Origin of the sequence: Actinocorallia sp. A-T 12471, assembly GCF_033875155.1 — a bacterium.
In the GTDB taxonomy this organism is placed as follows: Bacteria; Actinomycetota; Actinomycetes; order Streptosporangiales; family Streptosporangiaceae; genus Actinocorallia.
In genome coordinates this window covers 57672-114226 of the sequence record NZ_JAWZTE010000010.1, presented here as the reverse complement: position 1 = coordinate 114226, position 56555 = coordinate 57672, and the positions used below count along the sequence as shown (strand labels likewise).

Here is a 56555-nt window from a genome sequence, read left to right as displayed (position 1 = left end):
CCAGGTCGAAGATCCCGTGCGCGCCGAGCCCCGGCACGAGCGCGGGGATCGCGACCGCGACGGCGATCGCGGCGAGCCCCACCCGTTTGCCCGACGGCAGCCGTGGCGACGCCGTCGGCAGGCTGCCGTACCGCGACGGCACCGCCCTGCCCCACAGGCCGACCTGCTCGCGCGCCTCCATCGCCAGCAGCACGAGGTAGCCGCCCGCGCCGAGGGCGAACGCGATCCAGCTGACGCTCTCGGAGCGCGCGGCGGCGGCCGGGACGCTGTACATCGCCAGCAGCGGCAGCCCCGCCGGGGCGGCCCTGCGCAGCCGTACCGCGAGCAGGTCGACCATCGCCGCGACGAAGCCGATCCCGAACGCGGTCATGATCCGCACCCCGTCGCCGACGGGCAGGGGGGCGGCGTAGGTCTGCGCGGTGTGCCTGCCCTCGCGCAGCAGGTTCAGCATCTCCGTGATCGAGTCGGTGGTGGGGATCACCCACAGCAGCGCGTGGTCGCCGGTGAAGTAGGCGGTGAGGTACAGGTGCAGCGCGGCGAACGCGCCGACGACGGTGAAGACCGCGGGCAGCCGGAACCGCCGCACCACCGCGCCCGCGACGGCGACGACGATGATCGCGCCGAGCGACGGGATGACCCAGCTGCGGTTCTGGAAAAGCGGGGCGAGGCTCGTCGCGGCGAGCGCGGTCGCCGCCGCCGCGGCGAAGGCGAGCGCGGGCCGTGGCTTCATCGTCGGGTCCTCTCCGGGGGCCGTCACTGGCCCGCCCCCGCCCACACCGAGGGCAGGACCTCGAGCGAGGTCGGCGCGAGCACCCGCCACCCCGCCGCGTGCAACGTCGCCGCGGCCTGCGCGCCCTCACCCGCGGTGAGCAGCGCGATCGGGGCCGCGTTGCCGCCGGCCGCCGCGAGCGTGACGGCCTCCTCGTCGGTGAGCCGGCCCAGCACCGCGACGACGAGCCCGCCGACGCCCCCGGCCCCGGTCCCGGTCAGCGCCGCGACGCCCGGCACAAAACTGCGTTCCTCCGACATGGACACCACCGCCAGCGCGTCGAGGAGCTCACCGCCGGACTCCGCGCCCGCCGAGTAACTGACCGCCGCCTCGCGTCCGGCGTCGGTGGCGAGGCGCAGCGCGAGGCCCTCCTCGGCGAGGTGGACGCCCACCGACGCCGCCACCGACACCGCGAGTTCGAACGCCTCCTCCGACGGATGCGCCGACCGGCGGGTGTCGAGCAGCAGCGTGGCACGCCGCTGCCACTGCTGCTCCTCCCGGCGCACCATCAGCTCGCCGTAGCGCGCGGTGGAGCGCCAGTGGACGCGGCGCAGGTCGTCGCCGCGCCGGTACTCGCGCGGCGCGAGGTCGTCCTCGCCGCCGACCGCGATCGCGCGCGACCTGCTCTCCCCGTCGCCGTCCCACGACGTCAGCATCCGCTGCGACGGCAGGTCGACGATCCGCGGTGTGATCGTCAGGGTGTCGGTGAGGCTGAAGGAACGGGCGAGTTCCACGAGGCCGAACGGGTCGGCGAGCCTGACCGTCAGCGGGCCGACGCGGAACCTGCCCCTGACGTCCGAGCGCAGCCGGTAGCTCAGCTCGCGGAACCCGTGCGGCTCGATCCTGTCAAGGACGAAACGGGCACGGCCGCCGAGCGTGAACGGCACCCTGTCCTCCACGAGCAGCAGCCCCGACGGCAGCTTGGAGACGTTCTCCAGCCGCAGGTCGGCGCGCGCCTCGTGCCCGGCGGGCAGCCGCGACGGCCACAGCCGCCGCGCGCACGCGAGCCGGTAGCGGGTCCGGGAGACCGCGAGCGCGGAGATCAGCGGGAGCAGCAGGATCAGCAGCCCGGCGCGCAGCAGGTCGCGTTCGCCGAGCAGGAACGAGCACACCACCGCGGTGAATCCCGCCGCGACGAACGAGCGGCCGCGCGTGGTCAGCGCCTCGAGCGCCGCGGTGACGAAACCCACCTCAGCCCCGCAGCGGCAGCCGAGCGACGATCTCCGCGACGATCTGCTCCGGCCTGCGCCGCTCGACCCGCGCCTCGGCGGTCGGCAGCAGCCGGTGCGCCAGCACCGGGACGGCGAGCGCCTGGAGGTCGTCGGGCAGCACGTACTCGCGGCCGTCGAGGGCGGCGCGGGCGCGCGCGGCGCGCACCAGCTGGAGGGTGGCCCGGGGCGACGCGCCCAGGCGCAGGTCGGGGTGGTCGCGGGTCGCGGTGACGAGGTCGACCGCGTACTGCTTGACGGCCGCGGCCGCGTGCACGCGCCGGACCGTCTCGACGAGGCCGCGCACCTCCTCCACCGAGGCGACGGGCTGGAGGAGGTCGAGGGGGCTCGCCGCGCCGTGCGCGTCGAGCATGTCGAGTTCGGCGGCGAAGCTGGGGTAGCCCATGGAGATCCGCGCGGTGAACCTGTCGCGCTGCGCCTCGGGCAGCGCGTAGGTGCCCTCCATCTCGACGGGGTTCTGGGTGGCGATCACCATGAACGGCCGCTCGAGCGGGTGGGTGACCCCGTCGACGGTGACCTGCCGCTCCTCCATGCACTCCAGCAGGGCCGACTGGGTCTTGGGCGAGGCCCGGTTGATCTCGTCGCCGACGACGATGGTCGCGAAGATCGGCCCGGGGACGAACTCGAAGACGCGGCGGTCCTGCTGGAAGACGCTCACTCCGGTGATGTCGCTCGGCAGGAGGTCGGGGGTGAACTGGACGCGGCGGACCGTGCCGTCCACCGCGCGGGCGAGGGTCTTGGCGAGCATGGTCTTGCCGACGCCGGGGACGTCCTCGATGAGGAGGTGGCCTTCGGCGAGCATCACCGTCAACGCCAGATTGACGGCCTCGCTCTTGCCCTCGATGACGGACTCGACCGCGGACCTGATCTTCCCGGCGACGCCAGCCACGTCACCGAAACCGGTACCGGCGCCGCTTCGCACACCCACTGTCACGAACTCTCCGCCCTGCTCGGTGATTTCCCCACGGCCCAATGTAGGGGCTTCTGACGCCCATGGGCCGGTCGCAGCATTATCCGCTTTTTGCCGGTGTTACCGACAGTACGGCCTCCGCCGCCCCCGCGTCGCACCGACGGAGGAAGACCCCGCAGGGGGGCGCTTCGCCCGGCCCGCGCCGCGCCGCCGCGATGGCAACCGCCCCCACTTTCCCCCACCCGTCCTGAGCAGGGAGTTTCGGGCGGCGCACGGGTGCGAAACGCCAGTTTTCCTAGTTGACGGTGGGGAGGAGTGGAGTACAGTGGGGCGCTGTGGGGCAAGGGTCCCATGCATTCCCGGCCGTACGGCTCCACGGAGCCCGCGGCCTTCCCGAGCTGTAGGGCATACGGCGCCAGGGGGTGGGGCCTTGTTCCTCGGCACCCATCCGCTGCGCCTCGACGACAAGGGGCGGCTGTTCCTGCCGGCCAAATACCGCGAGGAGCTGTCAGGGGGACTGGTGATCACAAAAGGCCAGGAACGCTGCCTTTACGTCTTCCCCGTGGCGGAGTTCGAACGGATCACCCAAGCCCTGTCGACGGCCCCGACCACCGCCAAGGCGGTGCGCGCCTACAGCAGGGTCTTCTTCGCCAGCGCCTCCGACGAGGTCCCCGACAAGAGCGGCAGGATCGTCGTCCCGCAGGCGCTGCGCACCTACGCCGGCCTCGGCCGCGACTGCGTCGTGATCGGCGCGAACACCCGGCTGGAGATCTGGGACGCCCCCGCGTGGGAGTCCTATCTCGCGGCCGAAGAGGAGTCCTTCTCCGATCTGTCGGAGGAGGTGCTGCCGGGCGTCTTCTAGCTCGACCCGGGACGGGTCATCTCCGTCCGGCCAGGTCTCCACCCGCTCTCCCCGCCAGCTGGCGCAGCTTCCCCGGCGCCAGGTGGCCCTTCCTCAGGGCAAGCGGTTGGGGACCTGGCCGGGCGAACGACCCCCGCCCCGGGCGCATGTCCGATCGACCGCGAGCGGTCGGCTGCCGTGGGGGAGTAACACCATGAACGATCCCGGACACGTTCCGGTACTGCTCGATCGCGTCCTGCGGACGCTGGAGCCCGCCGTGGGGGCGCCGGGCTCGCTTTACGTCGACGGGACGCTCGGCATGGGCGGGCACGCCGAGGCGATGCTCACCGCATTCCCCTCCCTGCGGCTCCTCGGCCTCGACCGCGACACCGTCGCGCTGGAGCGGGCGGGCAAGCGGCTCGCCCCGTTCGGCGACCGCGTGACGCTGGTCCACGCCGTCTACGACGAACTGCCTTCGGTCTTGGCGCGCCTCGGCAAGCCGACGATCCAGGCCGTCCTGTTCGACCTGGGGGTGTCGTCGCCGCAGCTCGACGAGCCGGAGCGCGGGTTCGCCTACTCCTATGACGCGCCGCTCGACATGCGGATGGACCAGACGCGCGGGATGACCGCGGCGGAGGTGCTGAACACCTACCCGCCCGGCGATCTCGTGCGCATCCTGCGCGAGTACGGCGAGGAGCGCTTCGCCCAGCGGATCGTCTCGGCGGTCGTGCGGGAACGCGCCAGGGAGCCGTTCAGCGGCAGCACCCGGCTCACCGAGCTGGTGCGCAACGCGATTCCCGCGGCGGCCCGGCGTACCGGGGGCAACCCGGCGAAGCGCACCTTCCAGGCGCTGCGGATCGAGGTCAACAGCGAGCTCGCGGTGTGGGAGCGCGCGCTTCCGGCCGCGCTCGACGCGCTGTCGCTCGGCGGCAGGATCGCCGTGCTGTCCTACCACTCGCTCGAGGACAAGATCACCAAGCGGGTGCTCGCCGACCGCACCACCGACCACACCCCGCCCGGGCTGCCCGTGCCGCTGCCCGGGATGGAACCGAAGTTCCGCCTGCTGACCAGGGGCGGAGAGCAGGCCACCGAGGCGGAGATCGCCGGGAACCCGCGGGCCGCCTCGGTCCGCTTCCGCGCCGCCGAGCGGATCCGGGAGGACGCATGACGACGATCGAGCGCGGTGGTCCGCGCGGCCGTCGCGGGGCCAAGCCCGCCCGCGAGGCGGCGGCGTCCGATCCCGTGGACGCCCCGGCGCGCGGCGGGGCCGCCGCGAAGGAGGCGGCGAAGGAGGCAGTGAAGGAGGTCAAGCCGTCCCGCAGGACGCGCAAGGCCGCGGCCTCCGCCGACGTCGTGGAGGCCCCCGCCAAGCCCGCCCGCAAGCCGAGGGGCAGAGCCGCCGCCAAGGCCGCGTCCAAGGCGGAGCCCAAGACGACGGCGAAGGCGGCGTCCAGGGCGTCGGCGAAGGCCGGGGTCAAGACCGGGTCGCAGACCGAGGCCGGGACGGTTGTCGACCCCGCGCCCGGACGCGTCGCGCCGCGCCGCCGCGCGCCCGCGCGGGAGACGCCGACGCGCGAGCTGCCAGGCCGCAGGCAGCCCGACGCGCCCAAGCCCGCGAAGGCACAGCCCGCCAAGGCACAGCCCGCCAAACCCAAGGAGCCCGCGCGTGACGGACGCCCGAGGGCCCCGTTCGTGCTGCTGCTGCTCTGCCTGATGGGCGGGGCGCTGGTGTGTCTGCTCGTCCTGAACACCGTCCTCGCCCGCGACTCGTTCACGCTGAGCGCGTTGCAGAAGAGCGAGCGGCAGCTTCTACAGGAGAAGCAGCAGCTCGTGGAGGACATCGCCCGCGAGGAGGCCCCCGACAGGCTGGCGCTGAAGGCCGAGAACGAGGGAATGGTCCAGCCGGAGAAGCTCGCGTTCGTCGACCCGGTCGACGGCACGGTCACCGGCGGCAAGAAGCGGCAGGTCCCGTCGGCGGCCGCCGCTGCCGCCGCCGCGGCCGGGGTCATCGGCGTGCCGGGCGCGATCGTGCCCGGCGACGGCATCCCCGGCTACACCGGGCCCGAGCCCGGCGTGCAGACCGACCCCGCGGCACCGGGGGAGCGGTGACGGACCGGCCGCGCACCCCCGGCGGGGCCGTCCCGCCGGGGCGTCGCCCGCGCCCGCCCGCGCCCCGCAGACGGCCCGGAGGCGCGGGCACCCTGCCGGGTCCCGACGCCCCGCGCGGCACGGGCACGCGCCGCGCGGCCGCCGAGGGGCGCGCCACCGAGGGCCGGGCCGGGGAGGCGCGTGCGGGGGAGACCCGTCCGCAGCCGCCGCGTCCGCGCCCGCCGCGCCGTCCGCCGCCGCGCCGCCGTCAGACGATGCGGCTGAAGGACCCGATGAAGCGGCTGAACGCGGGCCTGCTCATCATCGCCTTCGTGCTTTCGCTGTTCGCCGGACGGCTCGTGCAGCTCCAGGGCATCGACTCGGAGAAGTACGAGGCCGCCGCGATCAAGCAGCGGCTGCGGCTGATCGAGCTGCCCGCCGTGCGCGGCATCATCACCGACGCCTCGGGCGCGCCGCTGGCGCTCACCCAGGAGGCGCGCGGCGTGTTCGCCGACCCGTCGATGATCGACCCGGCCAAGCGCACCGAGATCGCCGCGCGGCTGTCTTCGATGCTGGGCCTCGACGTCCAGCAGGTCCTCGAGGCGATCAGCACCCCCAAGACCCGCTATGTGCCGCTGGCGCACGCGGTCACCCCGGAGAAGGGGCGGCTCGTGCTGTCGCTCGGCTACCGCGGCATCGGGGTGGTGCCCGAGTCGCGCAGGTCCTACCCGGCCGACGCCGTCGCCGCGAACGTCATCGGCTTCGTCAACCAGGACGGCGACGGCGGCGCGGGCCTGGAGTACGCGCAGAACAAGCTGCTGAAGGGCGTGGACGGCTGGCAGCGGGTGGAGATCAGCGCGGGCGAGGGCCAGCACATCCCGATGGGCGAGGGCCAGACCAAGGACCCGGTCCCCGGTCAGGGCCTGCGGCTGCACCTCGACCAGGACATCCAGTGGCAGGCCCAGGAGGCGCTCGCCGAGGCCGTCAAGAAGCACAAGGCCGAGTCCGGCACGGTGATCGTCATGACGCCGGACGGCAAGATCCTGGCGATGGCGTCCGCGCCGACGTTCGACCCGAACGACTACGCCAAGGCGTCGGGGAGCGCGTTGCAGAACCGTGTCGTGCAGGAGGCGTTCGAGCCGGGCAGCACCGGCAAGATCATCACCGCCGCCGCGCTGCTCGAGGAGGGCCTGGTCACCCCCGAGACGCCGTTCACGGTGCCGGACCACATCTGGAAGTACACCAAGAAGTTCAAGGACTCCCACAGCCATCCGCCGTACAAGAACATCACGTTCGCCGGGATTCTCGCCAAGTCCAGCAACGTCGGGACGATCCTTGCGTCGGAGAACCTTCCGGACGACAAGCTGTACAACTACCTGACGGCGTTCGGCTTCGGCAGCCAGACCGGCGTCGGCCTGCCCGGGGAGACCGCGGGCCTGCTGAACCCGCCCAAGACCTGGAGCGGCACCGACCGCTACCCGATCTCCTTCGGCCAGACGGTGTCGGTCAACGCGCTGCAGATGGCGAGCGTCTACGCGACGATCGCCAACGGCGGCGTCCGCGTCACCCCCACGCTCGTCGCGGGCAGCCTCGACGAGGAGGGCGCGTTCACCGCGGCCCCCGCGCCGCAGAGCCGCCGCGTCATCCGCGAGGAGACCGCGCGCCAACTCGTCAGCATGTTGGAGGGCGCGGTCGGCCGCGACGGCACCGCCGCGTCCGCCCAGATCCCCGGATACCGTGTCGCGGGCAAGACCGGAACCGCCGAGCGCTACGTGGAGAAGGCGGGCGGCTACGAGGGGTACACCGCCTCGTTCGCGGGCATGGCTCCGGCCGATGATCCACAGCTCATCGTCCAGGTCGTGCTGCAAGATCCCAAGCCGGAGTACTACGGTGGCGTGGTGGCGGCCCCGGTCTTCCAGAAAGTGATGTCCTTCGCCCTGAAGTCCCGCAAGGTGCCGCCCACCGGAACTGTCGCGCCGACGTTGAAGATGTTCGCCGACTGACCGCCAACCGGGAGGTCGCCTCCGGCGTCCCACAGAGCAATGTCCGCACGAGAGAGTTACCAGATGCGTCCTTCGAGCAATCCGGCGCGGCCGCTGACCGGCCTCGCCGAGCGGCTGGGGGTGCAGTGGCGGGGCGACGGCGAGGTCTCCGGGATCACGCACGACTCCCGCCAGGTCCAGCCGGGCGACCTGTACGCCGCGCTCCCCGGAGCGCGCTTCCACGGGGCCCGGTTCGCCGCGCAGGCGGCCGACGCCGGGGCCGCGGCGATCCTCACCGACGCCGAGGGCGCCGCCGACGCCGAGGCGACGGGCCTGCCCGTCCTCGTCGTCCGCGCGGTCCGCCCGGTGCTCGGCGACGCCGCCGCCTACGTCTACGGCGACCCCGCCGACGGCCTGCTGCTGGTCGGCGTGACCGGCACCAGCGGCAAGACCACCACCGCCTACATCCTCGAGGCGGGCATGGAGGGCTCGGGCCTGCCCGCCGGGGTCATCGGCACGGTCGAGACCCGGATGGCCGGGGAGCGGATGCCGTCGTCGCTGACCACCCCCGAGGCCACCGACCTGCACGCGATCCTGGCGACCGCGCGCGAGCGCGGCATCGGCGCGGTGGCGATGGAGGTCTCCAGCCACGCGCTCGACCAGGGCAGGGTCGGCGGCGCGGTCTTCGACGTCGCGCTGTTCACGAACCTTTCCCAGGACCACCTCGACTACCACCCGACCATGCGCGACTACTTCAACGCCAAGGCCGCGCTGTTCACCCCCGCGCGCAGCCGGGTCGGGGTCGTCAACGTGGACGACCCGTGGGGCAGGGAGCTCGTCGCCCGCGCGGGCGTGCCGATCACCACGTTCTCCCCGGGCGGCGACCACGCGGCCGACTGGCGGGCCGAGGAGGTCAGGATGGGGGCCGACGGCAGCGTCTTCCGCATCGTCGGTCCGCTGGGCATCGAGGCCGACGCGCGCATCGACCTCGCGGGCCCGTTCAACGTCGCCAACGCGCTAGGCGCGATCGTCACCCTCGTGGAGGCGGGGCTGCCGCTCCAGCGCGCGGTGGCGGGCGTGGCGCACATGCCGGGCGTGCCCGGCCGAATGGAGCAGGTGGACGAGGGCCAGGAGTTCGCGGCGCTGGTCGACTACGCGCACAAGCCTGGCGCGGTCGAGGCGGTGCTGACGACGCTGCGGCCGGTCACCGCAGAGAAGCTGATCATCGTGCTCGGCTGCGGCGGCGACCGCGACAAGGGCAAGCGGCCGCTCATGGGCGAGGCCGCCGTACGCCTCGCCGACCTCGCCGTCTTCACCGACGACAACCCGCGCTCGGAGGACTCCCTGGCGATCCTCGCCGCAATGGTCGAGGGCGCGCTGAAGGTCCCCGCCGACGAGCGCGGCCACCTCGTCGTGGAGCCCGACCGGGCGGCGGCGATCGAGCTGGCGGTCGCCCGCGCGGGGCGCGGCGACGTCCTGGTCGTCGCGGGCAAGGGCCACGAGCGCGGCCAGTACGCCGCCGGGCGCGTCATCCCGTTCGACGACCGAGAGGTCCTCGCCAAGGCGATCAGGGGGCGGCAGTGATCGGACTGTCCCTTGCGCGGATCGCGGAACTGACCGGGGGAGCGGCCCACGGGGGGCCCGCCGAGGTCACCGGACCCGTCGTGATCGACTCGCGGCTCGCCGAGCCCGGCGCGCTGTTCGTGGCGCTGCCCGGCGAGCGCGTCGACGGCCACGACTTCGCGTCCGCCGCCGTCGAACGCGGCGCGGCGGCGGTGCTGGGCGCGCGGGCCCTGCCCGGCATCCCGACGGTCGTGGTCCCCGACGTCGTCGCGGCGCTCGGCGCGCTAGCGCGCGGGGTCCTCGCCGAACTGCCCGAGCTGACGGTCGTCGGCGTCACCGGCTCGTCCGGCAAGACCTCAACCAAGGACCTCATGGCCCAGGTGTTCGCCGCCGCCGGGCCGACTGTCGCCCCGGCCGGGTCGCTGAACAACGAGATCGGCCACCCCCTGACGGTCCTGCGCGCCGACGCCGAGACCCGCTACCTGGTGCTGGAGAAGGCCGCGCGCGGCGTCGGCCACATCCGGTACCTCGCCGAGATCGCCAGGCCGTCGGTCGGCGTCGTGCTCAACGTCGGCACCGCGCACCTCGGCGAGTTCGGCGGCCGCGAGGCCGTCGCCAGGGCCAAGGGCGAACTGGTCGAGGCGCTCGACGCCGCAGGAACCGCCGTGCTGAACGCCGACGACCCCCTGGTGGCGGCGATGGCGGAGCGGACGGTGGCCCGGGTCGTCGCCTATGGAAGGGCCGCGACCGCCGACGTGCGCGCCGAGGACGAGACCTACGACGCCGAGGGCAGGGCGTCGTTCACCCTCGTCACCCCCGAAGGCTCAGCGCCCGTCACGCTGCGCCTGCACGGCGCGCACGCCGTCTCCAACGCGCTCGCCGCCGCGGCGGCCGCACGGGCGGCGGGGCTCGATGTGACGCTCGTCGCGGAGGCGCTGTCGCGCGCGGTGCCGGTGAGCCGCTGGCGGATGGAGGTCACCCGCAGGGCCGACGGCCTGACCGTGGTCAACGACGCCTACAACGCCAACCCCGAGTCGGTGCGCGCGGCCCTCGACGCGCTCGCCCGCATGGCGGAGGGGCGGCGGACGTACGCCGTACTCGGCCACATGGCCGAGCTGGGTGCCGCGTCCGTTGCGGAACACGAGAAGATCGGACAACATGCCGCCCGGACCGGAGTGGCCGGTCTGATCGCGGTGGGCCCGGACGCGGCGCCCCTCCTGGAGGGGGCGAAGCGGATCGGGACATGGAACGGAGAGTGCGTACAGGTGGATGACGTCGGTACGGCCGTGGCCGTGCTGGGCGAACGGCTGGGGCCGCGCGACGTGGTGCTCGTCAAGGGCTCCCGGGTCGCGGGCCTGGAACGGGTGGCCCAGGCACTGCTCGCGGACGCCCCCCCGGAGGCTTCGGCGTGAACAACGTAATCCTGGCGAGCGGGATCGCCCTCTTCATCGGCCTGCTCGGCACCCCCCTGTGGATTCGCCTTGTGGTGCGGCTCGGCTACGGCCAGATGATCCGCGAAGACGGTGTGGCCACGCACCTCAGCAAGCGCGGCACCCCCACGATGGGCGGCACCGTGATCGTCGTCGGGTCGCTGCTCGGTTACGCGGCCGCGCACCTGATCACGTGGACCCAGCCGACGATCTCGGCGGGCCTTGTGCTGTTCCTCATGACCGGCCTCGGCGTCGTCGGCTTCATCGACGACTACATCAAGGTCTTCAAGCAGCGCAGCCTCGGCCTGCGGAGCCGGGCGAAGGCGACGGGCATCGTCATCGTCGGCGTGATCTTCGCCGTCGGATGCCTGCAGTTCCCCAACGAGATGCAGATCACCCCCGCCGACAGCTACCTGTCGTTCCTGCGCGACTTCGGCCCGAACATCGGCCCGTACCTGTTCGTGCTGTGGGCGCTGATCCTCATCCAGGGCGTGTCCAACGGCGTGAACCTCACCGACGGGCTCGACGGCCTCGCCTCGGGCACCGTCGGCCTGATCCTCGCCGCCTACGTGATCATCGGGAACTGGCAGTTCCGGCAGAGCTGCATCGTGCAGGGCCTCGAGCCGCACTGCTACTGGGTCCGCGACCCGCTCGACCTCGCCGTCGTCGCCGCCGCGGTGCTCGGCGCGTGCTTCGGCTTCCTGTGGTGGAACGCGCCCCCCGCGAAGATCTTCATGGGCGACACCGGCTCGCTCGCCCTCGGCGGCGTCCTGGTCGGCCTGGCGATCACCACCCGCACCCAGATCCTGCTCGCCATCCTCGGCGGCCTGATCGTGCTGATCACGATGTCGGTGATCCTGCAGGTAGGCTGGTTCAAGCTGAGCGGCAGGCTGCTCGGGCAGAACAAGCGGCTGTTCAAGATGGCCCCCCTCCAGCACCACTTCGAGATGTCGGGCTGGGCCGAGACGACGATCGTCGTCAGGTTCTGGCTGATCTGCGGGCTGTGCGTGGCCGCCGGCGTCGGACTGTTCTACCTGGAGTGGGTGCCGAAGTAGATGGACGGCAAGTGATGGGCTTCAAGGACGTGCGCGTCGTCGTCGCCGGGCTCGGGGTCTCCGGGCGGGCCGCGGCGCGCGCGCTGGCCGGGCGCGGCGCGGTCGTCACCGGCGTCGACGCCCGCACCGAGATCGACGGGGCCGCCGAGCTCACCTCGGTCGGCGTCCGGCTGCGCCTTGGCGACGGCGACAGCCTCCCCGACGGCGTCGATCTCGTCGTCACCTCGCCGGGCTGGAAGCCGACCTCGCCCCTGCTGGCCGCCGCGGCGGCCGCGGGGGTCGAGGTGATCGGCGAGGTGGAGCTGGCGTGGCGGCTGCGTCCCGAGACGGGCGCGGCCCCCTGGCTGGCGATCACCGGCACCAACGGCAAGACCACCGCGGTGCGCATGCTCACCTCGATCCTGCGCGCGGCGGGCCTGGACGCGGTCGCCGTCGGCAACGTCGGCGAGCCGATCGTGGAGGCGGTGACGGCCGGGCACGACGTCCTTGCCGTCGAGCTGTCCAGCTACCAGCTGCACTGGTCCTCGACGCTCGACCCGCGCGCGGCGGTGATCCTCAACCTCGCCCCCGACCACCTCGACTGGCACGGCTCGCTCGACGCCTACGGCGCGGCCAAGGCCAAGATCTACGGCCCGAACACCGTGCGGGTCTGCAACGCCGACGACCCCGTCACCGTCGCGCTGGCCGGGCCGGACGCCCAGCGGTTCACCCTCGGCACGCCCGCGCCCGGCGAGTTCGGCGTCGTGGAGGACCTGCTGGTCGACCGCGCCACCACCGAGGACCCGGTCCGCTCGGCCGAGGAGCTCGCCTCGCTCGCCGACGTGGCCCCCTTCGCCCCGCACAACGTCGCGAACGCGCTAGCGGCCGCCGCCCTTGCCAGAACGGTCGGCGCGTCGTGCGAGGCCGTCAGGGAGGGCCTGCGCGCCTTCCGGCCCGACCCGCACCGCATCGCGCACGTCACCGAGATCGACGGCGTCGCCTACGTGGACGATTCCAAGGCCACCAACCCGCACGCGGCCGCCGCCTCGCTCGCCGCCTACGAGCACATCGTGTGGATCGCGGGCGGACTGCTGAAGGGCGCGGACGTCGACGACCTCGTCCGCCAGGCCGCGCCGCGGCTGCGCGGGGCGGTCCTGCTGGGCGCCGACCGCGCCCAGATCGCCGACGCGCTCGCGCGACACGCCCCGGATGTCCCGGTCCTGGACGTATCCGCGACCGACACTTGTGCGATGGATCTCGTGGTGACCGAAGCCGCCCGGCTCGCCCGTCCCGGCGACACCGTGCTGCTCGCCCCGGCCGGGGCGTCGATGGACATGTTCGCCAACTACGGGGCGCGCGGCGACGCGTTCGCCGCGGCCGCGCACCGGCTCGCGGCGGCCCGGAACGGCCTGAGCCGGGAAGCGTGACCGCCGTGGCCGGCCAGGAGCCGGAGACCGGGGCCCGCCGGGGGCCCCGCGCCCACGTCGCGCACGCGCTCGGCCTGCTCGACCGGCCGCTCACCTCGTACTACCTGGTGATCGGCTGCACCCTGCTGCTGCTCGCGCTCGGCCTGACGATGGTGCTGTCGGCGTCGTCGGTGACCCAGCTGAAGTCGACGGGCTCGGCCTTCACGCTGCTGCAGAAGCAGGCCACCTGGGTGGCGATCGGCCTCCCCCTGATGGCGCTGACCGCGATGCTGCCGCCGCGCTTCTTCCGGGTCGCCGCCTACCCGATCCTGCTGCTGTCGGTCCTGGCGCTCGCGCTCGTGCTCGTGCCGGGACTCGGCCAGAGCGCCAACGGCGCGACCCGCTGGCTCAGCTTCGGCGCGGGGTTCCAGCTCCAGCCGTCCGAGCCCGCCAAGCTCGGCCTCGTGCTGTGGGGCGCGGACCTCCTGGCGCGCAAGGAGAAGCTGCGGATGCTGAACGACTGGCGGCAGCTGCTGATCCCGCTGATGCCCGGCGCGGGCATCCTCGTGCTGCTGGTGATGCTCGGCAACGACCTCGGCACGACCCTCGTCGTCTTCACGATCTTCCTCGCGCTGCTGTGGGTGATCGGTGCGCCCGCCCGTCTGTTCGTCGGGATCTCCGGCCTCGTCGTGCTGCTCACCAGCATCCTGATCGTGGTCGAGCCCTACCGGATGCAGCGCCTGACGGGGTTCCTCGACCCGACCGGCGACCCCCTGGGCATCAACTACCAGAGCAACCAGGGCCTGTACGTCCTCGGCTCGGGAGGTGTCTTCGGCACGGGCCTTGGCGAGGGCAGGGCCAAGTGGGAGTACCTGCCGCACGGCGACACCGACTTCATCTTCGCCGTCCTCGGCGAGGAGCTCGGGCTCGTCGGGACCCTCATCGTCCTCGGGCTGTTCGGGCTGCTCGCCTACGCGGGACTGCGGGTCGCGCGGCGGGTGCGCGACCAGTTCATGCGGCTGGCCGCCACCGGCATCACCGCGTGGGTCGTGGTCCAGGCGATCGTGAACATCGGGGCGGTCATCAACGTCCTACCCATTACCGGAATCCCGCTGCCGCTGGTCTCCTATGGGGGGTCCGCCCTGATTCCGACCCTGATCGGACTCGGCGTCCTGCTGTCCTTCGCCAAACGGGAACCGGGAGCCCGGCAGGCTCTGGCCGCACGTGGCCCCGGACCGGCCGCCCGCGCTCTAAGCTGGCTGGGTCTGGGCCGGTCCAGATGAACCCCCCGTCCGAGATCCAAGGATCTCCACCGAGACACGGATCTCCCCGCAGAAAGGTCGTCGCGTCATGAGGGTTGTTCTCGCCGGTGGCGGCACCGCCGGTCACATCGAGCCTGCGCTCGCCCTCGCAGACGCGCTGCGGCGGATCGACCCGTCGACCAGGGTGACCTGCCTGGGCACCGAGCGCGGCCTGGAGACCACGCTGGTGCCGCAGCGCGGGTATGAGCTCGCGCTGATCCCGCCCGTGCCGCTCCCGCGCACCCTCACCCCCAAGCTGCTGGCCGTTCCGGGCCGTCTGAACAGCGCGATCAACGCCGCCGCCGGGGTGCTCGACCGCACCGGCGCGGACGTCCTCGTCGGCTTCGGCGGGTACGTCGCGAGCCCCGCCTACCTCGCCGCCCGGCGCAGGCACGTCCCGATCGTGGTGCACGAGGCCAACCCCAAGCCCGGCATCGCCAACAAGCTCGGCGCGCGCTTCACCGACCACGTCGCGGTCTCCCACCCCGACACCCCGCTGCCGAACGCCCAGTTCGTCGGCATCCCGATCCGCCGCCAGATCGCCGAGCTCGACCGGCTGGCGATCGGCGACAAGGCGCGCAGCTACTTCGGCCTCGACTCCGACCTGCCCACGCTGCTGGTCTTCGGCGGCTCCCAGGGCGCGCGCTCGCTCAACCGCGCCGCCGTCGCCGCCGCGCCCGCGTTCCGCGCGGCGGGTGTGCAGGTGCTGCACATCGTCGGCAAGAAGAACACCGAGGAGGCCGAGCCCGGCCGTCCCGGCGAGCCGCAGTACGTCACCATCCCCTACTGCGACCGGATGGACCTCGCCTACGCCGCCGCCGACCTGGCCATGTGCCGGTCGGGCGCGATGACCTGCGCGGAGCTGTCGGCCGTCGGCCTGCCCGCCGCCTATGTGCCGCTGCCCATCGGCAACGGCGAGCAGTCGCTGAACGCCGCGCCCATCGTCAACGCGGGCGGCGGGATCATGGTCGACGACAACGCGCTCACCCCGCAGTGGATCGTGGACCACGTGCTGCCGATCCTGAAGAACGCCGACCTCGTCGTGCAGATGTCGGAGGCCGCGGCGTCCATGGGCCGCCGTGACGCCGACGCCACCCTCGCGCGTATGGTCTTCGAGGTGGTCCGCGCCGGAAGGTAGGCGCGCACGGGCAGCACAGAAGACAAGTCACACAGCAGCACAGCACGACAGCCGCGCACAGCCGCGCAGAAGGTGGAAAACCGTTGAGCCTGGTCAGCCCCGTCGACGTCGTGCCCGCCGATCGGCTGGGCCGCGTCCACTTCATCGCGATCGGCGGCGCCGGCATGTCCGGCATCGCAAGGATCATGCTGGCGCGCGGCATGGCGGTCTCCGGCAGCGACGCCAGGGACTCGGAGATCCTGCGGGAGCTCGGCGACCTCGGCGCGCGCGTCCACGTCGGGCATGACGCGGCGCACCTCGGCGACGCCGACACCGTCGTGGTGTCCACCGCGATCCGGGAGGCCAACCCCGAGCTCGTCGCGGCGCGCGAGCGCGGGGTGCGCGTCCTGCACCGGGCGGCGGCGCTGGCGTCGCTGATGGCCGGGCGGCGTGCCGTGGCCGTCGCCGGGACGCACGGCAAGACGACGACCACCTCGATGCTCACCGTCGCGCTCCAGGCCGCCGGGCTCGACCCGTCGTACTGCATCGGCGGCCAGCTGGTCACCACGGGCCTGGGGGCCGACGAGGGCAGCGGCGACGTGTTCGCCGCCGAGGCCGACGAAAGCGACGGCTCCTTCCTCATGTACACCCCACGCGTCGCGGTGATCACCAACGTCGAGGCCGACCACCTCGACAACTACGGCGGCTTCGAAGAGGTGAAAGCCAACTTCGCGCGGTTCGTTGAGCGGATCGAGCCCGGAGGCGTCCTGGTCGCCGGGATCGACGACCCCGTCGTCCGGGAGTTGGCTGCGGGCGCGCCCAAGGTGCTCACCTACGGCGAGGCCGAAGACGCCGACCTCCGCATCACCGGCTTCACCCCGCGCGGCCTCGGCTCGACCTTCCAGGTCTCCGGCGTCGGCGAGGTGGCGCTGGGCGTCCCCGGCCGGCACAACGCGCTCAACGCCGCGGCCGTCATCGGGGTCGCGACGGCGCTCGGGGCCGACCTCGCCGCCGTCGTGAAGGGCCTCGCGGCGTTCGGGGGAGCGCGGCGCAGGCTTGAGCTGAAGGGCGAGGCGGGCGGCGTCCAGGTCTTCGACAGCTACGCCCACCACCCGACCGAGCTGACCGCCGACCTGTCGGCCACCCGCGACTACGTGCGCGAGACCGGCAGGGGCAGGATCGTCACCGTCTTCCAGCCGCACCTGTACAGCCGCACCCGCTTCTTCGCTGCCGAGTTCGGCGCGGCGCTCGGCGCGAGCGACGTCGCGGTCGTCCTCGACGTGTACGGCGCGCGTGAGGACCCCGAGCCTGGCGTCACCGGACGGCTCATCTCCGACGCCGTCCCGGCCGGGCCCGAGGTGCACTACCTTCCGGACTTCGCTTCGGCGGCCGCCGAGGTCGTCGCCCTCGCCAGGCCGGGCGACGTCGTCATCACCGCGGGCGCGGGCGACGTCACCACGCTCGGCCCCGCGATCCTCGGGCTGCTGTCCTAACCGCCGGCCTTCCTGAACCCGGCCTTCCTGAAGGCCGGGCTTCCTGAACCCGGCCCTTCCTGAACCCACGCCTTCCTGAGGGTTGGCCTTCCAGAGGGTCGGCCTTCCTGAACGCGCGGCCAAGGCCGGGCTTTCTGAACGCGTGGCGGGCTGAGCCGGGGAGGGGACGGTCCGGGCGTGTCGGGCACCGGGGCGACGCCGTCGGCGGGCCATCATCGTCAGATGCCCCAGACGCCCCCGCCCACGCGGACCCGTCCCGCGACCCCGTCAGCCGCGCCCGCCGCCCGTGCGCCGCGCCGCCGCGACCGGTGGAAGGTCCTTTTTGTCCTGCTGCTGCTCGCCGGGCTCGTCGGCGCGGCGGTGTGGGTGGTGCTCGGCTCGCGGCTGCTCGTCGTGCGCGACGTCGAGGTGCGCGGCCTGTCGCTGCTCGCCCGCAAGCAGGTGCTCGACGTCGCCCAGGTGCCCGTCGGCACCCCGATGGCCCGGCTTGACGTCGGCGCGGTCGAGCGGCGGATCGCTGCGGTGCGCGAGGTGGAGTCGGTGAAGGCCGAGCGGGCCTGGCCGACGACCCTCGTGATCCGGGTGGTCGAGCGGGTCCCGGTGGCGTCCTTCGCACGCGACGGCGTCTACGCGCAGCTCGACAGGTTCGGTGTGACAGTTCTCACCGGCCCCCGCAAACCCGGCCACCTGCCCGAACTCGTGGTCGCCGCGCCGGGCGCGGGCGACCCCGCGACCCGTACCGCGCTCGCCGTTCTGCGCGGCCTGCCCGACCGTTGGCGGGCCCGGCTGACGGCGGTCGAAGCGCCCGGCCCCGAACACGTCATCCTGCGGCTTGAAGGCGGCCTCGCCGTGGTCTGGGGAGCGGCGGAACGCGGTCCGGAGAAGATCAAGTTGCTTGAGGCACTGCTTTCCACGAAAGCGGGAAAGGCGGCCCGTACGGTCGATGTGAGCGCACCCGGAGTGGTCACTACCAGATGATCGGTAATTCCCGCGAATCGGGGCGAGCGTCGCGCAGTACGACACGCCGAATTCCCCGGCGCGCGGTTAGTTGACCCTGATGGGGGGCGGCCCTACTGTCCCTAGCAGCCCTCAGGTTTACATAACTGTAAGCCTCAAGTAGAGGGTAAAGGTTAGTCCGAACAGCAAGCTAGCGGAAAGGCCCCTCACCGTGGCAGCACCGCAGAACTACCTCGCGGTCATCAAAGTCGTCGGCATCGGCGGCGGCGGTGTCAATGCCGTCAACCGGATGATCGAAGAGGGGCTCAAGGGCGTCGAGTTCATCGCGATCAACACCGACGCGCAGGCGCTGCTCATGAGCGACGCCGACGTCAAGCTCGACGTCGGCCGCGAGCTGACCCGCGGTCTGGGCGCGGGCGCCAACCCCGACGTCGGCCGCAAGGCCGCCGAGGACCACCGCGAGGAGATCGAGGAGGTCCTCAAGGGGGCCGACATGGTCTTCGTCACCGCGGGCGAGGGCGGCGGCACCGGCACCGGCGGCGCGCCCGTCGTGGCGAACATCGCAAGGACGCTCGGCGCGCTGACCATAGGCGTCGTCACCCGGCCGTTCAGCTTCGAGGGCAAGCGCCGCGCGATGCAGGCCGAGGCGGGGATAGAGACCCTGCGCGACGAGGTCGACACCCTGATCGTGATCCCCAACGACAGGCTGCTGTCGATCTCCGACCGCCAGGTGAGCGTGCTCGACGCGTTCAAGGCGGCCGACCAGGTGCTCCTTTCCGGTGTGCAGGGCATCACCGACCTCATCACCACCCCGGGTCTGATCAACCTCGACTTCGCCGACGTCAAGTCCGTCATGTCCGGCGCGGGCTCGGCCCTCATGGGCATCGGCTCCGCGCGCGGCGACGACCGCTCGGTGGCCGCCGCCGAGATGGCGATCTCCAGCCCGCTGCTGGAAGCCAGCATCGACGGCGCGCACGGCGTCCTGCTGTCCATCTCCGGCGGGTCCGACCTCGGCCTGTTCGAGATCAACGAGGCCGCGCAGCTGGTGTCCAACGCCGCGGCCTCCGACGCCAACATCATCTTCGGCGCGGTCATCGACGACGCGCTCGGCGACGAGGTGCGCGTCACGGTGATCGCCGCGGGCTTCGACGAGCTCCAGCCCGCCGCGCCGGAACCCGAGGCCAAGAAACTCCCGCCGCCCCCGCCAAGGCCGACGGTCACCGAGGCCGCGGCCAAGCCGGTCGCGCCGGAGCCGCCGCCGAGCGTGCCGGAGCCGGCCCCCGCCGCCGAGGCCGAGCCCGAGGTCGAGCCGGTCGACGCCGACTACGACGAGGACCTGCCCAAGGTGCCGCAGCAGGGCCAGTCGGGTGACACCCCCGCCGTCACCCGGATGGACCGCTTCTTCGGCGGCGAGCCCGTCCGGCGGCGCACCCCTCCGGTGGAGTTCGAAGAGGACATCGACGTGCCGGACTTCCTGAAGTAGCTCCCCGAAACCAGGATTCATGACTCGTGAAGAGGAGCTCGCGGACGCCCTCGAGGGCGTCCGTGAGCGCATCGCGCTCGCGTGCGACAAGGCAGGGCGCGACCCGTCGGAGATCACGCTGGTCGCGGTGACCAAGACAAGGCCAGCCTCGGACGTCAGGCTGCTGGCGGGCCTCGGCGTGACCGACATCGGGGAGAACCGCGACCAGGAGGCGGGTCCGAAGGCCGCCGAATGCCGTGATCTTCCCCTCACCTGGCACTTCGTCGGCAGGCTCCAGACCAACAAGGTCAAGTCGGTGCTGCGCTACGCCTCGGTCGTCCACTCGGTGGACCGCCCCAGGCTCGTCTCGGCGCTGTCGGCGGAGGCCGCCGACCGGGCGGAGCCGGTGCGCTGCCTCGTCCAGGTGTCGCTCGACCCGCCGGACGCCGACGGGCGCGGGGGCGCCAGGATCGAGGACGTCCCGGCGCTGGCCGACGCGATCGCGGCGGCCCCCGGACTCGAGCTCGGCGGGGTCATGGCGGTCGCCCCGCTGGGCGAGGATCCGGCCCCGGCGTTCGCCCGACTCGCCGACGTGGCCGCGCGGATCCGCACGGCGCACCCTTCGGCGCGTATCGTCTCCGCTGGCATGAGCGGGGACCTCGACGAGGCGATCGCCTGTGGTGCGACACACGTCCGCATCGGTACGGCGTTGCTCGGGGGCAGGCGGGCAATCGTCGGGTAATGTCCGCCCTGTATGTAGCGGACGCCGTCCGACAAGAGGGTTGAAAGCCGACACTCTGGACGGGATTTCGGATCGGAGGGGTCCATGGCCAGCGCGATGCGCAAGATGGCGGTCTATCTCGGCCTCGTCGAGGACGACCGCTACGACTACGACGATTACGAGGATTACGAGGACGCGGAGGCCGAGACCGCCGTCCCGCGCCGCCGTACGCCCGTCGAAGACGACGCCGCAGCGCAGCTCGCCTCCGAGCCCCCCGCGCCGCCGCAGGAGCGCACCCAGCCCGCGGCGCCGGATTTGACGCGCATCACTACGCTTCACCCAAGGACGTACAACGAGGCACGGACCATCGGAGAGCGCTTCCGTGAGGGCACTCCGGTGATCATGAACCTGACCGAGATGGTCGACAGCGACGCCAAGCGTCTCGTCGACTTCGCGGCCGGCCTCGTGTTCGGGCTCCACGGGAGCATCGAACGCGTCACCAACAAGGTGTTCCTGCTGTCCCCCGCCAACGTTGAGGTCACCGCCGAAGACAAGGCGCGGATGGCAGAACGAGGATTCTTCAACCAAAGCTGACATCCCCATGCGAGAGTGTTCGTGACAGTCGTTGGAGCCGTTCTGACGGTGATCCTGTATCTGTTCCTGCTGATCTTGATCGGCAGGTTGATCCTCGATTACCTGAAGTTGTACGCGGAGAGCACGTCGAGGCAGCCTTGGCGGCCCAAGGGAGTCGTCCTCCTGTTCGCCGAACCGATCTGGACGATCACCGAGCCGATCCTTGCGCGGCTGAGGCGTATCTTCAAACCGTTGCGATTGGGTAACGTGAGTCTCGACCTGAGTTTCATGGTGCTGTTCCTGATCGTCTTGATCCTCATCAGGGTGGTCGGTGCACTGACGACGTGATCGTCTTCGCCGTGGGACTTTGATCGGATACCGTCCTGTGGACAGACTCCAAGCGCGCCAAGGAGACCAACATGCCGCTGACACCCGCGGATGTGCGGAACAAGCAGTTCAGTACGACCAGGCTGCGGCCCGGTTACGACGAGGAAGAGGTAGACGCCTTTCTCGACGAGGTCGAGGCGGAGCTCGACCGGCTGATCCAGGAGAACGAGGAGCTGCGGGCCAAGCTCGCGGAGTGCCTGCGCGGCAAGGTCCCGGCGATGGCGGCGCCCATCGTCGAGCCCAAGCCCGACATGGCCCCGCCGATGCCCGAGCCGATGCTGCAGCAGCAGCCGCCGATGCAGCAGCCGCAGCAGCCCGAGCCGGTCATGGGCCTCACCCAGCACGCCGCCGAGCAGATCAACCCGCGGCCGTCCACCGAGGACAACATGGACACCGCGGCCCGCGTGCTCGCGCTGGCGCAGCAGACCGCGGACCAGGCGATCGCCGACGCGCGCCGCGAGGCCGACGAGCACCTCGGCAGGGCCCGCCGCGAGGCCGAGGACATCCTCGGCAAGGCGCGCCGCCAGGCCGACCAGATCGTCTCCGAGGCGCGCTCGCGCGCCGAGCAGCTCGACCGCGACGCCCAGGAGCGGCACCGCCAGGTCATGGGCTCGCTCGTGCAGCAGCGCGAGGAGCTCGAGCGCCGCGTCGACGACCTGCGCGCGTTCGAGCGCGAGTACCGCAGCCGTCTGAAGGCTTATCTGGAAGGGCAGCTGCGCGAGCTCGAAGCCGGCGCGGACACCTTCCAGCCGTCGCTCACCGGTCCGCAGCCCGTCGCCGTGCCCGCGCACGCCGGGGCCACGCAGTCCGCGCCCGTCGTCACCGGCCCGACCCCGTTCCCGCCCCCGTCAGAGCCGGCACAGCACGGCGGCACGGGCGCGTTCCACGTGGGCGAGCCGCCGCAGGACCGTCGCTGACCCGCTTCCCGCGGGTGTGCGCTGGTTTCGCGTGGCACGACGGACGTGTCCGAGGGTGGGCGATGTGGCCTTCCACGGACACGGCGAATCCGTGGACACGGCGATTCCCCGCCTGACATGTGTGAGGTCCGTCGCGCGATAGGGTGCTGCGCACGGCGGTGGTCGGCCCGCAGCGGCCCGCCTCCCGAGCCGGCAGGCGCCGCCGCGAGACCGGGGACCGGGGAGTTAGGGAGACCTAGTGATCATCCTGAGTGGCCTGCTCGTGATCGGTGCGATCGCGTTGCTGGTGGCGGGGATTGTCGTGCAGGACGAAGCGGTCCTGGGGTTGCACGGGCTGCAACTGATGTACATCTCGATCGCCGTCAGCATCGTGTCGTTCCTCTGCCTGGCCATCGGGGTCTTCCTGCGCCGCAAGGAGCTGTTCGGCACCGCGCCGACCCGCGCCGCCGCGCCCAAGTCCCGCCAGCCGGGACGTGCCGCCCGCAAGGCCGCGGCCCGCGTGGTGGAGGACGAGCGCCCGGTCGAGCGCGAGGAGGCGACGCCGTTCGCCTTCCCGATGCCCTCGGGCCAGGTCCCCGACGACGCGATCGTGCACGTCGTGCCGGGACGCAAGCGCTACCACCTCGACAGCTGCCGGCAGCTCGCCGGACGGCCCACCGAGGAACTGACCTACGTCGAGGCGCAGGAGGAGGGGTTCAGCCCCTGTACCGCCTGTCTGCCGGACACCGCACTGGCGGCGCGCGCCATCGCGGGTCCGGCGGACGAGGCGGCCTCCGGCCCCGACGAGCAGGTCGAGACGGTGCACGACGCGGTGCGGCCCGAGCGGCAGCACGCCGACGCCGGGCGCGGCGACTTCACCGCCGCCCCGTACCCGCCCGAGCCGCCGTTCGGCACGGTCGGCGGCGACAGGTACGAGCGCACCGACGGGCCGGGCTACGAGCCCGCCGCGTACGAGACGCCCGCTTACGACACGCCCGCTTACGAGAGCCAGGGCTACGAGAGCACGGGCTTCGACAAGCCCGGGTTCGACAAGCCGGGCTACGACAAGCAGGGTTACGACAAGCCGGGGTTCGAGACGTCGGCCTATGAGACGCCGACCTACGAGCGGGCCGAGCCCGTCGACCGGTGGCAGACCCCGGCCGACCCGGCCCCCGCGCCGCTGCCCGCGCCGTCGCCGGTCGAGGACACGGTGACCGACTGGGTGCCGACCGCGTTCCCGCCGAGCCCGCTCGACAAGGACTACCCCTTGGGGGATGCGCCCGTCGAGGCCGAGGCCGCCGAGTCCGGGGAGTGGAAGCGCGTGGTCGAGCCCGTGGCGGCCGAGCCCGTCGCGCGGACCGAGGCGGTCAGGGTGCTGGACGACGAGCCTGAGGAGCCCGTCAAGCAGCCCGTGGTGCCCGCCCAGGCCGAGGAGGCCGTGGTCGAGCCCGTCGCGGTGAGCGTGCCTGAGTCCCGCGAGTCAGAGGACGTCCCCCAGGACGCCGCCGACGACGGCGACGGCAAGGCCGAGCGGCAGGCCGCGGGGCCGCTGGTGCGGATTCTGTCCGGCACCAAGCGCTACCACCGGCCCGACTGCGCCCTGATCGAGGACATCGGCGAGGACGACGAGGACCTCGAGTCGCTGCCGCGCGGCGAGGCCAAGGACCGGGGCTGCACCCCGTGCCTGGTCTGCCAGCCCGACAAGGAGCCCGCGGTCTGACCGGCCCCTGAGACAGCGAAGAGCGGCCCGTGCCTTTCGGTGCGGGCCGCTCTTTTCGTCGGCTCAGCAGCCGTGGTGCTTGCGGCGGTAGGACTTCTTGCGGTCCTTGGGTGCCTTGCGCTTGAAGTCGAGGCCGCCGAGGATCACCATCCCGGTGAAGCGGATGACCGGGGCGTTCGGGTCGACCGTGTCGTTCTTGGGGTTGCCCGCGCCGCCGAGGATTCCGGCCGCGTCGACCTCGACCCGGACGCCGGGCGGCACCGTCACTTCGACGCCGCCGAGCACGCAGGTGACGTTCACGACGACCTCGCGCTGGGTCAGCACCGCGTTGCGGAAGTCGAGCTCGACCCCGCCGAGCACGCAGTTGACCGTGGTGACGGGCTCGACGAGCCAGCGGCCCTTGCGCTCCGCGCCGCTGAGGATGCAGGTGATCACGTTCGAGGGGCGTGAGGGCGGGGGGAGCGCCGCGTCGTCCTTGTGCAGGGAGACGCGCGGCTGCGGCTGGGCTTGCGGGAGGTCGGCGGTGAGGGGGGCGAGTTCGGCGTAGGTCTTGGCCGCGTAGAGAAGTTCCAGGCGTTCGGCGTGCTCCTCCGCGCTCAGCCTGCCTTCGGCCATCGCCTCGCCGAGCAGTGTCGCGACCTCGTCGCGGTCGGCGTCGGAGGCGCGCAGGTCAAGCTTCTTTTCGAGTTCCACCTCTCCACTATCGCAAACGCGGTGGAGCGGCCCAAGGCTTCCCGGGGTCGGATGGGGGGAATGTCGGGGTGGACCCCTAGGGGTCCACCCCGGGGCGTCACACCCGGCTCAGGGCGAACGCCAGGCCCAGGTCGGCGTCGGTGTGGGTGGGCTCGGCCGCGCCCTCGGTGAGGGAGTCGGCGAGGACCTCGCCGGCGATCTCGTTGCCGTGGGCGCGCAGCGCGGCGGCCATGTCGGCGTCGGAGGCGGTCCACACCAGGCGGATGCGGTCGGTGACCTCGAGGCCGGACTGCTTGCGGGCGTCCTGGATCATCCGGACGGCCTCACGGGCCAGGCCCGCCAGGCGCAGCTCGGGGGTGATCTCCAGGTCGAGGGCGAGGGTCTCGCCGCCCGCGGTCTCCACGGCCCAGCCGGAGCGCGGCCGCTCGGTGACGATCACGTCGCCCGCGCCGAGCTCGACCGCGCCGACCTCGGGCACGTCGAAGGCGTACCCGCCGGCGCGCACGCCCGCGACGAGCGCGACGGGGTCGGCCGCGGTGACCGCCTTGGCGACCAGCGGGGTCTGCTTGCCGTACCGCTTGCCGAGCTCGCGGAAGTTCGGCTTGACCTCGTACTCCACGAGGTCGCCGCCGATCGAGGACAGGTCCTCGAACGCGCCGACGTTCAGCTCCTCGGCGATCTGCGCGCGCAGCGCCTCGGGCAGCGTCGCCCAGCCGGGCGCGCCGACCAGGGCGCGGCCGAGCGGCTGCCGGATGCGCACCGCCGACGACGTCCGCGCGGCCCTTCCCAGGTCCACAAGACGACGGACGAGGGCCATCTGGGCGGTGAGGTCGGCGTCGAGGAGGTCGGGGTCGGCCTCGGGCCACGCGGCAAGGTGGACGGACTCCGGCGCGCCCTCGGGCCTGAGCACGTCCCAGACGTGGTCGGTGACGAACGGGACGAGCGGGGCCATGAGCCGGGTCAGCGTCTCCAGGCACTCGTACAGGGTCGCGAACGCCGCGCTGTTCTCCGGCGTCGTGGGGCCCTCCCAGAAGCGGCGGCGTGAGCGGCGCACGTACCAGTTGGACAGGTCGTCGACGAACTCGGTCAGCCTGCGTCCGGCGGCCTGGGTGTCGAACTGCTCGAGGGCGGCGGTGACCTCGGCCGTCGTGCGGTGCAGTTCGGCCAGCGCCCAGCGGTCGAGCAGCGGCCGGTCGGCGGGCGCGGGGGCCTCGCCGAGCCGGGCCGGGGTCCACGCGCCGCCCTGCGCGGCGGCGGCGTTGGCGTACAGGACGAAGAACGACGCGGTGTTCCAGTAGGTCAGCAGGACCTTACGGACGATCTCCTCAAGCGCGGCGTGTCCGACGCGCCGGGCCGCCCAGGGGGAGCCGGAGCACGCCATGAACCAGCGCAGCGCGTCCGCGCCATGGCGGTCCATGAGGGGGAGCGGCTGGAGGACGTTGCCGAGGTGCTTGGACATCTTGCGGCCGTCCTCGGCGAGGATCAGCCCGAGGCACAGCACGTTCTCGTAGGACGACTTGTCGAACACCAGCGTGCCGACGGCCATCAGGGAGTAGAACCAGCCGCGCGTCTGGTCGGTGGCCTCGCAGATGAACTGGGCCGGGTAGTTGGCCTCGAACTCATCCAGGTTGGCGTAGGGCGCTCCGTGCTGGGCGAACGGCATGGAGCCCGAGTCGTACCAGGCGTCGATGACGTCCGGGACGCGGGTGGCGGTCTGCGCGCAGACCGGGCAGGGGAAGGTGACGTCGTCGACGAAGGGGCGGTGCGGGTCGAGGGCCGAGTGGTCCTCTCCGGCCAGCTCCGACAGCTCCTTCAGGGAGCCGACGCAGGTGACGTGCTCGTCCGGGCACAGCCACAGCGGCAGGGGCGTGCCCCAGTAGCGCGAGCGCGACAGCGACCAGTCGACGTTGTTGCGCAGCCACTCGCCGTAGCGGCCCTCCTTGATCGTCTCGGGGAACCAGTTGGTGCCCTCGTTCTCGCGAAGGAGCGCGTCCTTGACGGCGGTCGTGCGGATGTACCAGGCAGGGAGCGCGTAGTACAGCAGCGCGGAGTGGCAGCGCCAGCAGTGCGGGTAGCTGTGCTCGAAGTGCGCGCCCCGGAAGAGCAGGCCGCGCTCGCGCAGGTCCTCGGTCAGGCGCTCGTCGGCGTCCTTGAACAGGACCCCGCCGACGAGGGGGACGTCGGCGACGAAGCGGCCGTCGGGGCCGATCGGGTTGACCACGGGCAGGCCGTAGCGCTTGCAGGTCTGCAGGTCGTCCGCGCCGAACGCGGGGGCCTGGTGGACGAGGCCGGTGCCGTCCTCGACGGTGACGTAGTCGGCGAGCAGGACGAAGTGCGCGCCGGGGATCTCCACGAGCTCGAACGGCCGGGAGTAGGGGGTGCGCTCGAGCTCGCTGCCCGGGAAGGTCTCCCGGACGGTCCAGCCGTCGCCCAGCGCCGCCTCGATCAGCGGCTCGGCGACGATCACGGGCCGCTCGCCGTCCTTGGCGGCCACCACGTAGGTGACGTCGGGGTGGACGGCGATCGCGGTGTTGGACACCAGCGTCCACGGGGTCGTCGTCCAGATGAGCAGGTCAGCGCCCTCGAACCGGCCGGACGTGACGGGCATCCGCACGTACACCGAGGGGGAGGAGACCGTCTCGTACCCGCCGGGCTGGCCCAGTTCGTGGTCGGAAAGGCCGGTGCCGCAGCGCGGGCAGTAGGGGGTGATCCGGTGGTCCTGGAAGAGCAGGCCCTTGTCCCAGATGACCTTGAGCGACCACCAGACGGACTCCACGTAGGACGGGTCCATGGTCCGGTAGGCGTTCTCGAGGTCGGTCCAGTACCCCATGCGCTCGGTCATCTCTTCGAACGCGTCGGTGTGCCGCATGACCGAGGCGCGGCAGCGCTCGTTGAACTCCGCGATCCCGTACGCCTCGATCTGCGGCTTGCCGGACAGGCCGAGTTCCTTCTCGACGGCCACCTCGACGGGCAGGCCGTGGCAGTCCCAGCCGGCCTTGCGGGGCACGTTGAAGCCCTGCATGGTCTTGAAGCGCGGGAAGACGTCCTTGAAGACGCGGGCCTCGACGTGGTGGACGCCGGGCATGCCGTTGGCGGTGGGCGGGCCCTCGTAGAAGACCCAGCGGGGGCCGTCGGCGTTGCGGTCGAGGGAGCGCTGGAAGATCTTCTCGTCCTGCCAGCGGCTCAGCATGTCGCGTTCGAGTGCGGGCAGATCCACCTGGGCGGGCAGGGGCCGGAAGGACACGGGGTCGCACCTTTCAAGACTGAAACCACAAGATTGAAACCATTGGTCAGATCCTGAAGGGACGACCCGTCCGGGCCGCGGTACCACCCCTCTTGACCGCGCGAGCGCGATCCGCTTCGTTCGAGTCCGGCTGCCGGTTCTACTGGGCTCAGGGGATGATCCCCGGCTGTTCTTCCGGCGGCTCCGGGGTGATCGCCCCATCACTGCCTTGCCGTCGACTGCCACGATTGTAGGGCTACTCGGGACGCGGGCTCGACCCGGTTTCCCGCGCCGTGATCGTGCGCGCCGAAAAGATCGACCAAATGCGCGGTTCCTGACACCGTGTCGTGGGGCATATGCGGGTGGTGACCGAACGGCAGCGCCCCTGGCGTTGGCCGTCCCGCCGAATGGAGACCTATGCTTCCCGCACTGCCCGTCGAAGAGAAGCTCGACGTGAGGGGGCCCGCGATGGCCGCGACCGCGAGCGTGCAGAACAAGCCGGCGGAGCCGAAGCCGGCACAGTCCAAATCGGCCCAGAAGTCCGCAGGGAGATCCGCCGCCAAGGCCGCGGCGGCCGCCAAGGCCGACGCGCTCCCGGTCCGCGAGGGCGAGGAGCACTGGACGGTCGGGGAGCTCGCCGACGTCCGGACCAGGCTGAGCGCGGAGATCGAGGAGTTCGCCGCCGAGATCAGGGCGGCGCTCAACCAGGCGGCCGAGCACGGCGACTCCGGCGAGGGCGCGGGCGACGACCAGGCCGACGCCGGGGCCAAGACCTACGAGCGCGAGCACGAGCTCGCCCTGACCAACAACTGCCGGGACCTGCTCGAGCAGAACGAGCGCGCGATCGCGCGCATCGACGCGGGCACCTATGGTGTATGTGACAACTGTGGGCAGGCCATCGGCAAAGCGCGCCTCCAGGCTTTCCCGCGCGCGACACTGTGTGTGCCATGCAAACAACGCGAGGAGCGTCGCTGAGCGACGCCGCTGAGAGACCCAGGGAGCCGGGACCATTTCCGCTGAAGTGACGGGGTCCCGGCCCCGTCGTCGTATCGTCATGTTCGGGTGTGTGGCCGCCGCGGCCGTGCTGATCGACCAGGTCACCAAGGCCGTGGTCGTGGCGACGCTGGAAGGCCAGCGCCCGATCGAGCTGCCGCTCGGCCTCAGCACGCTGCGCGTGGTGCGCAACGCGGGCGCGGCCTTCTCGATCGGCACCGGCATGACGTGGGTGTTCACGATCATCGCGCTCGGCGTCACCGTCGCGATCGTCCGCTACGCCAAGGACCTGCGCAGCACCCCGTGGGCGGTCACGCTCGGGCTGCTGCTGGGCGGCGCGGCGGGCAACCTCATCGACCGGCTCGTCCGCGCGCCCGGCCACTTCCAGGGCCATGTGGTCGACTGGATCGAGTGGCCGACCTGGCCGCTGTTCGACGGGTGGCCGGTGTACAACCTCGCCGACACCTGCATCGTCTTCGGCGGGATCTTCGCCGTCGTGCTCGCGGGCCTCGGCTACCAGCCGGACGGCACCCGCGAGACCAAGGAGTCACGGGAGCCGGAGGCCGAGGAGCCGGAGGCCAAGGAGCTAGAGGCCGAGGAGTCGCGGGGGACCGCGGCGCAGGCCGACGGGGTCGCCGAGATCCCCGCTGACGGGCGTACGGCCGACAAGGCGTCCGCCGACGCGGCGCGGGAGGGCGGCGAATGAGCGACCAGCGCTCCCTGTACGTGCCCGAGGGACTCGAGGGCGAGCGGGTGGACACCGCGCTGGCGCGGCTGTTCGGCCTGTCGCGCGGCAAGGCCGCCGAGGTGATCGCGGCGGGCGACGTCCAGGTCGACGGGCGCGAGGTCGCCAAGTCCGACAGGGTGACGGCCGGGGCCTGGCTCGAGGTCGTGCTTCCGCCGCCGCCCAGCGCGCCGGCGCCGGTCGCCGAACCCGTCCCCGGCATGACGATCGTGTACGAGGACGACGACATCATCGTGGTCAACAAGCCGATCGGGGTGGCGGCCCACCCGACCACCGGCTGGACCGGCCCGACCGTGATCGGCGGCCTGCTGGGCGCGGGCCACACCGTCGCGACCAGCGGCGCGGCCGAGCGGCAGGGGATCGTGCACCGGCTCGACGCCAACACCACGGGGTGCATGGCCGTCGCCAAGAGCGAGCGCGCGTACTCCCACCTCAAGCGCGCTTTCCACGACCGCGAGGTGACCAAGCGCTACCACGCGCTCGTCCAGGGCCACCCCGATCCCTTCCGGGGAACCGTGGACGCGCCGATCGACCGTCATCCCTCGGGGAACGGGCGGTTCGCGGTCGTCGCGGGCGGCAGGCCCTCGGTCACCCATTACGACACGATCGAGGCGTTCCGGGCGGCGTCGCTGCTGGACATCACGCTGGAGACCGGCCGCACCCACCAGATCCGGGTGCACATGTCGGCGCTGCGCCACCCGTGCGTCGGCGACCTGCTCTACGGGGCCGACCCGACGCTCGCGGCGCGCCTCGGCGTCCAGCGGCAGTGGCTGCACGCCGTGCGGCTCGGCTTCCTGCACCCGGCGACCGACGAGTACGTCGAGTTCACCAGCCCGTACCCCGAGGACCTGCAGAAGGCGCTCGACATCGTAGCCGCGGAGTCCTGATGGGCGGGCCTGAGGTCGAAGGGGCGGAGATCGTCCTCGCGGAGGGTCCCGACGCGCTCGGGGAGGCGTTCGAGGTCCGCTGGGAGGTCTTCGTGGGCGAGCAGGGCGTGCCCGCCGAACTTGAGGCCGACGAACTGGACGACGTCGCCGACCACTTCCTCGCCCGCGTCGCCGGCGTCCCCCTCGGCGCCGTCAGGCTGCTGGTCCGCAACGGCACGACCACCGGGGTGCTCGGCCGCCTGGCCGTCCGCAAGGCGGCGCGCGGGACGGGCCTGGGCGCGGCGCTCGTGCGCGCGCTTGAGGACCACGCACGCGGCAGGGGCCTGACCGCGATCGAACTGCACGCCCAGACCCACGCCACGGGCTTCTACACCCGCCTCGGCTACACCCAGTACGGCCCGGAGGAACTCGAGGCGGGCATCCCGCACATCTGGATGCGACGCGACCTGTAACCCGCGCCCCTCAAGGAGTCCTGGGCGTCAGCCCTCGATTTCACGCGGGCTGACGCGCAGCGTGCCGGGGCTGAGGGGTCGCCTTGGGCGTCAGCCCTTGTCTCGCGCGGGCTGACACACAGCGTGCCGGGGCTGAGGGTTGCCTTGAGCGTCAGCCCTTGTCTCGCGCGGGCTAACGCGCACGGCGTCGGGTCGGGCGTGGGACGCGCCCAGGGGGTGCCTTGGGCGTCAGCCCTTGATATGCGCGGGCTGACGCGCACGGCGTGCCGGGGCTGAGGGGTTCGGGCCCGGGTCAGCCTTCGATTTCGCCGAGGCTGACGCGGACGGCGTGGATGGCGGCGTCGTAGAGGTCGGACTCGACGAGGGAGGCGCCGGGGAAGCGGGCGAGTTCGCGCTGGAGGTCGGCCAGGGACAGGTGGCTGATCAGCAGGGCCAGCGCGGTGCTGCCGGGCGGCACGGCCTCGCGGAGTTCGGCGATCTTCTCGTCCTTGATGCCCGTGTCGATCAGCTTGCCGAGCAGCGCGCCGCCGCCCGCGCTGGCCGCGCCCGCGACGAGACCGCCGACGGGTCCGCCGAGCAGCGTGCCGAGCAGCAGGCCCCACATGCCCGCGCCCAGCGCGCCGCGTCCCGGGGTGACGTCGCGGGTCTCGCGGACCGTCGACTTGCCGTCCTCGTCGCGCTCGATGAAGACCGCGTCGTGCACCTGGAGCTGCCCGTTCTTCTGCATCCGGGCGGCGGTGAGCATGAACTCACTCGCCTTGAGCGGGTCGTCGAACCCGATCACGAGGAGCTTGTGCTGCGGTTCGTCTGCCATGGTCCCTGCCTTTCCCGTCCGGGCCGCTCCCGGAACTTCACTACGATGGGATCATGCGCCCGATTGATTCTGAAACCGCCACTTTGGCGCAGGTGCGCGCGGCCATCGACCAGGTGGACGCCGAACTCGCCGCGCTGCTCGAGCGCAGGGCCGCGCTCGCGGCCACCGTGCAGCGGATCAAGCCCGTCGGCGGGCACCGGGGCCGCGACCCCGAGCGGGAGGCCGCGATCGTCGCGGCGATGGCCCCGCTCGCGCCGAGCCTCAGCCGCGAGCACCTGACGAAGATCATGAACGCGGTGATCGAGGCGGGCATCGACGCCTCCGGGGTCTAGGGTCTGACCATGGCGAAAGGCGCATCCAAGGGCACTCCCGCGACCGTCGCGGCGACCAGGGCGGGCATCGACTTCCGGCTGCACCCGTATGAGGTCGTGGAGAACACGGCGTCCTACGGCGAGGCGGCCGCCGCGGCCCTGGGCGTCGCGCCCGAGCGGCTGTTCAAGACCCTGCTCGCGGAGGTCGACGGCAAGCTGACGGTCGGGGTCGTGCCCGTCGCGGGCCAGCTCGACCTGAAGGCGCTCGCGGCGGCCGTCGGCGGCAAGAAGGCGCAGATGGCCGAGCCCGCCGCCGCCGAGCGCGCCACCGGCTACGTGGTCGGCGGGATCAGCCCGCTCGGGCAGCGCAAGCGGCTGCCGACCGTCGTGGACGAGAGCGCCTCAGCCTTCCCGACGGTCTACGTCTCCGCCGGGCGGCGCGGCCTCCAGATCGAACTCGCCCCCGCCGACCTCGTCCGCCTCACCGGTGCCGGTCTCGCCGCGATCGGACGCGGGTAGGCGGCGGGCCGCGTCGAGCGCCTCGAGGACGCCGAAGGCGAGCACCGAGGCCAGCGGCCAGAGCGTCAGGACGCCCTTCGCGCCGAGGTCGAGCGGGCCGGTCACCCGGGTCCCGTCCGCGCCGGTGGCGATCGCGTCGGTGAAGGCGGCGAGGCCGAACCTGTGACCGAACCACCACGCGACGAGCGAGCCGAGCAGGCCGCCGGACGCCAGCGCCAGGACCAGGGTGAGATCGTTGCCGCGCCCGGCCCGCCAGTAGGCGAGGACGCCGAGGACGAGGCCCACGCCGAGGCAGACGAGCGCGAGCTTGCCGTCGGCGGCGATGAGGTCCTGGGTCTCGGGGTCGAGCAGGTGCGCCCTGCCCTCGACCACGACGTAGCCCGGCCGTTCGGCCAGCCACACCCACAGCAGGCCGGCCGGGACGCCGACCAGGGCCAGCGTCCCGGTCACGGTCGCCCAGACGCGCAGTTGCCGGGCCAAATGCTCACGCTCCTGTACGTCCCGGAAAGTTGATCACCCGCAGCGTAACGTCACGGGAAGGTCCCCGCCGGGGTCCCTCCACGAAGAGGACACAAACCGGGCCGCCGCGGGTAGTGTTCCGAACATGTCAGGATTCAGCTCGGCGTTCGAACGCCTGGGTGCCGCGCTGTCCGCCATCGTCCTCGCCCAGCAGGAGACCCTGGCCGCCCGGCTGCCCCGCGCCGACTGGAGCGCCGACCTCAACGGCAGGACCTACACCAGCGGGGGCACCACGGTAAGGGTGGGCCTCCTCGGGAGCTACGCCTCACGAGAGCGTACCTGGTTGTGGGGATGGGCCAACGCCCAGTTCGGCCCCGACCACCCCGCCGTCGCCCCCACCCTCGCCGTCCGGGAGATCGGCGCGCGCCTTGCTGTGCCCGAGTTCACCTCGCCCGAAGTCGATCTCTCCTGGTTCGAGGGCGGCCACGCGGGCCATCTGATCGCCGTCGCCGCCGCGGGGGTGCTCGGCGGGTCCGGCTACATCGGCGCGGGCTACGAGGGCGGCTCGGCCTACCTGCTCGTCGACGACCCCGCGATCCCGCCCGCCGCCTTCGACCCGGCCGCGGTCCCCGCCCTGATCGCCAAGGCCGTCTCCCTCTTCCCCGCCGACCCCCAGCTGACCCTCACCCGCCTCCTCGCCTACCACCACGTGCCCTTCCGCCGCTCAGGCGCCCGCACCGAGGCCCGCCTCCCCGGCGGCGCCACCGCCACCGCCGACTTCACCACCGACCCCGTCTTCACCCACTGGGCCACCCCGGCACGGGTCTGAACCGGGCCCGGATCGCGTCTGGATCGGGCGGCGCGGCGTCTCAGCACCTGAAACCGATTCCCGACCCCGGCGTCGCTGTCCGTAGACTTGGCCGTGTGATTTCCCGAATCGACCTGCGCGGCGCCCTCCCCGGCGACCTGCGCGACGTGCTGCCCCGCGCCGAGTTCGACGTCGAGGCCGCCCTGGAGAAGGTGCGGCCGATCTGCGAGGACGTGCGGCATCACGGGGTCGAAGCGGTCCTGCGGTACACAAGGGAGTTCGACGGCGTCGAGCTGACCAGCACGCGGGTGCCCGTCGAGGCGATCTCCGCGGCGCTGGACAACCTCGACCCCGCCGTGCGCGACGCCCTTGAGGAGGCGATCCGGCGGACCAGGATCGTGCACCGCGAGCAGCGGCGTCAGGACGTCACCACCACGGTCGTGCCGGGCGGGACCGTCACCGAGCGGTGGGTTCCGGTCGACCGGGTCGGGCTTTACGTGCCGGGCGGCAAGGCCGTGTACCCGTCCAGCGTGGTCATGAACGTGGTGCCCGCGCAGGAGGCGGGGGTCGGCTCGCTGGCCGTCACCTCGCCCGCGCAGAAAGACTTCGGCGGCCTGCCGCACCCGACGATCCTCGCGGCGTGCGCGCTGCTGGGCGTCGACGAGGTGTACGCGGCGGGCGGCGCGCAGAGCCTGGCGATGTTCGCCTACGGCACCGAGGAGTGCCGCCGCGCCGATCTGATCACCGGGCCGGGGTCCATCTGGGTCGCCGCCGCCAAGCGGTACCTGCGCGGGGTCGTCGGCATCGACGCCGAGGCCGGGCCCACGGAGATCGCCGTCCTCGCCGACGCCACCGCCGACGCCGCCTACGTCGCCGCCGACCTGATCAGCCAGGCCGAGCACGACACCATCGCCGCCTCGGTGCTGGTCACCGACTCGGTCGAGCTCGCCGACGCGGTGGAGGCGGAACTCGCCGTCCAGGTCGCGCGGACCAAGCACCGCGAACGCGTCAGCGAGGCGCTTTCCGGGCGTCAGTCGGCGATCGTGCTGGTGTCCGACATCGAGGCGGGTCTCGACGTCGTCAACGCCTACGCGGCCGAGCACCTGGAGATCCACACCGCCGACGCCGAGGGCGTCGCCGCACGGGTGCGCAACGCGGGGGCGGTCTTCGTCGGGCCGTACGCGCCGGTCTCCCTGGGCGACTACCTCGCCGGGTCCAACCACGTGCTGCCTACGGGCGGCTGCGCGTGCCACTCCTCCGGGCTGTCCGTGCAGTCGTTCTTGCGCGGCATCCACGTCGTCACCTATGACCGCGCGGCGCTCGCCGAGGCGACCGCCCGGGTCGTCACGCTGGCCGAGTCCGAGGACCTTCCCGCGCACGGCGCTGCGCTCAAGGCGCGCTTCGACTGGGAGATCCCGTCATGACGTCCCTGTCCGACCTGCCGCTGCGCGACGACCTGCGCGCGGAGAAGGCGTACGGTGCGCCGCAGCTCGACGTGCCCGTCCAGCTGAACACGAACGAGAACCCGTACGGGCCGTCCGAGGCGCTGGTCAAGGCGCTGGGCGAGGCCGTCGCCGAGGCCGCGGGCACGCTCAACCGCTACCCCGACCGCGACGCGCTCGCCCTGCGCGCCGATCTCGCCGCCTTCCTCACCGCCGAGTCGGGCGTCGCGCTCGACGCCTCGCGGGTGTGGGCGGCCAACGGGTCGAACGAGATCATCCAGCAGATCGTGCAGGCTTTCGGCGGCCCCGGGCGCTCGGCGATGGGCTTCGAGCCGTCGTACGCGATGCACCCGACGATCTCCAAGGTCTCCAACACGCGCTGGATCGACGCCTACCGGGCCGAGGACTTCGGGCTCGAGGCCGACCGCGCCGTCGCGGCGATCGAGGAGCACAGGCCGGACATCGTCTTCCTCACCTCGCCCAACAACCCGACGGGGACGTCGCTCGATCTTTCGGCCATCGAGGCGGTGCTGAAGGTCGCGCCGGGCATGGTCGTCGTGGACGAGGCGTACGGGGAGTTCCGCCGCTCGGGGACGCCGTCGGCGCTCGAACTGCTCGACGGGCACCCGCGGCTGATCGTCACCAGGACCATGTCCAAGGCGTTCGCGCTGGCCGGGGCGCGGCTCGGGTACCTCGCCGCCGACCCCGCCGTGCTCGAGGCGCTGCTGCTGGTGCGGCTGCCGTACCACCTGTCCTCGGTCACGCAGGCCGTCGCGCGCACCGCCCTGGCGTTCGGCGACGAGCTCCTCGGCTACGTCGAGCAGCTGCGCGGCGAGCGCGACGCCGCCGTCACCTGGCTGCGCGGGCAGAACCTCGAGGTCGCCGACTCCGACGCCAACTTCGTGCTGTTCGGGCGGTTCCCCGACCGGGACGCGCTGTGGCGTCGGATGCTTGACCGCGGCGTCCTCATCCGCGCGGTCGGACCGCCGGAATGGCTGCGGGTGTCCGTCGGGACGCCCGCGGAGATGGCGGCCTTCCGCGCCGCACTCCAGGAATCCCTCAAGGAGACACAGTGAGCAGGATCGGCCGCGTCGAGCGGGCCACCAAGGAGACCAAGGTCTTCGTAGAGATCGACCTCGACGGGACCGGGGAGGTCGAGGTCGCCACCGGCGTCGGCTTCTACGACCACATGCTCGCCCAGCTGGGCAAGCACGGCTCCTTCGACCTGACCGTCCGCACCGAGGGCGACCTGCACATCGACAGCCACCACACCATCGAGGACACCGCGATCGCGCTCGGCCAGGCGTTCAAGCAGGCGCTCGGCGACAAGCGCGGCATCCGCAGGTTCGCCGACGCCTCGATCCCGCTCGACGAGTCGCTCGCGCAGGTCACCGTCGACCTGTCCGGCCGCCCCTACCTCGTGCACTCCGAGCCCGACGGCATGGCCCCCATGATCGGGCCCGAGTACGACACCACGCTGACCAGGCACATCTTCGAGTCGTTCGTCGCCAACGCCGAGATCGCGCTGCACGTCCACGTCCCGTACGGGCGCAACGCGCACCACATCGTGGAGGCGCAGTTCAAGGCGCTCGCGCGGGCCCTGCGGTACGCGAGCGAACTCGACCCGCGCGTGCACGGCATCCCGTCGACCAAGGGTGCGTTGTGAGCGCGGTCGTCGCTGGGGTGCTTGCGGAGGAGGGGACCGTTAGTCTTTTTGGGCTTTCGGTGCCGTGGACGGCGATGTTGCTGTTCGCGCTCGCGCTGTTCCTGGCGACCGGCGTTTACAGCTTCATCAGGCAGGGCCTCAAGGTCGCGGCGGTGATCGTCGCGGTGCTCACCGTGCTGTCGGTCCTGGCCGCGATGGGCAGGCTGTGAGGGAGGGGTGGGAATGAAGAACGTCGTCATCCTCGACTACGGGTCGGGCAACCTGCGGTCGGCCGAGCGTGCCGTGGCGCGCGTCGGCGCGGACGTCACCGTCACGTCGGACTTCGAGACCGCGCTGAACGCCGACGGGCTCGTCGTCCCCGGCGTCGGCGCGTTCGCCGCGTGCATGGAGGGGCTGAAGTCGGTGCGCGGCGAGCAGATCATCGGCCGCCGTCTTTCCGGGGGCCGTCCGGTCCTGGGCATCTGCGTCGGCATGCAGATCCTGTTCTCCAAGGGCGTCGAGCACGGCATCACCACCGAAGGCTGCGACGAGTGGCCCGGCACGGTCGAGCGCCTGCACGCCCCGGTCATCCCGCACATGGGCTGGAACACCGTCAAGGCCCCCGAGGACTCCGTCCTCTTCCGCGGCATCGACCCCGCCACCCGCTTCTACTTCGTCCACTCCTACGCCGTCCGCCGCTGGGAACTCGAGCCGGGCCGCTTCACCCCCCCGCTCGTCACCTGGTCCGAACACGGCGAACCCTTCGTCGCCGCCGCCGAGAACGGCCCCCTCTCCGCCGCCCAATTCCACCCGGAAAAATCCGGCGACGCCGGCGCCACCCTCCTCACCAACTGGCTAACCACCCTCTAACCCACCCCCGAACGCCCCGCCCGCAAAGGCCGGGGCGTTCGGCGTTGGCGCAGGGGAAGTGTTAACACTTCCTGAGCATTTCGAATGCGCTTGATGTCACAGTGGCGCGGGCCTACGCTCGTCCGGGAACGGGTTCGGGTGACCGGGCCGAGCGGCGCACGTCATGCGCGCCTGAGAACGACCGTGCCCCGGGCGGCGTGCCGAAGCAGAGGCGAACCCGGGGCTTACGGGACCGAGTCTAACCGATCCGACTTCGCGCTGCCCAGGAGCGTCCGGTGCCCCCTTCCCCCCACCGCCTGCCGTTGCGGACGCTCTCGGCCCCGAGATTCGCGCCGTATCTGCGCCACACGGCGGGCGACGCCGACCGGGCCGGCCGCCTGTACTGGTGGAACATCGAGGCCGCCGGGGCCTTCTACGGGCCGCTGCACTGCCTGGAAGTCGCCCTGCGCAACGCGCTGCACGACTGCCTGGCCGCGCACTTCGGCAGGGCCGACTGGTGGGAGGCGGCGCCGCTCAAGCGGCCGAACCGCCACCAGGTGCGGGCCGCCGAGGCGAAGGCGCGGACCAAGACGCGGGGCCGCTGGACCGCCGACGACGTCGTGGCCGAGCTGTCGTTCGGCTTCTGGGTGTCCCTGCTGAGCCGCGGCTACGACCGCCACCTCTGGCGTCCGGCCCTCGACCGGCAGCGGGCCTTCCCGCAGTACCGGGGCAGCCGGGGGGACCTGCACGACGGCCTGCTGTCCCTGGTCTATCTGCGGAACCGGATCATGCACCACGAACCCGTCCACGCCCGCGACCTCGCCGCCGACCACGTCAAGATCTGCCGGATGCTCGGGTTCCTGTCGGTGGACCTCGCCGACCGGGTGGTCGCGCTCGCCCGCGTCACCGCGGTCCTGTCCCGCAAGGAAGAGGTCTGCTCCGGCCTCGCCGAGCCGAGCTTCTGATGGACGCCTCGGATGCCGAACTCGTCACCATGGCGGAGATCGCGCGGCGCTGCGGCGTCCAGCGCGGCGCGGTGAGCAACTGGCGGCGCAGGCACCCGGGCTTTCCCGCGCCCGCCGACGTCGGGCAGGGCCGCGAGCTGTTCCACGCGGGCGAGGTGGCGCGCTGGCTCGACGGACGCGGCATCGACCGCGGCTCACGGCGTCCGGAGGAACCCGAGGGACGGACCTACGGCGACCGCTTCCGCGCGGCCACCGGCACGGAGGTTCGGCCCAGGCGGGACGAGGTCAAGGCCGAGCCCGAGCTGTCCGTCTCCGCGCTGCAGATCGTCGGCGCGGCGGAGCGGAGCGGGATCGCGCGGTACAGCGGGCTGATCCTCGAACTCGTGCGGCTCCGCTTCCAGGAGCCGCGCCGCTGGCAGGCGCTCGCCCGCGACGGGGCCGCGTGGGCGGAGCAGGGGCGCGGGACGGGCTCGGCCGCGGACCTCGGGCTGTGGCCGGGGGCCGACACGCCGGTGTACCTGGCCCGCGTGGTCGAACTGCTGAACCGGCTGCCGGAACTCCAGGGTCGCGCGCTCGCCGAGTTCACCGACGGCCTGCTCGACCGGCTGATGGCGCACTCGGTCAGGGGAGGGGACTTCTACACGCCGCGTGAGCTCGCCCGGCTGATGGTCGCGGTGACCGAGCCCCGTCCCGGCGAGACAGTGCAGGATTCATGCTGCGGCATGGGCGAGCTCCTCGTCGCCGCCGCCGAGGCCGCGGACGTGAGACTGCGCGCGCGTACCAGGGCGAAGGAGACCTGCGAGGCGACCCTCGTCAACCTGCGCCTGCACGGGCTCGAGGCAAGGGTCACGGCGGACGCGGACGACGGGCTGACCACGAAGGAACTGCGGGAGCCGTTCGACGTCATGCTCGCCAATCCGCCGTTCACGATCACCTTTGACGGCACGGGCGAACCCCGGCTCGGCGTGCCGAAGGGGCAGAGCCTCATCTACGGCTGGCTCAGGATGGCAGCCGAGGAACTGGGGCCGGGGCGGCGGGCCGCCGTCGTCGCGCCGCCCGCCGCGGCGTGGTCGCGCCGCTCGGTGGACCGGCGCGTGCGTGAGGACCTTGTGGTGTCCGGTCTTGTCGAGCGGGTGATCGCGCTGCCCGCCGGTCTGTTCGCGGCGACGTCGGTTCCCGTGCACCTGTGGGTGCTGCGGCAGGGCTCACGCGGAGTACTGGTCGTTGACGGGTCTGACCTGGGCACGATGGTCGACCGCTCCCGGCGCAGGCTCTCGGCCGCCGAGGTCGCCGAACTCGCCTCGACGCGTGGGCCGCGTGTCCGCAGGATGACGGTCGCCGACCTCAGGGAGCGCGAGTTCGAACTCGACCCGGTCCGGCTCGTCGGGCGGAGGGCGTCCTCGGGTGACGGCGGCCTTCCCGAGGACATGATCCCTGTGCTGCGCGCGGCGGAACGCGAAGCCGCGGAGGCGGACAGGGCGGCGGCGGAGCAGCTGCGGAGGGTCGGGCGATGGACGAGCTGATGGGGCGCGTGCCGGAGCACTGGACCAAGACGTCGCTCGGTGACGTCGCCGACGTCCAGGCCGGGCATTCCAACCTCCGTCCCTACTTCCTTCCCCTAGGCGCGGCGGGGGTGGGGGTCGTGGCGGCGTCACAGGTGGGACGGCACGGCCGCGTCTCCGACTTCAGCGCGCGACGGGTCCCCGACCATGTGGCGGCGTCCATGACGAGGTTCCGGCTGCGGGAGGACGACCTGGTCTGCGTCCGCTCGGGGGAGGTCGCCAGGGCCGCGCTCGTCGGGCCGGGGCAGGACGGGTGGCTCGTGGGGACGTCGTGTCTGCGCGTCCGCGTCCGGAACGGGGACCGGGTCAGCCCGCGCTACCTGCTGCACTACCTCGCGCACGAGGAGGTGCGTGCCTGGCTCGTCGCGCGGTCCAGCCGCTCGGTGATCTCCAACCTCCGCACCCGCACCGCGCTCGACCTGCCGGTCCTGCTGCCGCCCCCGGCCGAGCAGCGGGCGATCGTGGAGGTGCTCGCCGCGCTGGAGCGCAAGGAGGAGGCGCACCGCAGGGTCGCCGAGGAGACCGGCAAACTGCGCACGTCCCTCGCGGACCGGCTGCTGACCGGGACGATGCACGTCACGGACGGCTGAGCACGCCGCGGCCCGGACGGGTGGGATGCTTGGGGGGTGAGTGGGGAGAGGGCTCGGCGGAGGGCTGAGCGGGAGGCGGCGGCGGCGCGGGCCGCGGAGGTCAACAGGGTGCGGCAGGCGCGGAAGGCGAAGTGGCGGCGGGTGGGGCGGGCGGTGGGCAAGGTGCTGCCGACGGGGGCGGCGGGGCGGGCGGCGCGGGAGCGTCGGACGCGGTTCGCCGCGGTCGTGGTGTTCCTCGTGGCGGTGCAGGGGTTCGCGTGGGGGCTGGGGTTCGGCGGGATGGAGCGGTTCGCGGTCCTCGTGGTCTCGGTGCTGGTGGTTCCTGTTGTGGCGTTCCTGGCGTTCGACAAGCGGTGAGCCGGGCCGGGGGCCCGGAAAGGGGAAGACCGCCCGGTTCTGAAGGGGCCGGGCGGTCTTGGGGACGGGGGGTGATGGGGGGCTTGTCGAAGGGTGGGTCGCCCGGCCCTTGCGGGCGGGGCCGGGCGGCCCGGTTCTAGGGGCGGGCCAGGACGCCGTTGTTGTCCAGGGCTCGGTCCAGGTTGACGGCGGCGCTGATGAGGGCCAGGTGGGTGAAAGCCTGGGGGAAGTTGCCCAGGGCTTCGCCGGAGGGGCCGATCTCTTCGGCGTACAGGCCCACGTGGTTGGCGTAGGTGAGCATCTTCTCGAAGACCATCCGGGACTCCTTGACGCGTCCGGCCGCGGTGAGGGCGTCGACGTACCAGAAGGAGCAGAGGTTGAAGGTGCCCTCCTCGCCTTCCAGGCCGTCGTGGCCGGTCGCCGCGTAGCGGTGGACGAGGCTGTCGGAGACGAGTTCCTTGCCCAGGTGGTCGAGGGTCATGAGGAAGCGCGGGTCGGTCGGGCCGGAGAACTTCAGCATCGGCATGCACAGGACAGCGGCGTCGAGCAGCTTGCTGCCGGGGTGCATGACGTACGCGCCGATCTCGGGGTCCCAGCACTCCTGCTGGACGAACCGGTACGCCTTGGCGGCCAGGCGCTGCCACTTGTTGGACCGTGCCGGTAGGCCGCGGTCGCGGGCCAGGCGCAGGGCGCGGTCGAACGCCGTCCAGGTCTGCAGGCCCGAGTAGGTGAAGCGCTGACGGCCGCCGCGCACCTCCCAGATGCCCTCGTCGGGCTCCTCCCAGTGGTCGGCGAGCCAGTCCAGGCGCTTGGACAGGGTCTGCCACAGGTCGTAGGAGATCGGGACCTCGCGGTTGTACATGTACACCGCTTCCATGATCTCGCCGTACACGTCGAGCTGGCGCTGGCCGGCGGCCCCGTTGCCGATCCGGACGGGACGGGACCCGCGGTACCCCTCGAGGTGGTCGAGGGTGTGCTCGGGGATCTTGTCGGACCCGTCGACGGAGTACATGATCATGACGTCGCGCTCCAGCGTCGCCTCCTCACAGCGGAGCTGGAGCCACTCCATGAACGCCGCGGCCTCCTCGAGGAAGCCGAGCTGCATGAGCGAGTAGATCGTGAAAGCCGAGTCGCGCAGCCAGGCGTAGCGGTAGTCCCAGTTGCGCACGCCGCCGATCCCCTCGGGCAGCGACGTGGTGGGCGCGGCGACCAGCGCGCCGGTGGGGTGGTAGACCAGCAGCTTCAACGCCAGCGCCGAGCGGTGGACCATCTCCCGCCAGCGGCCCCGGTAGCGGGACTGGCCGATCCACTTCTGCCAGAACTCCTGGGTGCGCAGGAACATCTCGTCGGCCTCGCCGGGCACGAGCGGGTGCACCTGGCCCTGCCACTCGAGGACGACGTCGACGGTCTCGCCCTCGTCCAGCGTGAACGTCGCCTTGACGCCGTCGCCGTCGTGGATCAGCGGCACGTTGGAGCGCAGCACGAACCGGCCCGCCGACGACGTGAACACCGCGCCCACGTTGTCGACGATCTCGATCTCGTGCGTGGCGCGGCCGTAGTCGAACGCCGGGTAGCAGCCGAGCTCGAAGGTGGCCCTGCCGCGCACCGCGCGCGCCTGGCGCACGATGAGGTCGCGGGGCGGGGCCGACCCGCTGGTCTCCGGCACCATGAAGTCGATGACCTCGCCGACGGCCTCGGCGGTGAGGAAGCGCGTCATGAGGATGTTGGTGTCGGGCAGGTAGAGCTGCTTGGGGCGGTTCGCCGAACGGCAGGACAGCGAGAAGAAACCGCCCTTGCGCGCGTCTAGCAGGGAGGCGAACAGGCTGGGCGCGTCGAAGCGCCCCGGACAGAACCAGTCGATGGTCCCGTCGGTGCCGACGAGTGCGACGGTGCGCAGATCGCCGACGATCGCGTGTTCTTCGATGGGCAGGTAACGGCCGTACTGGACCGATCCATTTCGAGGCACTCTCTTGATGGTCCTCGTTCATGTGATGGGCGGATTTCGGACGTGTTAACAGCGTGATCCGGATTGGGACCCGCGGGTAACCGTCTTGCCAGGATAGGTCGGGCCGGGGGGCGGATGGGGCGTGTTGCGCCATGTGGGGCCTCAGGAAGGGCACGTCCCGCGGTATTCGTTGATCTCTTTGGTCGGGAAAACCGGACCTGGGCACAGGAACGGGTCGTAGCGTGTGTCGTTGTCCACATAACGCTTCAACCAGGACACCGTGTACTTGGTGATCACTGGATGGGCCACGATGAACTTAAGGTGACCGCTCTTGCGGAGTTCGATGTACGCCTTCTCCGGGGCCCGCGTCATGCTCTGGTAGAACGGCTCGGCGTGCGTGCGGACGGGGGCGACGCGGTCGTCGTCAGAGCCGAAGACGAGGGTCGGGACGCGCACGGTCCGCCAGTCGCGTTCCAGGTGCCAGGGCGCGAGCGGGACGGCCGCCTTGAGGCCGGGGCGTTGGGCCGCCGCGCGCAGGACCGCGCCGCCGCCCATGGAGTGGCCCATCACCGCGAGGCGCGACGGGTCGATGAGGTCGCGGGCCGGGCCCGTCACGAGGCGGTCGAGGGCGGCCAGGAGCTGGGTGGCGCGGGCGTCGGGGCGGTCGGTGCGGCGCTTGGCGTTCAACGTGAACACCACGAAGCCGTGCGAGGCGAGCAGCGGCCCGTACAGCGAGATCGACTTCTCGGTGCCGAGGAAGCCCGGCATGACGGCCACCGCGCCGAACGTGCCCTGGGAGGCGTCGGCCGGGTAGTGCAGGGTGCCCGCGGCGGTGCCCTGCCCCGCGACGAGCCGGGTCTTGGCGACGGGGAATGGGCCGCGCGGGGCCGTCAGGGCGGCCTCGGTGGGCGCGGGGCCGCGCTGGAACCCCACGACGGCCGCGGGGGCGTCGGGGGCCGCCGGGACGGCCTGGGCGGGCAGCAGGGCCACCAGGGCGGCCAGGGGGACGGCGAGGGATCGGGAGAGCGTGTTGATGGTCGCTCCTGTTGTCTGGTCGCTCCTTCGTCGCTCCGGAGTGCGGGCGCTGGTGAACCTCGGAGGGTGCGATCGCCCGGGGGCGATCACACCCTCCGAGGGCGCCCGAACTCGGTCCCGGGGTTCCGGGAACGCGGCCGAAGTCGCGAACGGTGAGGGTTTTGTCACGCAGAGTGTTACGGGGTAACGGTCGCGTGTCCGGGCGGCGCGCGCTGCGGCTTGGAAGATCATTTACGTCGGGGAGGGGAAAACGCCGGTCAAGGCCGTTCCCGGTAGGCTTTCCGCCATGACCCTGACGCTCCTTCCCGCCGTTGACGTCGCCGATGGCCAGGCCGTGCGCCTGGTCCAGGGCGAGGCCGGCACCGAGACCTCCTACGGCAACCCGCTCGACGCGGCACTCGCGTGGCAGAGCGCCGGCGCCGAGTGGATCCACCTCGTCGACCTCGACGCCGCCTTCGGCCGCGGCTCCAACCGCGAGCTGCTGCGCGAGGTCACCGGGCGGCTGGACGTCAAGGTCGAGCTGTCGGGCGGCATCCGCGACGACGCGTCCCTGCGCGCCGCCCTCGACACCGGCTGCGCCCGCGTCAACCTCGGCACCGCCGCGCTCGAGGACCCCGCGTGGACCCGGCGCGCGATCGCCGAGTTCGGCGACCGCATCGCCGTCGGCCTCGACGTGCGCGGCACCACCCTCGCCGCGCGCGGCTGGACCCGCGAGGGCGGCGACCTGTGGGACGTCCTGGCCCGCCTCGAAGAGGACGGCTGCCCGCGTTACGTCGTCACCGACGTCACCAAGGACGGGACGCTCAAGGGCCCGAACGTCGAGCTGCTGCGTGAGGTGTGCGCGCGTACCGACAAGCCGGTCATCGCCTCCGGAGGGGTGTCCTCCTTGGAGGACCTGAAGGTGCTGAAGGACCTCGTGCCGCTGGGCGTCGAGGGCGCGATCGTCGGCAAGGCCCTGTACGCGCAGGCTTTCACGCTCGAGGAAGCGCTGGAGCTCACTCGATGATCGAGCGGATCTCCTCGGGCGGACCCTGGGAGGAGGTGATCGGGTACTCGCGGGCGGTGCTTGCGGGGGACATGGCTTTCGTCTCCGGCTGCACCTCGACCGTGGACGGCGAGGTCGTCCACGTCGGTGATCCGTACGAGCAGACCCGCACCGCCTTCCGGGTCGCCCTCTGGTCGCTGGAGCGGCTCGGGCTTTCGGCCCGCGACGTCGTCAGGACCAGGATGTACGTCACGTCGCCCGAACACGCCGAGGCCGCCGGACGCGCCCACGGCTCGCTGTTCGGGCACGTGCGGCCCGCCTCCTCCCTGCTGGTGGTGGCGGGCCTGCTCGACCCGCGGATGCTCGTGGAAGTTGAAGTGGACGCCTACCGGGGAGCAGTGGCATGACCGTGGCCGTACGGGTGATCCCGTGCCTGGACGTCGACGCCGGACGCGTCGTCAAGGGCGTCAACTTCCAGAATCTGCGGGATGCGGGCGACCCCGTCGAGCTGGCGCGCCGGTACGACGAGCAGGGCGCGGACGAACTGACGTTCCTCGACATCACCGCCTCCTCCGCCGACCGCTCGACCACCTACGACGTGGTGAGCCGGACCGCCGAGCAGGTGTTCATCCCGCTGACCGTCGGGGGCGGCATCCGGACCGTCGAGGACGTCGACAGGCTGCTGCGCGCGGGCGCGGACAAGGTGTCGATCAACACCGCGGCGATCGCGCGGCCCGAGTTCCTGCGCGAGGCCGCGCACCGGTTCGGCAGCCAGTGCATCGTGCTGTCGGCGGATGCGCGGCGCAGCCCGGAGACCCCCTCTGGCTTCGAGGTGACGACGCACGGCGGGCGCAAGGGCACCGGGATCGACGCGATCGAGTGGTGCCGTCGGGCCGAGGAACTGGGCGTCGGGGAGATCCTGCTGAACTCGATGGACGCCGACGGGACCAAGGCCGGGTTCGACCTCGAGATGCTGCGGCGGGTGCGTGAGGTCGTCGGGGTGCCGGTGATCGCCAGCGGCGGCGCGGGGGCGTTGGAGCACTTCCCGCCGGCGGTCGACGCGGGGGCGGACGCGGTGCTGGCGGCGTCGGTGTTCCACTTCGGGGATCTGCTGATCTCCGAGGTCAAGGGCGCGATCGCGGCCGCGGGGCATCCGGTTCGCTGAGGTTGTCGGGCCCTGGTCGTCTTCGCGGCGTCCAGGGCCCTTTTTATGCTGGAAAGTTTCTTGTGGGAAATGTTGGGGAGTGGGGGTTTTTGGGTGGTGGGTGGGGGGTCATACGCATAACCTGGGTGGGTGAGACTTGCGATCGCGACATGTGCCGCGCTGCCCGAAGGGGACGAGGACACGCCCGCGCTCGTCGCGGAACTCGCCGCGCTCGGGCACCGCGCCGAGGCCGTCCGATGGGACGGGCCCGCCAGATGGGACGACTACGACCTCGTGCTGGTCCGCAGCACCTGGGACTACTCGACGCGGCTCGCGGAGTTCCTCGCGTGGGCAGACTCGGTGCCCCGGCTGGAGAACCGGGCCGAGGTACTGCGGTGGAACACCGACAAGCGCTACCTGCGCGACCTCGGCGCGGCGGGCGTCCCGGTGGTGCCGACGCTGTGGGACCCGGTCGAACTGCCCGAATGGCCCGACTACGTGATCAAGCCCGCGGTCTCGGCGGGCGCGCGCGACACCGCCCGCTGGTCGGCCGAGGAGGCGGCCCCGGCCGCTGAACACCTCGCGCGGCTGCGCGCCGAGGGGCAGACGGTCATGGTCCAGCCCTACCTCGACGCGGTCGACACGGCCGGCGAGACCGCGCTGATCTTCTTCGACGGCGAGTTCAGCCACGCCGTCCGCAAGGCCCCGATCCTGACGGCCGGCGCTGGCGTCCAGCCCATGATCGCCGACGAGAAGGACGCCCGCGAGCAGATCACCCCCCGCGCCCCCTCCAAGGCCGAACTCGCCCTCGCCGCCCAAATCCTCGCCGCCGCCCCCAAAGACCTCCTCTACGCCCGAATAGACCTGATCCCGGGCCCCGACGGCTCCCCCGTCCTCCTAGAACTAGAACTGACGGAACCCTCCCTCTTCCTCCACCACGCCCCCACCGCCACCCCCCACCTAGCCCAAGCCCTAACCCGCAGAACCTAACCCCAACCCCTACTCCTCCGGCCCACTCGCCTAGCGGCTCGCGGCCCTCCGGAGGAGCACCCTCCCCCCGCGAGGCCCCGATGCCCCGCGCGCGGGTCCTGCCCTCCTGGGACCGCGCGGGTCCCCAAGGGCCCGGGCCGCGCGGTCGAGCCTTCTCCTCCTGCTCTGAGGCCCGCGCCCTCGCGCGGGGCTTGGTCGCCTCGGAAGCTCTCGGGCAGCCTGACCCTTGGCCCCGCGCAAATCTGGGCCTCCGGCCCGCTCGCCTGGCGGCTCGCGGCCCTCCGGGGGAGCGCCTTCCCCCCGTGAGGGCCTGACGGCCCGCGCGTGGGGCCTGCCCTCCCTCCCGGAGGACCCGAGGTTCCGCGCGCGGGCCCGCCCTCCTGGTAACGCGCAGGCCCCGAAGGCCCGGGCCGCGTGGTTGAGCCTTCTTCCTCCTGCCTGAGGTCCGCGCCCGCGCGCGGGGCTTGGTCGCCTCGGAAGGTCTTGGGCGGTCCGGCCCTTGGCCCCGGGGAAAATCTGGGCCTCCGGGGGAGAGGGGCCCTTCGTGAGGGTGCGATGGTGCGCGCGTGGGGCTTGGGCTCCTGCTGGTCCCGGAGGTTCGGGCTATGGGGGCGAGCTTGCGCTTCTTGCCTGCGGGCCGCGTTTGGGCGCGAGGGGCGGTCCGGTGCGGGAGGTCTGGGGCGGTTGGCGCTGGCCTGGGGGGGAGTTGGGGCTTTGGGGGGTGGGGTGGTGGCGGGGCGCGTGGGGTGGTGGAGGGCGCGTCCAGCGCCGGTCGGCTCTCGCGGGCTTCGGGGGAGGGCTTGGGAGCCGTTAGGCGAGCGAGTTCGGAGGGGGGACGGCGGCTTGAGGCGCCCGATCACCGCCGTGCCGGAGGCGCGGCTACTCGGTGACTGTGACGCCGGTGGAGATTTCTACGATTACTTGGTCTTGGGTGATGGACTTGACGCGGAGGTTGAAGTCGCCGGATTGTTCGGCGTCGTTGAGGGGGACCGTGACGTTCTGGCCGCCGATCTTGACGGTGACCGTGGTGTCGGTGGCTTCGACGAGTTCGGCTTCGACGCCGAGGACCTTGGCCTTGGCGTCGACGCCGCGGTCGAAGGTGACGGTGCAGGTGCCGGTGGTGAGGGCGCAGTCGGTGTTCTCGCTCGAGCAGGCCGACGCCGTCCCGAGGGCGAGGGCGAGCAGGGGGGCGGCCAGGAGAAGGCGCGTCTTAGCGGAGATCATGCGAGCGAGTGTAGGCGCAGGGTAGGGGTCGGCACATCGCGCTGGGGGACCACTGTTACGTGCGTCCGTAGGAGGATGCGGGGGGTTCGGCCGATACCGGGCGACGATTTCCCGTGACGTGTTCGCCGGGCCGTCAGGGCTCGCGGGAGGCGCGGTCGACGGCGGCGGACACCACGCCGGGTTCCTCGGCCGCGCACGACGCCAGGCGGCGCAGGCGGAGGCTGTTGTCCTCGGTGAGGGGGGCCATGCTCGCGCCGATGCGGCGGGCCTCCTCCTCGCAGTCCCACAGGGCCTCGGCGGCGTGCGCCTCGGCGGTGTGCGGGGCGGTGCGCAGCAGCGCGGTGAGCAGGCGCGGCCGCAGATAGGCGTACTCGGTGGCGGTCCACGCCTCCTTCAGCAGCGGCACCGCCGCCCCGGCGCGCAGCCGTCCGAGCCCTTCGACGGGATGCGCGGCCTGCCCCCAGGCGCGCGCTTTGAGCGCCGCTTCGAGGTCGTCGACGAGGACGGGGACGTCCTGGGCGGTCCCGTGGCCGGCGAGGATCGCGATCGCGACCTTCCGGCAGCCCGGCGTCCCCGCGGCCCACCGTCGCGCGCTGGGCAGCGCGGCGGGCCCGCACTCGCGCAGCGCCCGGCAGATGACGCCGCGCCAGCGCCCCTGCCCCTCGGGCAGGAACTCCTCGGCGAGGTCGAAAAGGGCGGGACTGCGCCGTCTGCCGAGTTCAAGGATCGCCTCGACCGACGCGTCCGACCGCTGGTGCGCCAGCGCGACGAGCTCGCCGTCCGAGCCCGTCGGCCGCACATGCTCACGCTGGCGCGGGGTCGGCCCGGTGCCGCGCCTGGCGACGGCGTCGGCGATCGCCGTGTGCTCGGCGGCCCACTGCCTGATGACGGGATTGCCGGGATCGTCCACGAGCCAGTGCAGGTCGTCCTCGTCGCACCGGGCCGCCGCGACTGACCCGAGCCCGTGCACGAGCGCCGGGTCGCCCAGCGAGACGAGCGCGTCGAGCGCCTCGAACCAGTGGGTCCCCTCCGACGCGTACCGCCGCAGCGGGGTCGCGGCCTCCCGGCGGCTCAGCCGGACGAGGTCGGTGAGGGTGTCGATGGCCAGGGAGGCGCGCCACTCGTCGCCGTCGGCGGAGTCGGCCGGGTCGAACAGGTGGTCCGACAGCGGGTGGACGGGCAGCTCGAGGTCGACGATCAGCCGCGCGTAATAGAGGCTGCGCGACTCGACCTGGCGGTCCCAGCGCGGATCCCTGCGGACGCAGTCGTAAACGAACTCTCCCGCGCCCCGGGTGCGGGCCGCCCGCCTGGCGGCCCTGCCGAGACCGCGCTGGAGCTGGCCGTGCAGGGTGTCGACTGGCTGCGTCACATGTGCGTCCACCCCGCCAGCATGCGCAGGTGAGGACACGGTGGGCAAGTGCCTTTTCCCTGACGGGTCCGGATGATCTCCGCGCGGCTCCACTTCGTCGGCATTTGTCGCTTCCCAGTGATCTTCGGGAATATCCGTCGGCGCCCGATGGTAGGCATGGATGCCGAAACAAACGGGTGACAGTGGGAGATCTTTCGTGACACAACGCGTCAACCCCCAGGTCCTGCGTGCGGGCCTGCGGGTGCTGGGGGTGGCGATCCGCACCGAGCCGCTCATGTTCGCGCTGTCCGTCGTGGCCAGCGCGCTTTACGGCGGTATGACGGTGGCGAGCGCCTGGGTGCTGGGCGAGGTCACCGAGCGGGTGATCCTCCCGGCGTTCGAGGCCGGTGAGACGACCCGGGGCGCGCTCGTCGCGGGCGGGGCGGCGATCGTCGGCGTCGCGGTCCTGAAGGCGCTCGGCGTCGCGGGACGCAGGTTCTGGGCCGGGCTCATGCAGTACAACCTGCAAGCGCGCTACCGGCGCTCGGTAACGCGCCAGTACCTGCGGCTGCCGCTCGCCTGGCACCACCGCCACCCGACGGGCCAGCTGCTGTCCAACGCCAGCAGCGACGTCGAGGCGACGTGGGCGCCGATCGCGCCGCTGCCGATGGCCGTCGGCGTGGTGTTCATGCTCGTGTTCGCCGCCGCCTCGATCCTCGCGATCGACCTGCCGCTCGCGCTCGTCGGCTTCCTGCTCTTCCCGCTGATCGCGCTGCTGAACCTCGCCTACCAGCGGGTCCTTTCGCCCCGGGTGGCGCACGCGCAGCAGCTGCGCGCGGAGGTCAGCGAGGTCGTCCACGAGAGCTTCGAGGGCGGCCTCGTGGTCAAGACCCTCGGGCGTGAGGCGGCCGAGACCGAGCGGTTCCGCACGGCCGCCGAGCAGCTGCGCGACGCCAACGTCACCGTCGGACGGGTCCGCGGGCTCTTCGACCCGGTTCTCGAGTCCCTGCCCCGTTTCGGGGTGCTCGCGGTGCTGCTGTTCGGCTCCGCCCGCCTCGACGCGGGAGCGATCAACACAGGCGACCTCGTCCAAGTGTGTTATCTGTTCACCCTGCTTTCGTGGCCCGTACGGTCGCTCGGATGGGTGCTGGCCGAGCTGCCGCGCAGCGTCGTCGGCTGGGACAGGGTCCGGGCCGTCCTGGACGCCGAAGGCTCGATGCCGTACGGCGAGGACTCCTTGACGTCCCAGCAGGCGGCCCGCCTTGAGGCGGAGAACCTGACCTTCGGTTACGCCGACGACACCACTGTCGTGTCCGGCGCGGCCCTGAGCGTCGAGCCGGGACGTACCCTCGCCCTGGTCGGCCCGACGGGTTCCGGCAAGTCGACCCTCGCGTCACTGCTCGTCCGTCTGGTCGACCCCCGCGAGGGCGTCGTGCGCCTCGACGGACGCGACGTACGCGAGCTCGCCCCCGGGGAGGTGGCACGCGCCGCAGCCCTCGTCCCCCAAGACACCTTCCTGTTCGACGACACCGTACGCGGCAACGTCGATCTTGAAGGCGACCTCTCCGACGCCGACATCTGGGCGGCCCTGCGCCTCGCCCAGGCCGACGGGTTCGTCGCGGGCCTGCCCGACGGCATCGACACCCGCCTCGGCGAACGCGGCGCGACACTCTCGGGCGGCCAGCGGCAAAGGCTCGCGCTCGCCCGCGCGCTGGTGCGCCGGCCCCGGCTGCTGATCCTTGACGACGCCACCTCGAGCGTCGACCCGCAGGTGGAGGCCCGCATCCTCGCCGGACTGCGCGACACCGCCGCGACCGTCGTGGTGGTCGCCTACCGCAAGGCGACGATCGCGCTCGCCGACGAGGTCGTGCACCTCGTGCGCGGCGGCGTGGCCGACCGGGGCGGGCACGTCGAGCTGCTCGCCCGCTCGGCCGCCTACCGGGACCTGGTGAACGCCTACGAGAACGCCGAGGCCGAACGCGAGGCGGAACGCGAGGCACTCGATGAGGACGCGGACGCCGGAGAGGACGTGCGGGCATGACCGTCATGACGGACAAGAGCGCCGCGACCAAGGGCGACAGGCCCACGGGCGAAAGCGGACTGAACGAGACATCCCTCAGCGAGGGCGCGATCGCCACACTGCGGCGCGGGCTCGCGCTCGCCCCCGAGTTCCGGCGCGGCCTCGCCCTCACCCTCCTGCTCGCGCTCGTCGCGACGGCCGGGCGCACGGTCGTCCCGATCGCCGTCCAGCAGACCATCGACCACGGGCTGCCGATGGGCGGCAGCCCCGACCTCGGCTACGTGCGCAACGCCGTCCTGATCTGCGCGGTGGTCACCGTGCTCACCGCGCTGAGCGCCTACCTGATGAACGTGCGGCTGTACAAGCGGACCGAGGGGTCGCTGGCGACCTTGCGGGTGAAGGCATTCCGGCACGTCCACGACCTGTCGATGCTCACCCAGAGCGGGCAGCGCAGGGGCGGCCTGGTGTCCCGGGTCACCGGAGACGTCGACCAGATCAGCCAGTTCATGCAGTGGGGCGGGCTGATGCTGCTGATCTCCGTGGGGGAGGTCGCCGTCGTCACCGCGCTGATGGCGGTCTACTCCTGGCAGCTCACCCTCGTCGTCTGGATCGCGTTCCTGCCGCTGGCGTTCGCGCTGCGGTTCTTCCAGAGGCTGATCTCCCGCGCGTACATGACGGTAAGGGAGCGGATGGGCGATCTGCTCGCGGCCGTCAGCGAGTCGGTGGTGGGCGCGCCGGTGATCAAGGCGCACGCGGCCGAGCGGCGCACCGCCGACCGGGTCGACCTCGCCGTCGAGCGGGGGCGGGCCGCGCAGAAGCGGGCGCAGGGGCTGGTCGCGATGACGTTCCCGAGCAGCGAGATCGTCGCGGCGATCGCGACGGCGGCGGTGGTCGTCGGCGGGGTGATGCTCGGGGTCGGGGGCGGGATCAGCGCTGGCGAGCTCGTCGCGTTCCTGTTCCTTGTGACGCTGTTCGTCAGCCCGATGCAGCAGGCCACCGAGATCCTCAACGAGGCGCAGAACGCGATCGCGGGGTGGCGGCGGGTCCTCGGCGTCCTGGACACCGAGCCCGACGTCGCCGACCCGGGCGAGGACGGGCACGTCCTGCCGCGCGGGCCCGTCGAGGTGCGCTTTTCGGACGTGGCGTTCGCCTACCCGTCGGGGCCGCGCGTCCTCGACGGGGTCGACGTGCGCATCCCGCCGCGCGCGAGGATCGCCGTCGTGGGCGAGACGGGCTCGGGCAAGACGACGTTCGCCAAGCTCCTCACCCGGCTCATGGACCCCGCTGAGGGGACCGTCCTTGTCGACGGGGTGCCGCTGGACCGGGTCAGGTTCTCCTCGCTGCGCGAGCGGATCGTCATCGTCCCGCAGGACGGTTTTCTCTTCGACACCACGCTCGGGGAGAACATCCGGTACGGACGGCCGTCGGCGACTGACGCGGAGATCACCGAGGCGCTCGGCGCGCTCGGCCTCGCCGACTGGCTGGAGAGCCTGCCGCGCGGGCTCGACACCCCCGTCGGGCAGCGCGGGGAGTCCCTGTCGGCGGGGGAGCGGCAGCTCGCCGCCCTCGCCCGCGCCTACCTCGCCGACCCCGACCTGCTCGTCCTTGACGAGGCCACCTCGGCCGTCGACCCGGCCACCGAGGTCCGCATCCAGCGCGCGCTGGACGGCATCACCCGCGGCCGCACCTCGGTGACGATCGCGCACCGCCTGTCCACCGCCGAGGCCGCCGACGAGGTCCTCGTCTTCGACAAGGGCAGAATCGTCCAACGCGGACACCACGAGGCCCTCGTCGCGACCCCGGGCGTCTACGCCGACCTTCACAGGTCCTGGAGGGCCCAGAGATCCCTGTGACGCCCGGGCGGCCCGGCGGCGGGACCCGTGCCTCAAAATTAAGGAAAGTTTCTGGACATCCGTCTTATCTGACAACGTATGTCTGCCTGATTTCGAGATTGAGCCGTCGCCGGGTTGTGAGCTTGGTGTTATCAAGGCTGTGTCCAGCGGCTCGGCTGACGAGGGATGCGGAAGGTGTCGGCGGGGATACGCAACGGATCTGTGGAATCGGTCGGGTAGGGGGCAGGAGCGGGGGAATTCCCTTACTGGGCAGGGTTTTCTGGTCTCGCGACGGCTCGCCCTCCGGTGATACTCTCAGCCCCAGCGGTAGCAGTCTTGGTTCGTTACGTGTTCTGCCAGTGGTATAACGCCCGCGCGAACGATGGACAGCGGGCGTCTTGGCTTTCCCGGGGACGGTACCCGGGGGCGAGGACCCCCCGTGCAGGCCGCGGTGGGGCCACGAGGTGTGGACCCGTGTTTTGCCGCAAGGAGAAAGACCATGGCCCAGCAGGGCACCGTGAAGTGGTTCAACGCCGAGAAGGGCTACGGCTTCATCGCCGTGGACGGCGGCGGACCCGACGTCTTCGTCCACTACTCGGCCATCCAGACCTCCGGCTACCGGAGCCTCGAGGAGGCCCAGCGCGTCGAGTTCGAGGTGACCCAGGGCAACCGGGGCCCGCAGGCGGACCAGGTCCGGCCGATTTAATTGCCGCGCCTCCGGCGCGGCGGTGATTGGGCGCCTCGAGTCGCCGTCTTCCCTCCGGACTTGCTCGCCTTGCGGCTCACAAGTCCTCCGGTCCAGACGGCGACGCGCCCAATCACTCTGGGGTCTTCCACTCAGAGGCCGTGGCCTTGGCTGGGCTGGAACCCTCGCGCAGCGTTAAGGCTCGGGGACGTGGGCCTGGGTGGGCTTGGACGCGTTGCGCGGGGTGAGAAGCGTTGCGCGGGGGGTGAGCTCTGGGGGTGTGGCTCCGGGGCGGCTGGAGACCTCGCGCGGGGTCGCGTGGGGGTGTGGGGGTGGTGGGCTGGGGCGCCTTGGGGGGGTGGGGGTTGGGGTGTCGTGGGTGGGGGTGGGGGGTGGGTAGGGTTTGGGGTATGTCTGTGCAAGTGCCTGCGGCTGCTGGTAGCACCGCGCTTGATCCTAAGATCGCCGCTCGGCTTAAGCGGACCGGGGACGGGCTTGTTCCGGCCGTGGTGCAGCAGCACGACACCCTTGAGGTGTTGATGATGGGGTGGATGGACGACGAGGCGCTGCACCGCACGCTGACCACCGGGCGCTGCACGTTCTGGTCGCGCAGCCGCAAGGAGTACTGGGTCAAGGGCGCGACGTCGGGGCACGCCCAGTGGGTGAAGTCCGCGGCGCTCGACTGCGACGGCGACGTGATCCTCGTCAAGGTCGACCAGGTCGGCGCGGCCTGCCACACCGGCGACCGCACCTGCTGGGACGCCGACGACCTCGGCGCGGTCGTGGGATCGCCCGACCAGTGAGCGCCCCGCACGCCCCCGTGGACGTCGCCGAGGGCCCGGGAACGGCGGCTCCCGCGCCGTCCCGCCGCGAGATGGGCGCGGTCGCGCTCGTCTGCGCGGCGGCCGCCGCCCTGGTGATCTTCGCGACCGGGCGCGTGTGGGCCTACGCCACGCTCTCCGGCACCGGCCACGCGGCCGGCGCGACCGACCTCACCGGCGCGGACCTCACCGCGACGTCCGCGCTCGGCTGGGCCGCCCTTGCCGCGATGGCCGCGGTGTTCGCCACCCGGGCCGCCGCCCGGATCGCCGTCGGGGCGCTGCTCGCCCTGCTCGGCGCGGGCGCCGTCCTGCTGGCCCTCACCTCGACCGACGACGCCTCGGTGCTCGCGGCGCTGACCGGCGACACCGGCCAGATCGTCATCGTCACCGGCGAGACCGCGGCGGCCGAGGCCACCGCGTGGCCCTGGCTGACGGCGGCGGGCGGCGTCGTCGTCGCGCTGTGCGGCCTGTGGACCGCCGTGCGCGGCAGGGCCTGGCCCGGCATGTCCGCGCGCTACGAGCGCGGCTCCCGCCCGGTCAGGGCCGCCGAGGCCGACGACCCGTCGGCGCTGTGGAAGTCGCTCGACCGGGGCGAGGACCCCACCGCCGACGAGCCCGCCGAGCCCGACCACGACAAGTCCGACCACGACAAGTCCGACCACGACGAGCGGCACATCTCCGGCGAGTCCGGCGAAGGCTCCGGCGTGTCCCCCGCCGCGCGCTGAGCGCGGACCCGCCGCGGCCCTCTGGCACGACCCCCTTGGAAGCGTGGCACCACTGAACACCGACGCCCCCCGCCCTCCCGAGCCAGGCGGCACGGTCCTGGTCTTCGAGCACGACCCCGACGTCGCCGAGCTCCAACGCCTGTACCTGACGCGCGCGGGCTACCGCGTCGTCGTGGAGGCCGACCGCGCCCACCCCGCCGACGCGATCGCGCGCGTCGCGCCCGACGCCGTCGTCCTCGACCTGTCCGCGCTGCCGCCGCAGCTGCCCGCCGCCGAGCTGTACCGGCGGGTCGCCGACGCGGCACGGCCCGCTCCCGTCATCCGGGTCCTGCCGCCCAGCAGGAGCGAGGCCCCCGGTGAGCGCGCGGTGGTGCGCCCGTTCAGCCCGCGCGCGCTCGTCGCGGCGGTCTCGGCCGCGCTGCGCGCGCACGCCGAGGACACCGCCGCCGACGTGCTGCGGGCCGGCGCGCTCGTGCTCGACCCGCGCACCCGCTCGGTCCGCGCCGGAGACCGGCCCGCCACCCTGACGGCCACCGAGTTCGACCTCCTCGCCCACCTGCTGCGCCACCCCGGCCGCGTCTTCACCCGCGAACAGCTCCTGGCCGCCG

General features: G+C 72.3%; 54 protein-coding genes and 1 pseudogene (2 of these 55 cut by a window edge). 44 read left to right on the top strand and 11 right to left on the bottom strand.

The window, feature by feature from the left end:
* The 3 genes in view from R9X44_RS25135 to R9X44_RS25125 are tightly spaced (at most 23 nt apart) and all read right to left on the bottom strand, a layout consistent with a single transcriptional unit that may run on beyond the window.
* Positions 1-730, bottom strand: the beginning of a protein-coding gene (locus R9X44_RS25135) for a transglutaminaseTgpA domain-containing protein (protein ID WP_319816732.1). The gene continues 1577 nt to the left of window position 1, outside the view; only the first 730 of its 2307 coding nucleotides appear in the window; its start codon is at positions 728-730; the stop codon falls past the left edge of the window.
* Between the two features lie 23 nt (positions 731-753).
* On the bottom strand, positions 754-1959 hold the full coding sequence (locus tag R9X44_RS25130) for a DUF58 domain-containing protein (RefSeq protein WP_319816731.1): 1206 nt from the start codon (positions 1957-1959) through the stop codon (positions 754-756).
* A gap of 1 nt (position 1960) precedes the next feature.
* On the bottom strand, positions 1961-2887 hold the full coding sequence (locus tag R9X44_RS25125; protein WP_413774984.1) for an AAA family ATPase: 927 nt from the start codon (positions 2885-2887) through the stop codon (positions 1961-1963).
* 451 nt (positions 2888-3338) lie between these two features.
* Between R9X44_RS25125 and mraZ the strand changes: the two genes are divergently transcribed.
* The 18 genes from mraZ to R9X44_RS25035 all read left to right on the top strand — a co-directional run bounded on the left by mraZ (position 3339) and on the right by R9X44_RS25035 (position 23879).
* Positions 3339-3770 (top strand): division/cell wall cluster transcriptional repressor MraZ, encoded by a 432-nt coding sequence (mraZ, locus tag R9X44_RS25120; RefSeq protein WP_319816729.1) that lies wholly within the window; start codon positions 3339-3341, stop codon positions 3768-3770.
* A 193-nt stretch (positions 3771-3963) separates the two neighbouring features.
* The gene (gene rsmH / locus R9X44_RS25115; protein ID WP_319816728.1) at positions 3964-4917 is read left to right on the top strand and encodes a 16S rRNA (cytosine(1402)-N(4))-methyltransferase RsmH; all 954 of its coding nucleotides are present in this window, start codon (positions 3964-3966) and stop codon (positions 4915-4917) included.
* Positions 4914-5858, top strand: coding sequence for a hypothetical protein (locus R9X44_RS25110; protein ID WP_319816727.1), 945 nt, complete (start codon positions 4914-4916; stop codon positions 5856-5858). The genes rsmH and R9X44_RS25110 overlap by 4 nt, the downstream gene beginning before the upstream one ends.
* The gene (locus tag R9X44_RS25105) at positions 5855-7840 is read left to right on the top strand and encodes a penicillin-binding protein 2 (RefSeq protein WP_319816726.1); all 1986 of its coding nucleotides are present in this window, start codon (positions 5855-5857) and stop codon (positions 7838-7840) included. The genes R9X44_RS25110 and R9X44_RS25105 overlap by 4 nt, the downstream gene beginning before the upstream one ends.
* A gap of 63 nt (positions 7841-7903) precedes the next feature.
* Positions 7904-9403, top strand: a complete 1500-nt coding sequence (locus R9X44_RS25100; RefSeq protein WP_319816725.1) for a UDP-N-acetylmuramoyl-L-alanyl-D-glutamate--2,6-diaminopimelate ligase — start codon at positions 7904-7906, stop codon at positions 9401-9403.
* Entirely contained in the window at positions 9400-10794 is a 1395-nt protein-coding gene (locus R9X44_RS25095; RefSeq protein ID WP_319816724.1) for a UDP-N-acetylmuramoyl-tripeptide--D-alanyl-D-alanine ligase, read from the top strand. Before R9X44_RS25100 ends, R9X44_RS25095 begins: the two co-directional genes overlap by 4 nt.
* A complete protein-coding gene (gene mraY / locus R9X44_RS25090) occupies positions 10791-11867 on the top strand; it encodes a phospho-N-acetylmuramoyl-pentapeptide-transferase (RefSeq protein WP_319816723.1) in 1077 nt (358 codons plus the stop codon). The genes R9X44_RS25095 and mraY overlap by 4 nt, the downstream gene beginning before the upstream one ends.
* Positions 11868-11881: 14 nt before the next feature.
* Positions 11882-13273, top strand: coding sequence for a UDP-N-acetylmuramoyl-L-alanine--D-glutamate ligase (gene murD / locus R9X44_RS25085; protein ID WP_319816722.1), 1392 nt, complete (start codon positions 11882-11884; stop codon positions 13271-13273).
* A complete protein-coding gene (gene ftsW, locus R9X44_RS25080) occupies positions 13270-14535 on the top strand; it encodes a putative lipid II flippase FtsW (RefSeq protein ID WP_413774983.1) in 1266 nt (421 codons plus the stop codon). The genes murD and ftsW overlap by 4 nt, the downstream gene beginning before the upstream one ends.
* Positions 14536-14602: 67 nt before the next feature.
* A complete protein-coding gene (gene murG / locus R9X44_RS25075) occupies positions 14603-15691 on the top strand; it encodes an undecaprenyldiphospho-muramoylpentapeptide beta-N-acetylglucosaminyltransferase (protein WP_319816721.1) in 1089 nt (362 codons plus the stop codon).
* A gap of 83 nt (positions 15692-15774) precedes the next feature.
* Positions 15775-17163 carry a UDP-N-acetylmuramate--L-alanine ligase gene (murC, locus tag R9X44_RS25070; RefSeq protein ID WP_319816720.1) on the top strand — a complete coding sequence of 463 codons (1389 nt, stop codon included), beginning with the start codon at positions 15775-15777 and terminating at the stop codon, positions 17161-17163.
* Between the two features lie 222 nt (positions 17164-17385).
* On the top strand, positions 17386-18141 hold the full coding sequence (locus tag R9X44_RS25065) for a cell division protein FtsQ/DivIB (protein WP_319816719.1): 756 nt from the start codon (positions 17386-17388) through the stop codon (positions 18139-18141).
* A gap of 190 nt (positions 18142-18331) precedes the next feature.
* Positions 18332-19603 (top strand): cell division protein FtsZ, encoded by a 1272-nt coding sequence (gene ftsZ / locus R9X44_RS25060; protein ID WP_319816718.1) that lies wholly within the window; start codon positions 18332-18334, stop codon positions 19601-19603.
* A gap of 19 nt (positions 19604-19622) precedes the next feature.
* On the top strand, positions 19623-20324 hold the full coding sequence (locus R9X44_RS25055) for a YggS family pyridoxal phosphate-dependent enzyme (protein ID WP_319816717.1): 702 nt from the start codon (positions 19623-19625) through the stop codon (positions 20322-20324).
* An 84-nt stretch (positions 20325-20408) separates the two neighbouring features.
* Positions 20409-20897 (top strand): cell division protein SepF, encoded by a 489-nt coding sequence (locus R9X44_RS25050; protein ID WP_319816716.1) that lies wholly within the window; start codon positions 20409-20411, stop codon positions 20895-20897.
* A gap of 48 nt (positions 20898-20945) precedes the next feature.
* Positions 20946-21224 (top strand): YggT family protein, encoded by a 279-nt coding sequence (locus R9X44_RS25045; protein WP_319816715.1) that lies wholly within the window; start codon positions 20946-20948, stop codon positions 21222-21224.
* 71 nt (positions 21225-21295) lie between these two features.
* Positions 21296-22180 carry a DivIVA domain-containing protein gene (locus R9X44_RS25040; protein WP_319816714.1) on the top strand — a complete coding sequence of 295 codons (885 nt, stop codon included), beginning with the start codon at positions 21296-21298 and terminating at the stop codon, positions 22178-22180.
* Between the two features lie 238 nt (positions 22181-22418).
* A complete protein-coding gene (locus R9X44_RS25035; RefSeq protein WP_319816713.1) occupies positions 22419-23879 on the top strand; it encodes a hypothetical protein in 1461 nt (486 codons plus the stop codon).
* Between the two features lie 63 nt (positions 23880-23942).
* Here the strand turns inward: R9X44_RS25035 and R9X44_RS25030 are convergent, their stop codons facing one another.
* Together R9X44_RS25030 and ileS are read right to left on the bottom strand one after the other, a co-directional pair.
* Positions 23943-24572, bottom strand: a complete 630-nt coding sequence (locus R9X44_RS25030) for a DUF1707 domain-containing protein (protein ID WP_319816712.1) — start codon at positions 24570-24572, stop codon at positions 23943-23945.
* Between the two features lie 97 nt (positions 24573-24669).
* Positions 24670-27816, bottom strand: a complete 3147-nt coding sequence (gene ileS / locus R9X44_RS25025; protein WP_319816711.1) for an isoleucine--tRNA ligase — start codon at positions 27814-27816, stop codon at positions 24670-24672.
* 552 nt (positions 27817-28368) lie between these two features.
* On the opposite strand from ileS, the pseudogene R9X44_RS25020 reads away from it, so the two are divergent.
* The 4 genes and pseudogenes from R9X44_RS25020 to R9X44_RS25005 all read left to right on the top strand — a co-directional run.
* Positions 28369-28770 (top strand): annotated as a pseudogene (locus R9X44_RS25020) (TraR/DksA family transcriptional regulator); the annotation flags it as partial.
* Positions 28771-28849: 79 nt separating this feature from the next.
* Positions 28850-29494: a signal peptidase II gene (lspA, locus tag R9X44_RS25015; protein ID WP_319816710.1), complete on the top strand. Its 645-nt coding sequence runs from the start codon at positions 28850-28852 to the stop codon at positions 29492-29494.
* A complete protein-coding gene (locus R9X44_RS25010) occupies positions 29491-30420 on the top strand; it encodes an RluA family pseudouridine synthase (protein WP_319816709.1) in 930 nt (309 codons plus the stop codon). The genes lspA and R9X44_RS25010 overlap by 4 nt, the downstream gene beginning before the upstream one ends.
* Positions 30420-30872, top strand: coding sequence for a GNAT family N-acetyltransferase (locus R9X44_RS25005; RefSeq protein WP_319816708.1), 453 nt, complete (start codon positions 30420-30422; stop codon positions 30870-30872). The genes R9X44_RS25010 and R9X44_RS25005 overlap by 1 nt, the downstream gene beginning before the upstream one ends.
* A gap of 292 nt (positions 30873-31164) precedes the next feature.
* On the opposite strand, the gene R9X44_RS25000 is transcribed toward R9X44_RS25005, so the two are convergent.
* Positions 31165-31686: a DUF1269 domain-containing protein gene (locus R9X44_RS25000; protein ID WP_319816707.1), complete on the bottom strand. Its 522-nt coding sequence runs from the start codon at positions 31684-31686 to the stop codon at positions 31165-31167.
* Between the two features lie 53 nt (positions 31687-31739).
* Here R9X44_RS25000 and R9X44_RS24995 point away from each other — a divergent pair, with 53 nt between their 5' ends.
* Both R9X44_RS24995 and ybaK read left to right on the top strand, forming a co-directional pair.
* Positions 31740-32018 (top strand): chorismate mutase, encoded by a 279-nt coding sequence (locus R9X44_RS24995; RefSeq protein ID WP_319816706.1) that lies wholly within the window; start codon positions 31740-31742, stop codon positions 32016-32018.
* A gap of 9 nt (positions 32019-32027) precedes the next feature.
* Positions 32028-32516 (top strand): Cys-tRNA(Pro) deacylase, encoded by a 489-nt coding sequence (gene ybaK, locus R9X44_RS24990; protein WP_319816705.1) that lies wholly within the window; start codon positions 32028-32030, stop codon positions 32514-32516.
* On the opposite strand, the gene R9X44_RS24985 is transcribed toward ybaK, so the two are convergent.
* Entirely contained in the window at positions 32400-32996 is a 597-nt protein-coding gene (locus tag R9X44_RS24985) for a hypothetical protein (RefSeq protein ID WP_319816704.1), read from the bottom strand. The two genes, ybaK and R9X44_RS24985, sit on opposite strands and share 117 nt — an antisense overlap.
* 124 nt (positions 32997-33120) lie before the next feature.
* Between R9X44_RS24985 and R9X44_RS24980 the strand changes: the two genes are divergently transcribed.
* From R9X44_RS24980 to R9X44_RS24935, 10 genes are all read left to right on the top strand, one after another.
* Positions 33121-33804, top strand: a complete 684-nt coding sequence (locus R9X44_RS24980; protein ID WP_319816703.1) for a DUF6882 domain-containing protein — start codon at positions 33121-33123, stop codon at positions 33802-33804.
* A gap of 95 nt (positions 33805-33899) precedes the next feature.
* Positions 33900-35207: a histidinol dehydrogenase gene (gene hisD, locus R9X44_RS24975; RefSeq protein WP_319816702.1), complete on the top strand. Its 1308-nt coding sequence runs from the start codon at positions 33900-33902 to the stop codon at positions 35205-35207.
* The gene (locus R9X44_RS24970) at positions 35204-36301 is read left to right on the top strand and encodes a histidinol-phosphate transaminase (protein WP_319816701.1); all 1098 of its coding nucleotides are present in this window, start codon (positions 35204-35206) and stop codon (positions 36299-36301) included. Before hisD ends, R9X44_RS24970 begins: the two co-directional genes overlap by 4 nt.
* Positions 36298-36891: an imidazoleglycerol-phosphate dehydratase HisB gene (gene hisB, locus R9X44_RS24965; RefSeq protein WP_319816700.1), complete on the top strand. Its 594-nt coding sequence runs from the start codon at positions 36298-36300 to the stop codon at positions 36889-36891. Before R9X44_RS24970 ends, hisB begins: the two co-directional genes overlap by 4 nt.
* 74 nt (positions 36892-36965) lie before the next feature.
* Complete coding sequence (locus tag R9X44_RS24960; protein WP_319816699.1) at positions 36966-37100, top strand: hypothetical protein; 135 nt, start codon at positions 36966-36968, stop codon at positions 37098-37100.
* Positions 37101-37113: 13 nt separating this feature from the next.
* Positions 37114-37740, top strand: a complete 627-nt coding sequence (gene hisH / locus R9X44_RS24955; protein WP_319816698.1) for an imidazole glycerol phosphate synthase subunit HisH — start codon at positions 37114-37116, stop codon at positions 37738-37740.
* Between the two features lie 275 nt (positions 37741-38015).
* The gene (locus tag R9X44_RS24950) at positions 38016-38684 is read left to right on the top strand and encodes a hypothetical protein (RefSeq protein WP_319816697.1); all 669 of its coding nucleotides are present in this window, start codon (positions 38016-38018) and stop codon (positions 38682-38684) included.
* Positions 38684-40207: an N-6 DNA methylase gene (locus R9X44_RS24945; protein ID WP_319816696.1), complete on the top strand. Its 1524-nt coding sequence runs from the start codon at positions 38684-38686 to the stop codon at positions 40205-40207. Before R9X44_RS24950 ends, R9X44_RS24945 begins: the two co-directional genes overlap by 1 nt.
* Positions 40195-40836, top strand: a complete 642-nt coding sequence (locus R9X44_RS24940) for a hypothetical protein (RefSeq protein ID WP_319816695.1) — start codon at positions 40195-40197, stop codon at positions 40834-40836. The genes R9X44_RS24945 and R9X44_RS24940 overlap by 13 nt, the downstream gene beginning before the upstream one ends.
* A 108-nt stretch (positions 40837-40944) precedes the next feature.
* Positions 40945-41193, top strand: coding sequence for a hypothetical protein (locus R9X44_RS24935; RefSeq protein WP_319816694.1), 249 nt, complete (start codon positions 40945-40947; stop codon positions 41191-41193).
* A 136-nt stretch (positions 41194-41329) separates the two neighbouring features.
* On the opposite strand, the gene R9X44_RS24930 is transcribed toward R9X44_RS24935, so the two are convergent.
* Positions 41330-43159, bottom strand: coding sequence for a glycoside hydrolase family 15 protein (locus tag R9X44_RS24930; protein ID WP_319816693.1), 1830 nt, complete (start codon positions 43157-43159; stop codon positions 41330-41332).
* Between the two features lie 141 nt (positions 43160-43300).
* The gene (locus R9X44_RS24925) at positions 43301-44128 is read right to left on the bottom strand and encodes a dienelactone hydrolase family protein (RefSeq protein WP_319816692.1); all 828 of its coding nucleotides are present in this window, start codon (positions 44126-44128) and stop codon (positions 43301-43303) included.
* A 331-nt stretch (positions 44129-44459) separates the two neighbouring features.
* Here R9X44_RS24925 and priA point away from each other — a divergent pair, with 331 nt between their 5' ends.
* From priA to R9X44_RS24905, 4 genes are all read left to right on the top strand, one after another.
* A complete protein-coding gene (gene priA / locus R9X44_RS24920; protein WP_319816691.1) occupies positions 44460-45179 on the top strand; it encodes a bifunctional 1-(5-phosphoribosyl)-5-((5-phosphoribosylamino)methylideneamino)imidazole-4-carboxamide isomerase/phosphoribosylanthranilate isomerase PriA in 720 nt (239 codons plus the stop codon).
* Complete coding sequence (locus R9X44_RS24915; protein WP_319816690.1) at positions 45176-45565, top strand: RidA family protein; 390 nt, start codon at positions 45176-45178, stop codon at positions 45563-45565. Before priA ends, R9X44_RS24915 begins: the two co-directional genes overlap by 4 nt.
* Entirely contained in the window at positions 45562-46323 is a 762-nt protein-coding gene (gene hisF, locus R9X44_RS24910; protein WP_319816689.1) for an imidazole glycerol phosphate synthase subunit HisF, read from the top strand. Before R9X44_RS24915 ends, hisF begins: the two co-directional genes overlap by 4 nt.
* 129 nt (positions 46324-46452) lie before the next feature.
* Entirely contained in the window at positions 46453-47292 is an 840-nt protein-coding gene (locus R9X44_RS24905) for a hypothetical protein (RefSeq protein WP_319816688.1), read from the top strand.
* Between the two features lie 879 nt (positions 47293-48171).
* Here R9X44_RS24905 and R9X44_RS24900 read toward each other — a convergent pair.
* Both R9X44_RS24900 and R9X44_RS24895 read right to left on the bottom strand, forming a co-directional pair.
* Positions 48172-48516 carry a hypothetical protein gene (locus tag R9X44_RS24900; protein WP_319816687.1) on the bottom strand — a complete coding sequence of 115 codons (345 nt, stop codon included), beginning with the start codon at positions 48514-48516 and terminating at the stop codon, positions 48172-48174.
* A 133-nt stretch (positions 48517-48649) separates the two neighbouring features.
* Positions 48650-49885, bottom strand: a complete 1236-nt coding sequence (locus R9X44_RS24895) for a hypothetical protein (protein WP_319816686.1) — start codon at positions 49883-49885, stop codon at positions 48650-48652.
* A 160-nt stretch (positions 49886-50045) separates the two neighbouring features.
* Between R9X44_RS24895 and R9X44_RS24890 the strand changes: the two genes are divergently transcribed.
* The 6 genes from R9X44_RS24890 to R9X44_RS24865 form a co-directional block, all read left to right on the top strand.
* Entirely contained in the window at positions 50046-51905 is a 1860-nt protein-coding gene (locus R9X44_RS24890) for an ABC transporter ATP-binding protein (RefSeq protein ID WP_413774982.1), read from the top strand.
* On the top strand, positions 51902-53737 hold the full coding sequence (locus tag R9X44_RS24885) for an ABC transporter ATP-binding protein (RefSeq protein ID WP_319816685.1): 1836 nt from the start codon (positions 51902-51904) through the stop codon (positions 53735-53737). The genes R9X44_RS24890 and R9X44_RS24885 overlap by 4 nt, the downstream gene beginning before the upstream one ends.
* 478 nt (positions 53738-54215) lie before the next feature.
* A complete protein-coding gene (locus tag R9X44_RS24880) occupies positions 54216-54422 on the top strand; it encodes a cold-shock protein (RefSeq protein ID WP_319816684.1) in 207 nt (68 codons plus the stop codon).
* Between the two features lie 389 nt (positions 54423-54811).
* Positions 54812-55204: a phosphoribosyl-AMP cyclohydrolase gene (gene hisI / locus R9X44_RS24875; protein ID WP_319816683.1), complete on the top strand. Its 393-nt coding sequence runs from the start codon at positions 54812-54814 to the stop codon at positions 55202-55204.
* Positions 55201-55947: a Trp biosynthesis-associated membrane protein gene (locus R9X44_RS24870; protein ID WP_319816682.1), complete on the top strand. Its 747-nt coding sequence runs from the start codon at positions 55201-55203 to the stop codon at positions 55945-55947. The genes hisI and R9X44_RS24870 overlap by 4 nt, the downstream gene beginning before the upstream one ends.
* Before the next feature lie 43 nt (positions 55948-55990).
* A protein-coding gene (locus tag R9X44_RS24865) for a response regulator transcription factor (RefSeq protein ID WP_319816681.1) crosses the window boundary here: on the top strand, positions 55991-56555 show its 5' portion. 128 nt of this gene lie beyond the right edge of the window; only the first 565 of its 693 coding nucleotides appear in the window; it begins with the start codon at positions 55991-55993; the stop codon falls past the right edge of the window.

What these genes read in the sequence shown, in the direction of transcription:
- rsmH (WP_319816728.1), top strand. Translation starts at nt 3,964, where the DNA reads ATGAACGATCCCGGACACGTTCCGGTACTGCTCGATCGCGTCCTGCGG.
- R9X44_RS25110 (WP_319816727.1), top strand. Translation starts at nt 4,914, where the DNA reads ATGACGACGATCGAGCGCGGTGGTCCGCGCGGCCGTCGCGGGGCCAAG.
- R9X44_RS25100 (WP_319816725.1), top strand. Translation starts at nt 7,904, where the DNA reads ATGCGTCCTTCGAGCAATCCGGCGCGGCCGCTGACCGGCCTCGCCGAG.
- murD (WP_319816722.1), top strand. Translation starts at nt 11,882, where the DNA reads ATGGGCTTCAAGGACGTGCGCGTCGTCGTCGCCGGGCTCGGGGTCTCC.
- murG (WP_319816721.1), top strand. Translation starts at nt 14,603, where the DNA reads ATGAGGGTTGTTCTCGCCGGTGGCGGCACCGCCGGTCACATCGAGCCT.
- R9X44_RS25065 (WP_319816719.1), top strand. Translation starts at nt 17,386, where the DNA reads ATGCCCCAGACGCCCCCGCCCACGCGGACCCGTCCCGCGACCCCGTCA.
- R9X44_RS25055 (WP_319816717.1), top strand. Translation starts at nt 19,623, where the DNA reads ATGACTCGTGAAGAGGAGCTCGCGGACGCCCTCGAGGGCGTCCGTGAG.
- R9X44_RS25050 (WP_319816716.1), top strand. Translation starts at nt 20,409, where the DNA reads ATGGCCAGCGCGATGCGCAAGATGGCGGTCTATCTCGGCCTCGTCGAG.
- R9X44_RS25040 (WP_319816714.1), top strand. Translation starts at nt 21,296, where the DNA reads ATGCCGCTGACACCCGCGGATGTGCGGAACAAGCAGTTCAGTACGACC.
- lspA (WP_319816710.1), top strand. Translation starts at nt 28,850, where the DNA reads ATGTTCGGGTGTGTGGCCGCCGCGGCCGTGCTGATCGACCAGGTCACC.
- R9X44_RS25010 (WP_319816709.1), top strand. Translation starts at nt 29,491, where the DNA reads ATGAGCGACCAGCGCTCCCTGTACGTGCCCGAGGGACTCGAGGGCGAG.
- R9X44_RS25005 (WP_319816708.1), top strand. Translation starts at nt 30,420, where the DNA reads ATGGGCGGGCCTGAGGTCGAAGGGGCGGAGATCGTCCTCGCGGAGGGT.
- R9X44_RS25000 (WP_319816707.1), bottom strand. Translation starts at nt 31,686, where the DNA reads ATGGCAGACGAACCGCAGCACAAGCTCCTCGTGATCGGGTTCGACGAC.
- R9X44_RS24995 (WP_319816706.1), top strand. Translation starts at nt 31,740, where the DNA reads ATGCGCCCGATTGATTCTGAAACCGCCACTTTGGCGCAGGTGCGCGCG.
- ybaK (WP_319816705.1), top strand. Translation starts at nt 32,028, where the DNA reads ATGGCGAAAGGCGCATCCAAGGGCACTCCCGCGACCGTCGCGGCGACC.
- R9X44_RS24980 (WP_319816703.1), top strand. Translation starts at nt 33,121, where the DNA reads ATGTCAGGATTCAGCTCGGCGTTCGAACGCCTGGGTGCCGCGCTGTCC.
- R9X44_RS24970 (WP_319816701.1), top strand. Translation starts at nt 35,204, where the DNA reads ATGACGTCCCTGTCCGACCTGCCGCTGCGCGACGACCTGCGCGCGGAG.
- R9X44_RS24960 (WP_319816699.1), top strand. Translation starts at nt 36,966, where the DNA reads ATGTTGCTGTTCGCGCTCGCGCTGTTCCTGGCGACCGGCGTTTACAGC.
- hisH (WP_319816698.1), top strand. Translation starts at nt 37,114, where the DNA reads ATGAAGAACGTCGTCATCCTCGACTACGGGTCGGGCAACCTGCGGTCG.
- R9X44_RS24945 (WP_319816696.1), top strand. Translation starts at nt 38,684, where the DNA reads ATGGACGCCTCGGATGCCGAACTCGTCACCATGGCGGAGATCGCGCGG.
- R9X44_RS24940 (WP_319816695.1), top strand. Translation starts at nt 40,195, where the DNA reads ATGGACGAGCTGATGGGGCGCGTGCCGGAGCACTGGACCAAGACGTCG.
- priA (WP_319816691.1), top strand. Translation starts at nt 44,460, where the DNA reads ATGACCCTGACGCTCCTTCCCGCCGTTGACGTCGCCGATGGCCAGGCC.
- R9X44_RS24915 (WP_319816690.1), top strand. Translation starts at nt 45,176, where the DNA reads ATGATCGAGCGGATCTCCTCGGGCGGACCCTGGGAGGAGGTGATCGGG.
- hisF (WP_319816689.1), top strand. Translation starts at nt 45,562, where the DNA reads ATGACCGTGGCCGTACGGGTGATCCCGTGCCTGGACGTCGACGCCGGA.
- R9X44_RS24900 (WP_319816687.1), bottom strand. Translation starts at nt 48,516, where the DNA reads ATGATCTCCGCTAAGACGCGCCTTCTCCTGGCCGCCCCCCTGCTCGCC.
- R9X44_RS24890 (WP_413774982.1), top strand. Translation starts at nt 50,046, where the DNA reads ATGCCGAAACAAACGGGTGACAGTGGGAGATCTTTCGTGACACAACGC.
- R9X44_RS24885 (WP_319816685.1), top strand. Translation starts at nt 51,902, where the DNA reads ATGACCGTCATGACGGACAAGAGCGCCGCGACCAAGGGCGACAGGCCC.
- R9X44_RS24880 (WP_319816684.1), top strand. Translation starts at nt 54,216, where the DNA reads ATGGCCCAGCAGGGCACCGTGAAGTGGTTCAACGCCGAGAAGGGCTAC.
- hisI (WP_319816683.1), top strand. Translation starts at nt 54,812, where the DNA reads ATGTCTGTGCAAGTGCCTGCGGCTGCTGGTAGCACCGCGCTTGATCCT.